This is a genomic window from Flavonifractor sp. An306, from assembly GCF_002159455.1.
GTDB lineage: Bacteria > Bacillota > Clostridia > Oscillospirales > Oscillospiraceae > Flavonifractor.
Window position 1 is genome coordinate 1 of sequence record NZ_NFIQ01000031.1, and the last position, 43,075, is coordinate 43,075.

Annotated in this window: 47 protein-coding genes; 21 read left to right on the plus strand and 26 right to left on the minus strand. The window is 65.1% G+C overall.

Annotated elements, in window-relative coordinates; genetic code table 11:
* Positions 1-670 (plus strand): nucleoside recognition domain-containing protein (locus B5F88_RS09290; protein ID WP_242959705.1); only part of this gene is annotated, 670 nt, incomplete at its 5' end.
* Positions 671-722: 52 nt separating this feature from the next.
* Here the strand turns inward: B5F88_RS09290 and B5F88_RS09295 are convergent.
* The 18 genes from B5F88_RS09295 to B5F88_RS09380 form a co-directional block, all read right to left on the minus strand.
* Complete coding sequence (locus B5F88_RS09295; protein WP_087344806.1) at positions 723-1,133, minus strand: DUF3842 family protein; 411 nt, start codon at positions 1,131-1,133, stop codon at positions 723-725.
* A 30-nt stretch (positions 1,134-1,163) separates the two neighbouring features.
* Complete coding sequence (locus B5F88_RS09300; RefSeq protein ID WP_242959707.1) at positions 1,164-1,817, minus strand: single-stranded DNA-binding protein; 654 nt, start codon at positions 1,815-1,817, stop codon at positions 1,164-1,166.
* A 72-nt stretch (positions 1,818-1,889) separates the two neighbouring features.
* Positions 1,890-2,306 carry a cupin domain-containing protein gene (locus tag B5F88_RS09305; RefSeq protein ID WP_087344811.1) on the minus strand — a complete coding sequence of 139 codons (417 nt, stop codon included), beginning with the start codon at positions 2,304-2,306 and terminating at the stop codon, positions 1,890-1,892.
* A complete protein-coding gene (gene eutH / locus B5F88_RS09310; RefSeq protein ID WP_087344814.1) occupies positions 2,299-3,384 on the minus strand; it encodes an ethanolamine utilization protein EutH in 1,086 nt (361 codons plus the stop codon). Before eutH ends, B5F88_RS09305 begins: the two co-directional genes overlap by 8 nt.
* 24 nt (positions 3,385-3,408) lie before the next feature.
* On the minus strand, positions 3,409-3,639 hold the full coding sequence (locus B5F88_RS09315) for a EutN/CcmL family microcompartment protein (protein WP_087344817.1): 231 nt from the start codon (positions 3,637-3,639) through the stop codon (positions 3,409-3,411).
* On the minus strand, positions 3,614-3,886 hold the full coding sequence (locus B5F88_RS09320) for a hypothetical protein (RefSeq protein ID WP_087344820.1): 273 nt from the start codon (positions 3,884-3,886) through the stop codon (positions 3,614-3,616). Before B5F88_RS09320 ends, B5F88_RS09315 begins: the two co-directional genes overlap by 26 nt.
* Positions 3,883-4,497, minus strand: a complete 615-nt coding sequence (locus B5F88_RS09325) for a phosphate propanoyltransferase (protein WP_343286464.1) — start codon at positions 4,495-4,497, stop codon at positions 3,883-3,885. Before B5F88_RS09325 ends, B5F88_RS09320 begins: the two co-directional genes overlap by 4 nt.
* A complete protein-coding gene (locus B5F88_RS09330) occupies positions 4,493-5,215 on the minus strand; it encodes an ATP-binding protein (protein WP_087344826.1) in 723 nt (240 codons plus the stop codon). Before B5F88_RS09330 ends, B5F88_RS09325 begins: the two co-directional genes overlap by 5 nt.
* The gene (locus tag B5F88_RS09335) at positions 5,216-5,509 is read right to left on the minus strand and encodes a BMC domain-containing protein (RefSeq protein WP_087344928.1); all 294 of its coding nucleotides are present in this window, start codon (positions 5,507-5,509) and stop codon (positions 5,216-5,218) included.
* 196 nt (positions 5,510-5,705) lie between these two features.
* Positions 5,706-7,160 carry an acetaldehyde dehydrogenase (acetylating) gene (locus B5F88_RS09340; RefSeq protein WP_087344829.1) on the minus strand — a complete coding sequence of 485 codons (1,455 nt, stop codon included), beginning with the start codon at positions 7,158-7,160 and terminating at the stop codon, positions 5,706-5,708.
* 4 nt (positions 7,161-7,164) lie between these two features.
* Positions 7,165-7,818, minus strand: coding sequence for an ethanolamine utilization microcompartment protein EutL (gene eutL / locus B5F88_RS09345; protein ID WP_087344832.1), 654 nt, complete (start codon positions 7,816-7,818; stop codon positions 7,165-7,167).
* Positions 7,819-7,822: 4 nt separating this feature from the next.
* Positions 7,823-8,695, minus strand: a complete 873-nt coding sequence (eutC, locus tag B5F88_RS09350; protein ID WP_087344834.1) for an ethanolamine ammonia-lyase subunit EutC — start codon at positions 8,693-8,695, stop codon at positions 7,823-7,825.
* Positions 8,696-8,708: 13 nt separating this feature from the next.
* Positions 8,709-10,073, minus strand: a complete 1,365-nt coding sequence (locus tag B5F88_RS09355; RefSeq protein WP_087344837.1) for an ethanolamine ammonia-lyase subunit EutB — start codon at positions 10,071-10,073, stop codon at positions 8,709-8,711.
* An 18-nt stretch (positions 10,074-10,091) separates the two neighbouring features.
* A complete protein-coding gene (locus B5F88_RS09360) occupies positions 10,092-11,507 on the minus strand; it encodes an ethanolamine ammonia-lyase reactivating factor EutA (RefSeq protein ID WP_087344840.1) in 1,416 nt (471 codons plus the stop codon).
* Positions 11,507-12,598 (minus strand): 1-propanol dehydrogenase PduQ, encoded by a 1,092-nt coding sequence (locus B5F88_RS09365; RefSeq protein WP_087344843.1) that lies wholly within the window; start codon positions 12,596-12,598, stop codon positions 11,507-11,509. Before B5F88_RS09365 ends, B5F88_RS09360 begins: the two co-directional genes overlap by 1 nt.
* A gap of 126 nt (positions 12,599-12,724) precedes the next feature.
* Positions 12,725-12,934 (minus strand): hypothetical protein, encoded by a 210-nt coding sequence (locus B5F88_RS09370; RefSeq protein WP_087344846.1) that lies wholly within the window; start codon positions 12,932-12,934, stop codon positions 12,725-12,727.
* A gap of 29 nt (positions 12,935-12,963) precedes the next feature.
* Positions 12,964-14,145, minus strand: coding sequence for a nucleoside recognition domain-containing protein (locus tag B5F88_RS09375; RefSeq protein WP_087344849.1), 1,182 nt, complete (start codon positions 14,143-14,145; stop codon positions 12,964-12,966).
* A gap of 71 nt (positions 14,146-14,216) precedes the next feature.
* Complete coding sequence (locus B5F88_RS09380) at positions 14,217-14,813, minus strand: TetR/AcrR family transcriptional regulator (protein WP_087344852.1); 597 nt, start codon at positions 14,811-14,813, stop codon at positions 14,217-14,219.
* Positions 14,814-14,904: 91 nt separating this feature from the next.
* Here B5F88_RS09380 and B5F88_RS09385 point away from each other — a divergent pair, with 91 nt between their 5' ends.
* From B5F88_RS09385 to B5F88_RS09395, 3 genes are all read left to right on the plus strand, one after another.
* Positions 14,905-15,777: a DegV family protein gene (locus B5F88_RS09385; protein WP_242959709.1), complete on the plus strand. Its 873-nt coding sequence runs from the start codon at positions 14,905-14,907 to the stop codon at positions 15,775-15,777.
* Positions 15,778-15,934: 157 nt separating this feature from the next.
* Positions 15,935-16,300, plus strand: coding sequence for a CidA/LrgA family protein (locus B5F88_RS09390; protein ID WP_087344858.1), 366 nt, complete (start codon positions 15,935-15,937; stop codon positions 16,298-16,300).
* Positions 16,293-16,976 (plus strand): LrgB family protein, encoded by a 684-nt coding sequence (locus B5F88_RS09395; RefSeq protein WP_087344861.1) that lies wholly within the window; start codon positions 16,293-16,295, stop codon positions 16,974-16,976. Before B5F88_RS09390 ends, B5F88_RS09395 begins: the two co-directional genes overlap by 8 nt.
* A 35-nt stretch (positions 16,977-17,011) precedes the next feature.
* Here B5F88_RS09395 and B5F88_RS09400 read toward each other — a convergent pair whose 3' ends face one another.
* Positions 17,012-18,382, minus strand: coding sequence for a hypothetical protein (locus B5F88_RS09400; RefSeq protein WP_087344864.1), 1,371 nt, complete (start codon positions 18,380-18,382; stop codon positions 17,012-17,014).
* On the minus strand, positions 18,379-18,849 hold the full coding sequence (locus tag B5F88_RS09405; protein WP_087344866.1) for an RNA polymerase sigma factor: 471 nt from the start codon (positions 18,847-18,849) through the stop codon (positions 18,379-18,381). Before B5F88_RS09405 ends, B5F88_RS09400 begins: the two co-directional genes overlap by 4 nt.
* Positions 18,850-18,982: 133 nt before the next feature.
* Between B5F88_RS09405 and B5F88_RS09410 the strand changes: the two genes are divergently transcribed.
* The 10 genes from B5F88_RS09410 to B5F88_RS09455 all read left to right on the plus strand — a co-directional run bounded on the left by B5F88_RS09410 (position 18,983) and on the right by B5F88_RS09455 (position 33,139).
* Positions 18,983-20,278, plus strand: coding sequence for a M18 family aminopeptidase (locus B5F88_RS09410; RefSeq protein WP_087344868.1), 1,296 nt, complete (start codon positions 18,983-18,985; stop codon positions 20,276-20,278).
* Between the two features lie 82 nt (positions 20,279-20,360).
* On the plus strand, positions 20,361-23,342 hold the full coding sequence (locus B5F88_RS09415; protein ID WP_087344870.1) for an FG-GAP-like repeat-containing protein: 2,982 nt from the start codon (positions 20,361-20,363) through the stop codon (positions 23,340-23,342).
* A gap of 27 nt (positions 23,343-23,369) precedes the next feature.
* On the plus strand, positions 23,370-24,893 hold the full coding sequence (locus tag B5F88_RS09420) for an amino acid adenylation domain-containing protein (protein ID WP_087344872.1): 1,524 nt from the start codon (positions 23,370-23,372) through the stop codon (positions 24,891-24,893).
* Positions 24,887-26,422 (plus strand): amino acid adenylation domain-containing protein, encoded by a 1,536-nt coding sequence (locus tag B5F88_RS09425; protein ID WP_087344875.1) that lies wholly within the window; start codon positions 24,887-24,889, stop codon positions 26,420-26,422. The genes B5F88_RS09420 and B5F88_RS09425 overlap by 7 nt, the downstream gene beginning before the upstream one ends.
* On the plus strand, positions 26,419-26,901 hold the full coding sequence (locus tag B5F88_RS09430) for a GNAT family N-acetyltransferase (RefSeq protein WP_087344878.1): 483 nt from the start codon (positions 26,419-26,421) through the stop codon (positions 26,899-26,901). The genes B5F88_RS09425 and B5F88_RS09430 overlap by 4 nt, the downstream gene beginning before the upstream one ends.
* Before the next feature lie 11 nt (positions 26,902-26,912).
* A complete protein-coding gene (locus B5F88_RS09435; RefSeq protein WP_087344879.1) occupies positions 26,913-27,170 on the plus strand; it encodes an acyl carrier protein in 258 nt (85 codons plus the stop codon).
* Positions 27,171-27,176: 6 nt separating this feature from the next.
* A complete protein-coding gene (locus B5F88_RS09440; protein WP_087344882.1) occupies positions 27,177-28,331 on the plus strand; it encodes an MBOAT family O-acyltransferase in 1,155 nt (384 codons plus the stop codon).
* Positions 28,328-29,221, plus strand: a complete 894-nt coding sequence (locus B5F88_RS09445; RefSeq protein ID WP_087344885.1) for a hypothetical protein — start codon at positions 28,328-28,330, stop codon at positions 29,219-29,221. Before B5F88_RS09440 ends, B5F88_RS09445 begins: the two co-directional genes overlap by 4 nt.
* 1 nt (position 29,222) lies before the next feature.
* Positions 29,223-30,677: a hypothetical protein gene (locus tag B5F88_RS09450; protein WP_087344888.1), complete on the plus strand. Its 1,455-nt coding sequence runs from the start codon at positions 29,223-29,225 to the stop codon at positions 30,675-30,677.
* Positions 30,677-33,139: a sulfatase-like hydrolase/transferase gene (locus B5F88_RS09455; protein ID WP_140402081.1), complete on the plus strand. Its 2,463-nt coding sequence runs from the start codon at positions 30,677-30,679 to the stop codon at positions 33,137-33,139. The genes B5F88_RS09450 and B5F88_RS09455 overlap by 1 nt, the downstream gene beginning before the upstream one ends.
* 44 nt (positions 33,140-33,183) lie before the next feature.
* Here B5F88_RS09455 and B5F88_RS09460 read toward each other — a convergent pair whose 3' ends face one another.
* Positions 33,184-33,699, minus strand: a complete 516-nt coding sequence (locus B5F88_RS09460) for a DUF6512 family protein (RefSeq protein WP_087344895.1) — start codon at positions 33,697-33,699, stop codon at positions 33,184-33,186.
* Between the two features lie 240 nt (positions 33,700-33,939).
* On the opposite strand from B5F88_RS09460, the gene spoIVB reads away from it, so the two are divergent.
* Complete coding sequence (gene spoIVB / locus B5F88_RS09465) at positions 33,940-34,992, plus strand: SpoIVB peptidase (RefSeq protein WP_087344932.1); 1,053 nt, start codon at positions 33,940-33,942, stop codon at positions 34,990-34,992.
* A gap of 279 nt (positions 34,993-35,271) precedes the next feature.
* Positions 35,272-36,039, plus strand: a complete 768-nt coding sequence (gene spo0A, locus B5F88_RS09470) for a sporulation transcription factor Spo0A (RefSeq protein ID WP_242959711.1) — start codon at positions 35,272-35,274, stop codon at positions 36,037-36,039.
* 60 nt (positions 36,040-36,099) lie between these two features.
* On the opposite strand, the gene B5F88_RS09475 is transcribed toward spo0A, so the two are convergent.
* Positions 36,100-36,675: a TetR-like C-terminal domain-containing protein gene (locus B5F88_RS09475; RefSeq protein WP_242959713.1), complete on the minus strand. Its 576-nt coding sequence runs from the start codon at positions 36,673-36,675 to the stop codon at positions 36,100-36,102.
* A 168-nt stretch (positions 36,676-36,843) separates the two neighbouring features.
* Between B5F88_RS09475 and B5F88_RS09480 the strand changes: the two genes are divergently transcribed.
* Positions 36,844-37,092 carry a TIGR03905 family TSCPD domain-containing protein gene (locus B5F88_RS09480; protein ID WP_087344905.1) on the plus strand — a complete coding sequence of 83 codons (249 nt, stop codon included), beginning with the start codon at positions 36,844-36,846 and terminating at the stop codon, positions 37,090-37,092.
* A 31-nt stretch (positions 37,093-37,123) separates the two neighbouring features.
* On the opposite strand, the gene B5F88_RS09485 is transcribed toward B5F88_RS09480, so the two are convergent.
* Together B5F88_RS09485 and B5F88_RS21365 are read right to left on the minus strand one after the other, a co-directional pair.
* Positions 37,124-38,428: an FUSC family protein gene (locus B5F88_RS09485; protein WP_242959714.1), complete on the minus strand. Its 1,305-nt coding sequence runs from the start codon at positions 38,426-38,428 to the stop codon at positions 37,124-37,126.
* Positions 38,418-39,047 (minus strand): hypothetical protein, encoded by a 630-nt coding sequence (locus tag B5F88_RS21365; RefSeq protein ID WP_242959715.1) that lies wholly within the window; start codon positions 39,045-39,047, stop codon positions 38,418-38,420. Before B5F88_RS21365 ends, B5F88_RS09485 begins: the two co-directional genes overlap by 11 nt.
* 186 nt (positions 39,048-39,233) lie before the next feature.
* Here B5F88_RS21365 and mutY point away from each other — a divergent pair, with 186 nt between their 5' ends.
* Positions 39,234-40,298: an A/G-specific adenine glycosylase gene (gene mutY / locus B5F88_RS09490; protein ID WP_087344908.1), complete on the plus strand. Its 1,065-nt coding sequence runs from the start codon at positions 39,234-39,236 to the stop codon at positions 40,296-40,298.
* Positions 40,268-40,837 carry a thymidine kinase gene (locus tag B5F88_RS09495; protein WP_087344911.1) on the plus strand — a complete coding sequence of 190 codons (570 nt, stop codon included), beginning with the start codon at positions 40,268-40,270 and terminating at the stop codon, positions 40,835-40,837. Before mutY ends, B5F88_RS09495 begins: the two co-directional genes overlap by 31 nt.
* On the opposite strand, the gene B5F88_RS09500 is transcribed toward B5F88_RS09495, so the two are convergent.
* Complete coding sequence (locus tag B5F88_RS09500; RefSeq protein WP_087344914.1) at positions 40,823-41,005, minus strand: hypothetical protein; 183 nt, start codon at positions 41,003-41,005, stop codon at positions 40,823-40,825. The two genes, B5F88_RS09495 and B5F88_RS09500, sit on opposite strands and share 15 nt — an antisense overlap.
* Positions 41,006-41,083: 78 nt before the next feature.
* Between B5F88_RS09500 and B5F88_RS09505 the strand changes: the two genes are divergently transcribed.
* Both B5F88_RS09505 and B5F88_RS09510 read left to right on the plus strand, forming a co-directional pair.
* Positions 41,084-41,296: a helix-turn-helix transcriptional regulator gene (locus B5F88_RS09505; protein WP_242959716.1), complete on the plus strand. Its 213-nt coding sequence runs from the start codon at positions 41,084-41,086 to the stop codon at positions 41,294-41,296.
* A 240-nt stretch (positions 41,297-41,536) separates the two neighbouring features.
* Positions 41,537-42,409 (plus strand): 4Fe-4S cluster-binding domain-containing protein, encoded by an 873-nt coding sequence (locus B5F88_RS09510; protein WP_087344922.1) that lies wholly within the window; start codon positions 41,537-41,539, stop codon positions 42,407-42,409.
* Between the two features lie 3 nt (positions 42,410-42,412).
* Here B5F88_RS09510 and B5F88_RS09515 read toward each other — a convergent pair.
* Positions 42,413-43,075 (minus strand): RluA family pseudouridine synthase (locus B5F88_RS09515; protein ID WP_087344925.1); only part of this gene is annotated, 663 nt, incomplete at its 5' end.

Below are 43,075 nucleotides of genomic sequence, written 5' to 3' on the forward strand. Positions count from 1 at the left end.
GCTGTGGGCCGCCCTGCTGCTGACGGGGGTGATCGTGCTGGGGGTGGCGGTCACCTTCCAGGTCTCCCGTTTCCTCTCCGCCACCGTATTGAAGGGGGTGCCCTCCTCCTTTACCCTGGAGCTGCCCCCCTACCGCAGGCCCCGGGTAGGGCAGGTGGTGGTGCGCTCCATCCTGGACCGCACCATCTTTGTCCTGGGCCGGGCGGCGGCGGTGGCCGCCCCGGCGGGGCTGGTAATCTGGCTGTGCGCCAATGTGACGGTGGGGGGCGTCACCGTCTTGGACCACATCACCGGATTCCTGGATCCCTTCGCCCGGCTCATCGGGCTGGACGGGGTGATCCTGGCCGCCTTTATCCTGGGCTTTCCCGCCAACGAAATCGTCATCCCCATCGCCATCATGGCCTACCTCTCCACCGGCACCATTCAGGAGGCGGAGGGCCTGGGCGCCCTCCACCGGCTGCTGACCGACAACGGCTGGACCTGGCTGACGGCGGTGTGTACCCTGCTGTTCTCCCTGTTCCACTGGCCCTGCTCCACCACCTGCCTCTCCATCGCAAAGGAGAGCGGCAGCGTGAAGTGGACGCTGCTGGCGGTCCTCTTACCCACTGGAGTGGGGGTGGGGCTGTGCTTCTGCGTGGCTACTGTGGCCCGGCTGCTGGGCCTGGCATGAAAAGGGGGCTGCCGCAACGGATTGCGGCAGCCCCCTTTTGACTTGCTGCGGGTTATCCCTCCAGCAGGCGGCCCAGCTGATCCACCGCACCCTCCAGCAGACGGGACACCGGCCCCTCGGACACGCCGGAGACGAAAATATCGCACTGGTTCATGGGAATCAGGATCTTCTTGGCCGGGCTCTGTCCCACCACCGCCGCCATGGCCGGGGAGATCTCCCCCATCAGCGCGTCGGCAATGACGATGCCCAGGGGCCCCAGAATCACGTCCGCCTTCCGGCAGGCCACCATCAGGGCGTTCTCCCCCGTGGCCCCCTGGGCCGCGCCCCCTTTCAGCAGAGCGGCGGTGGCCATGCTGTTGGTACCCACCGCCCGCACCTCCACCCCGGGAAACCGGGCCAGAATGGCCCGCACCAGCTGCTGCCCGATCCGACCCCCCTGGCCGTCCACCACCAGGATCTCCATATGTATCTCCGCCCTTCTTTTTTTCTCTTCCTATATGATATCGGATTTGGCGGCGGCGCGCAAGGGGGCGCACTCCCCGGGCATGGGCTCCAGGTGCATCACCGAGATCTCATAGGCGGTGCGCTTTTCCGTGATCCCCTGCTCCACCTTATGATAGTCCCGGCTCTGAAACCGGCCGTCCAGCCGCAGGCCGTCCCCCACACCCAGCTCCCCACAGCACCGGGCCAGGGCTCCCCAGGCGATGCAGGGCAGATAGTCCGCCCGCCCGTACCGCCGGTTCACCGCCAGCATCAGATCGCAGATCTCCCGGCCCAGGGGGGTGCGGCGGAGCACCGGCGGCTTGCACAGTACCCCCGCCAGCACCAGGCGGTTTTCGTCCGGGCCGTTCCCCGGCCGGAGGGAGCGGGCGTGGAGGGTGATGACCAGCCGGCTGCCCCGCCCGCTCTTGTTGTTGAAGGAGCGCACCTCCCCCTCCACCTCCAGGGGCATCCCCGCCCGCACCGGACAGTGCTCCAGCAGCGTCCGGGGGGCGATGATGTTGATGCGGTCCGCCGAGCCAGACAGCCGCAGCACCTCCAGGGGAAACAGTTCATATACCACGCCGTGGGTCTCATGGGACCACACCGGGTCCGCCGCCGCGGTGCCCCGGAGCAGCGCCCGGTTTTCATTCCAACCACTCTGCATATCCATCCACGCTCCTGCTTGTTTTGGGTAACTGTTGGATCTATATGCAGGTTTGTCCCAGGGTATGCCCCCTTACTGTTGGTTCTGCCAGTCGGCGGGGTAGACGAAGTAGAGAAACCGGGCGTGGCCGGTGACCGAGAACTCAATCCCGCTGCCCTTGGGGATATAGAGGAGCTCCCCCGGCCCGGCGGACACCGTCCGGCCGCTGCAGCGGATCTCCAGCCGCCCGCTGATGACATAGTCCATCTCGTCATAATTCAGGGTCCAGGGGAAGGTGGTGTCCCGCATCTCCATGATGCCCACACCTAGCCGGGGGGACTGCTCCAGGGTGAACAGGTCCCGGGTGTACACCTGATCCCCCGGATTGCCGGTGTTCATCCGGTGCTCCTCCGTCACCGCCAGCTGCGGCACCTTCACCGACTGAACGCCGCCCGCCAGGTGCTCGGCGAGCACCTGGCGGATGATGGCTTCCAACTGCGCTCTATCCATGCTGCGCCTCCTTTCGAGTCAGGAACATGGCCACCGCCACCGCGGTGATTCCCCCCACCAGCTTGCCCACGATCATGGGGAAGATCATGGTGGCATCAAAGCCCGCCGTAAAGCCCAGGTGGTCGCCGAACACAAAGGCCGCCGACACCGCGAAGGCCACGTTGATGATCTTACCCCGGCGGTCCATGTCGTGGAGCATCTGGAACATGGGGATGTTGTTGGCCAGGGTGGCCACCAGGCCCGCCGCCGCCACGTCGTTCATGCCCAGCAGATGCCCCAGCTTCATCAGGGGCTTTTGAAAGACCTTGGTGATGACAAACACCAGGGGGAAGGCCCCCGCCAGCACAATGGCGATATCCCCCACGATGGAGATGCCCTCCTCAATGGGGTTAAGGCCCTCAATGAGGGTGAGGGGGGTGAGCTTTTGGATGATGGCCACCGCCAGGCCGATGGTGATGATGACTACGATGAGCTTGCCGAACACCTGAAAGCCCTTTACCATGCCGTTGGGGATGAAGGCCAGCCCCAGGGCGATGAGGACGGCAAAGAGCACGATGGGCAGCAGGTTGCGCACCACCATGCCCACCGGGAACCCGGCGATGAGGCCCCCCACAAAGCTGCCGATGGGAATGGTGATCACACCCGCCAGTACGCCGGTGGCCAGACAGGGCCGGTCCTCCGCCTGAATGATGCCCAGGCCCACCGGAATGGTGAACACGATGGTGGGGCCCAGCATGGAGCCCACGATGAGCCCGCCGAACTGCCCGGCCTCGGGGGTGAGGGCCAGCTCCTGGGCCAGGGGGGCGCCGCCCATGTCGTTGGCCAGAATGGTGCCGGCGAACATGGCCGGGTCGGCGCCCAAAAACTGGTAGAAGGGCACCACCACCGGCCGCAGCAGATTGGCCAGCACCGGGGCCAGGCAGATGATGCCCACCATGGCCAGGGCCAGGGAGCCCATGGCCAGGATGCCCTCCTCAAATTTTTCGCCCAGCCCGAAGCGGTTGCCGATGATCCGGTCGATGGCCCCCAGAGCCATGAACACCACCATCAGGTAGACGATGATCTCGTTGATGGACATTCAAGCATGTCCCCTTTCTTTTCCTTACGGGTCGATAATGCCCACGATGGCGGCGTCCACGGGGATATGTTCACCCGCCGCCACCCGGGCGGCTCCGCCGGTGGCGATGAGCACCCGCTCGCCCTCCCCGGCCCCCACGCAGTCGGCGCACACCAGGGTGGTTTCCCCCACCTCCACCGTCAGAAAGGTCTGGCCGGTGAGGGCGGGGGATTTTTTGGTGGCCCATACCTTACCGGCCACTTGTCCCAATAACACAGACGCCCATCTCCCTCAGCCGCCGCTCCAGGGAGAGACAGCGGCGGTAAATCCCCGCCGGCGCGGTGCGGCGGTAGCGGCGGTACTCCATGGCCCGCCGGTCCAGGCACACCCGGGCCCCGGCCAGCAGAGCGGCCAGCACCTCGGTCTCCCCCGGACTGCCGGGGGCCAGGGCCGCCAGACGGCCCATGCAGTCCACCGGCAGCCAGGTGATCACCAGCGTGGAACCCCGCCATTCCAGCCTCACGGCAAAATCATGCCCCGGTCGCCCTTTTGGAAGCCGCAGGCGTTGGCCTCGTCGTAGTCGATGTGGACGGCGGTGGCAAATTTGGGGGAGATGCGCACCTCCACCCCCTCAAAGACCACCGGCCGGGCGGTAAAGGCCTGCAGGCGCACCTCCTGGCCGTTTTCCACCCCGAACCGGGCGGCGTCGGCGGGGGTCATGTGGATGTGCCGCTTGGCGGCGATGAGCCCCCGGTCCAGGGTTACCAGCCGGTCCCCGTGGCGGATGGTGAGGCCGGGGGTGCCCGCAATGTCCCCCGACAGCCGCACCGGCGGCGTGAGCCCCAGGGCAACGCCGTCGGTGAGGGAGATCTCCACCTGGCTCTCCTCCCGCTCGGGGCCCAGCACCACCACGTTCTGCAAAATGCCCTTGGGTCCCACCAGGGTTACCCGCTCGGCGCAGGCAAACTGCCCCGGCTGGGACAGGTCCTTTACCCGGTTGAGCCGGTAGCCTGGCCCGAACAGGGCCTCCACATGGGCCCGGGACAGGTGGACGTGGCGGCCGCTGGCCTCCACCTCCACCGTCAACCGCCGGACGATCTGTTCCGCCAGATGTTCCAGCGAAAGGGTACTAATGGCGCTCATATTGTCCCCCCTTGAGCTTGCACATCATGATCCACATAAGGGAGCTGAGCCGGTTGAGGCCCAGGATGATGTCCCCCCGGGTCACCGCTCCGTCGGCGTCTTTAAAGGCGGCGTAGGCGGACAGCTCGGTCTGCCGCACCAGGGTGCGCAGCCGGTTCACCGCCAGCAGAGCGGGGGAGTCGGTGTGGGACGGGAGAAAGTGGGGCTGGCCCAGATGTTTGTCCGGGTAGTGGGAGTACTCCCGCAGCTGTGCGGCGCTGTAGCCGCACAGCCTGACCTCCTGCAAAGGCTCGTCCAGCACGTCGCACCGGATGAAGTTGCGCACGAAGGAGAGCACCTCCTCCAGTTCGGCCACCAGCTTTGGATAGTCCGCCGCCGCCCGCTGGGTCAGCAGGGTCTCCGCCTCCAGCGCGTCGATCATCCCCCGAAAGGCAATGCGGGGGTGGTCCTTGGGCACCAGGATATTGCCCTTCAGATGGGTCATGTGTTCCGGTTTTTCGGTGAGGGTGGCGCCGGAGGGGGTGCGGTACACGGCGGGGGAGGGGAGGTTCCCCTCCTCCCGCCCCTGGGGATACACCGCCTGGACCTTGTGGGCGGCCAGCCAGTCCCTGGCCCCGGGGGTGAGGGTCTGGCCCTTGTTTACCACCACCGGCCCCCGGGTCCCGTTGTCCGACATCCGGCGCACATCCTCGCGGGTGAGCAGCTCCATTTACTCGCTCATCCCCTCGCCATGGGGCAGAATGTGGTCCACCTCGGCGTGGGGCCGGGGGATGACGTGGACGGAGATCAGCTCGCCCACCTTCTCGGCGGCGGCGGCCCCCGCGTCGGTGGCGGCGTTCACCGCCCCCACGTCCCCCCGGACCATGACGGTCACCAGACCGCCGCCCACCTGCTCCTTGCCCACCAGCTGGACGTTGGCGGCCTTCACCATGGCGTCGGCGGCCTCAATGGCCCCCACCAGTCCCTTGGTCTCTACCATACCCAGTGCGTTTGTATTTGCCATCTTGTGTTCTCCTTTCTGTTTGGGAGCCGCCTTGGCGGCCCCTGCCTTGGGGGAAGATTTTGCTTTCGGTTTGGCCGCCCCGGGGGCCGGAGGCTCGGGGGGCGGCGCGGCCAGGGAGTCGGTGAGGGCCTGGACCTCCCGGAGGATGCTCTCCTTGGGGTCCATCAGCACGCCCTCGGCGTTGACCTCGCTCATGTCACTTCAGCCTCCCCATGATCTGCTCCACCAGCCGGTCCAGCAGGCTGTCATCCACGGTGTAGGGGCTGGCGGAACCAGCCTGGCCCCGGAGCTGCTCCAGCTCCTTCACCCCCCAGGCCACCCGCTTGATGTTGATGAGGTCCAGAGGGCCGATGTTGTTGGAGCTGGAGGAGCCACCCACCGCTCCGCAACCCAGGGTGAGGGCGGGGAACAGGCAGGTGGTGGCCCCGATGCCCCCCAGGGAGGCGGGGGTGTTCACCAGCACCCGGCTGGCGGGGACGGCGGCGGCGAATTTCTTGGCCACGGCCTCGTCCTCGGTGTGGATGGCGAAGGTGTGGCCCGCCCCCTCCCACTCCAGGATCTCCACGCACCGGCGGAGCACCGCCTCCTCATCCGGCTCCACATAGCAGGCCAAAATCAGCCCCAGCTTCTCGCTGGAGTAGGGGTGGCCCTTGCCCACCCCGGTCTCCCGGGCCACCAGCACCCGGGCGGAGGCGGGCACCCGGGTCAGCCCCGCCAGCTTGGCCACCGTCTCCACGCTCTTGCCCACGATGGCCGGGTTCATGGTGCCGTTGGAGCGCAGGATGAACCGGGAGAGCTGCTTTGTCTCCTCCTCGTCCAGCAGGTAGGCCCCCTGAGAGCGGAGGGCGGCCTTTACCGCCGGCTCCATCCGGGCCTCCATGATGACGCTCTGCTCGCTGGCGCAGATGGTGCCGTTGTCAAAGGTCTTGGAGTCCAGAATCCGCTTCACCGCCTGCTCCACGTTGGCGGTGTGGTGGATATAGGCCGGGCCGTTGCCCGCCCCAACGCCGATGGCGGGGGTGCCGGAGGAGTAGGCCGCCTTCACCATGGCCGCCCCGCCGGTGGCCAGGATCAAACGGGTGATATCGTGGCGCATCAGGGTATTGGTGGCCTCAATGGTGGGGGTGGTGATGCAGGAGATGCTGCCGGTGGGGGCTCCCGCCCGCTCCGCCGCCTGGCGGATGACCTTCACCGTCTCCAGGATGCAGCCCACCGCGCTGGGGTGGGGGGAGAAGATAATGGGGTTGCCCGCCTTCAGGCAGATCATGGCCTTGTAGATCACCGTGGAGGTGGGGTTGGTGGAGGGCACCAGCCCGGCCACTACCCCCACCGGCACCCCGATATCCACCGTCCGGTGTTCTCTGTCCTCATGGAGGATGCCGTGGGTCTTCTGGTCCCGGATGGCCTCATACAAGCTCACCGCCGCAAAGCGGTTTTTGATCTCCTTGTCCTCTTTTTTCCCAAATCCGGTCTCCTCCGCCGCCATGGCCGCCAGACGTGCGGCGTGCTCCGCCCCGGCGGCGGAGATGGCGGCGGTGATCCGGTCCAGGTCCTCCTGGCTCATGGCCGCCAGGGCGTTCTGGGCCCGGCGGGCCTGGGTCAGCAGGTCCCGTACCTCCTGAATGGAGCGCAGATCCTTGTCAAATTCCATGCTGTTACACCTCCTTGGGTCGGGCGGCCACCGCTTTTACAGCCTCGGAAAAGGCGGCCGCCGCCGCATCGCAGGCGCTCTGGGTGCCGGTGAGCAGCCCACCGCCGAAGTTGGTCTCGGTGGGGGGCTGGAACAGGGTCACTAGCTCCACGTCGGCGGCCTTCATGGCCTCGTCCAGCCCCACAATGGCCTCCAGGGGCGGGGCGATCAGGTAGGCCAGAGCCTCCCCCTCCCGGATGCCCGCCACCTTGGACAGGTAGGAGCCCGTCCGGGAGACGGTGTGGGCGAAGTAGACGATGGAGTCGTCCTCATTGGCCGAGCGGAAGCCCACCCCGCTCTCCATAAAGTCGGCGCAGGCGCGCAGGCCGGACTCCACCTCCGCCGGGTTGGGCCCGGCCAGGATGCCGATGACCTCTCCCGCCAGTTTGGTGGAGGCGTTGCCCGCCCCGGCGTACAGGGAGCGGCCGTACACCACCTCCACCGCCGCCGTCTTGGTGGCCTCGTCCAGGGCGCAGTAGGTCACGTCGTCGCTGTCGGCGGTGATGAGGCCGATGGAGCGGTATCCGTTGGGCAGGCCCAGCTTTTTGGCCAGCGTCTCGCTGACGTTGGCGATGGTGCGGGCGGCCAGTACGCTGGCCTGGATCAGATCTCCCGTCATATCCTCACCCCTTCAGGTCGATGCCGCTGGCCTTTTTGTCCAGCATGGTCTTGATGAGCTCGGCGATGTGGGCCCCTGCCTCCACGGCGGTGGTGCCCCCCTTGTGGATGTTGGAGATCACCGTCCGCTTGGACTCGGGTATGCCGATGTGGGGCTTGTAGGTCAGGTAGGCGGACATGGACTCCGCCGTCACCAGCCCCGGCCGCTCTCCCACCAGCATGCACACCACCTCCGCCCCGGTGAGGTCCCCGATGTGGTCGGAGGCCCCCACCCGGCAGTACTTCACATAGAGCACCGGGCCGCCCTCCAGGCTGTAGGCCTTCAGCCCCGCCCGGATGGCCTGGAGGCAGTCCACCGCGTTGGCCTCGATGGCGGCGGAGCTGAGTCCGTCCCCCACCACCAGGGCGATTTTGGGATTGGAGCCAAATGTTTTTTTGATGATGGCCTGATTCTGCTCGTCAAACCGCCTGCCCCGGTCCGGGCGTGTCAAGTATTCGTCCTTGCTCTGGCACAGGGTCTGGACGGGGGTAAAGCCGTTCTGGGGGGCGAATTCGTCGGGCACGTGGGAGAACACCGAGTCCTGGGCGGCGGCGTGGTCGGCCCGCATCCGCAGCATGGACAGGGTGCGGTACCGGGCCCCCGCCCGGCCCAGGCCCAGGCGAGCGGGGGTCTTTTTCTTCAGCTCCCGAAAGGCCGTTTCATTCCGGGGGTTTTGGACCAGATACTGCCCCCGCAGGTCGGTCTGGGTGATGTCCTCCAGGCAGCCGCTGGAGGGCTCCGCCGGGGCGTGGGAGGGTTGGGCGGTTTTCACCGGCTCCTGCCCCGCCAGCTCCAGCACCATCCGCTCCACCAGGGAGCGCAGTTCTTGTTCGTTCAAGCGCAAAACCTCCTTATGCCAGCAGCACCGACGCGTCCCCCGCCAGGGCGGTCAGCTTGCCGTTCTCCACAAAGCCCATGTCCTCCAGCCAGCGCTGGAAGGGGGGAATGGCGGTGAGGCCGAAGATCTCCCGCAGGGCGGCGGTCTCGTGGAAGCCGGTGGTCTGGTAGTTGAGCATCACGTCGTCCCCGTGGGGGATGCCCATAAAATAGTTGCATCCGGCGGCGGTGAGGAGCACCGCCAGGTCCTCGATATCGTTCTGGTCGGCCTTCATGTGGTTGGTGTAGCAGGCATCGCACCCCATGGGGATGCCGGTGAGCTTGCCCATAAAGTGGTCCTCCAGTCCCGCCCGGATCACCTGCTTGGAGTTGTACAGATATTCCGGGCCGATGAAGCCCACTACCGTGTTTACCAGATAGGGCTGGAACCGCTTGGCAAAGCCGTAGCACCGGGCCTCCATCACCAGCTGGTCCGCCCCGTGGTGGGCCTCGGAGGAGAGCTCAGAGCCCTGGCCAGTCTCAAAGTACATCACGTTGGGCCCCACGGCGGTACCCTCCTTCAGGGCCAGCTGACGGGCCTCCTCAATGAGCCTGCCGTCCAGACCGAAGGCCTCGTTGCCCTTCTGGGATCCGGCGATAGACTGGAAGATCAGGTCGCAGGGGGCCCCCTTCCGCACTGCCTCCATCTGGGTGGTGACGTGGGCCAGCACGCAGATCTGGGTGGGGATGTTCCAGCGGTTGCGCACCTCGTGGAACCGGTCCAGCACCCGGCGCACGCTCTCCACGCTGTCGTCCACCGGGTTCAGGCCCAGCACCGCGTCCCCCGCCCCGTAGGTCAGCCCCTCCAGCAGGGAGGCCAGGATGCCGTCCGGGTCGTCGGTGGGGTGGTTGGGCTGGAGCCGGCAGGACAGGGTGCCCGGCAGGCCGATGGTGGTATTGCAGTGGGCGGTGACCTTGATCTTTTTGGCGGCGTAGATCAGGTCCATGTTGCTCATCAGCTTGGTCACCGCGGCGATCATCTCCGCCGTCAGCCCCCGGCTCACCCACCGGATGGCGTCCCCGTCGTGGTTCTCTGCCAATAACCACTCCCGCAGCTCGGATACCGTCCAGTTCTTGATCTGGTCGTAAATCTTCTCGTTCACGTCGTCCTGGATGATGCGGGTGACCTCGTCCTCCTCATAGGGGACGGCGGGGTGGTTGCGCAGGTCGGCCAGGGTCAGGTTGGCCACCACCACCTTGGCCGCCACCCGCTCCTCGGCGTTTTCGGCGGCGATCCCCGCCAGCCGATCCCCCGACTTCTCCTCATTGGCTTTGGCCAGGGCGTCTTTCACCGACTTGAATTCGTAGACATGCCCCAGCAGCTTGGTCTTGAGTATCATGTGATCGCTCCTTTGCGGCTACGATTTGTGAAATGCAATGGTTTTGATAACAACAGGTAATACCGTGCCCCCGGCCACCGGGGCCCCGATGTCCATATAGTCCCCGTTGTCCACCCCCACCCCGTCCAGACAGAGCAGGGGGCCGGTGCACAGGGCGGCCATGGCCTGCCCCAGCACCTTGGCCTGGTCGGCCTCCACCGCCACAATGGGCACAAAGCCCGCCCGGCGCAGAGGCTCCAGACCCCGGACCACACCCTGGGCCAGTTCCTGCACCCGGGCGTAGCTGGGATTTTGCTCCCCCCGGAGGGCCAGCACCAGCTGGGTCAGCCCCTCCTGATCGGCGTACCAGCCCAGTTTGTCCACAATGCGCTCCGCCAATTCCTCCGCCGTGCCGGTTTCCTCCCGGGCGGTCAGCTTGAGAATAGGCAGGCTTTTCAGGGGAAAGGTAATATCCCGGTAGAAAATGGTGGAGCCGGACAGGTCGGTGGCGTGGCTCCCCGCCCCCACCACCGTGGCCCGGATGGTCTCCGCACCCTGGAACCGGCCCACTCGCTGAAAGGCCGGGGAGGCGGCGATGGCCTTCCCCAGCAGCACCCCAATATCCCCATAGGCCAGCCAGTTTTCCGGCGGGTGGTAGATGCAGTCGGCCACACCCCCGGAAAAGGACACCACCGGGACGGCCTCTGCCGTCCAGCTGGTGCCCTGGGTGAGAAAGGCGTCCAACCGGTCCCGGCCGGGCCGCAGGCCTGCCGCCTGCTCCAGGGCCTCCACCATGATCTGAATGACGGGGGCCAGCCCCTCCGGCGTGGCCAGCTCCCCCACCGCCGGGGCGGGGCACCCGGCCCGGGCCAGCACCGGCGACACGTAGGTCACCCGCCCGCCGGGGTCCAGCTTGATGAGCCGCCCGCCCACGTCCAGGCAGCCGGTGGACAGCAGCTCCCCGTGGGCGTATTTGGCCAGGTTGGAGGTGCCGCCGCCGATATCAAAGTGTAATACGGTGGTGTGATGCTCCTTGGAGTATTCGTCCGCCCCTGCTCCCCGGGCGGCCAGGATGGACTCCAGGTCGGGCCCGGCGGTGGCGACCACGAAATCCCCGGCAAACTCCGACAGGGCGGAGAGCACCTCCCGGGCGTTCTCCTTCCGGGCGGTCTCCCCGGTGATGATCACCGCCCCGGTGTCCACCTGAGCGGGGGAGAAGCCCGACTTGCGGTACTCCCCGGCCACGATGTTCCGTACCCCGGCGGCGTCGATGACGGTATCGGACAGCAGGGGAGTGAAGTGGATATCCGAGCGGTAGAGCACCTGCCGGTCCGAGATGGCCACCCGGGGCACCGTGAAGGGGGCGGCCCGGTTCTCCAGGGTGAGCCGGGACAGGATCAGCTGGGTGGTGCTGGTGCCGATGTCGATGCCCACCGAGAGCAGCTGCTCTCCCATCAGACCAGCTCCTTCAGCAGGCCCTTCACGTCCTGGGCGGTGGCGGGCCTGGGGTTGGAGGGGGTGCACAGGTCGGCCAGGGCGGCGGCGGCGATGGCGTCGGAGTCGGCCTTCACGGTCTTGCCGTCCACCCCGCAGGAGGATAGCCGCTGGGGCTGGCCCAGCTGGCTGCGCAGCCGGTTGAGGCCGAAGATCAGGGACCGGCTGGTGGGGGAGAGGCCGCACAGCTGGGCCAGGCGGGCGTATTTTTTGGCGGCCTGGGGCTGGGCGGCGTTGAAGGCCACCACATGGGGGAGGAGCATGGCGTTGAGCCGCCCGTGGGGCACGTGGTAGCGGCCCCCCAGGGCGTGGGCCATGCCGTGGCACAGCCCCAGCCCGGCGGCGTTGAAGGCCATCCCCGCCAGGTTGGAGGCCAGCAGCATGTCCGCCTTGGCCTCGCTCTCCCCCTTGGCATCATAGGCGGGGCGGAGGTTCTGGAAGGCCAGCACAAAGGCCTTCTCCGCCAGAGCGTCGGTGTACACCGTGGCCTTGTTGGCCACGTAGGCCTCGGCGGCGTGGGCCAGCACGTCCATGCCGGTGTCCGCCGTCACCGCCGGGGGCACCCCCTTCAGAAAGCCCGGGTCCAGCACCGCCTGGTGGGGGAGCAGGCTGTCGTCCACCAGGGGGTACTTGACCCCCTTCTCGCTGTCGGTGAGCACGGCGAAGGAGGTGACCTCCGACCCGGTGCCGGCGGTGGTGGGCACCGCGTACACCCGGATCTCCCCCGGCGCCCCCATCTTCTTGCCGAACTCCACCATGGCCTTGGCGCAGTCCATGGCCGAGCCGCCCCCAAAGGCCACCACCGCCTGGGGCTTGAAGTTGGCCAGCTTCCGGGCCCCCTGGGCCACCATCACCAGCGGCGGGTCGGGGACCACGTCGGTGTACTTCTCCACGGTGCAGCCCTTCAGACGGGCCAGCACCTGGTCCAGCAGGCCGGACCGGGCCAGAAAATCGTCGGTGATCACCATCACCCGCTGCCCGGCCAGCTCCTCCAGAGCGGCCAGAGCGTCGTTGCCAAAGGAAATGGCTGTTTTCAGCTGAAATCGTTCCATGGGCGCCCCCTGTTTCTTCCTTGATGGGGTTAGTATGTCAGGCAATGGACGGATTATGCAGGCCCTTGCGGGCAAAAACGCGCAAAAAAAGACCCCGGCGGCGTACCGTCGGGGTCAAACAGCTGGTTATAGTTTGAAATCTTCATCTTTAAGGGCGCTGAAATCCGGGGCCGTGGGCAGGGGCGGCACCCGCTTGAGCGGGTCGTACCGGAACGACCGGCAGCTCCCGGCGGGGGTCACCACACCCTTCTTGGGGCAGAGGATCTGCTCCCCCTCCAGCGGCGTTCCACGCTTGCAGTAGGCGCAGCGGGGCTCGATTTTCTTTTGAAACAGCATGGGACAACGCCTCCCTTTTCTGCTTACCATTATAGCATGGAGCGCCGCCGCTTGCCAAGGCCTTTTCTGGCCGCTGCCGCCGCCACCAGGAAAAAGAACAGGAACACCACCCAGGCGCACACCACCGACAAAACCAGGGCGCTGGAGAAGTCGGTGTCCGCGATGTCGGCCACCTGCTGGGCCAGGTAGGCGGATACCTCCGCGTCCAGAGGTACCACCCGGGCCAGACCGGCGGTGAACAAGGCGGCCAGGCCGCCGTGGAGCAGCTTGCCCATCAGGTAGGTGCGGGGGGACAGGCCGCTGTCCCCCAGAAAGGAGAGCACCTGACAGTGGACGGAGATGCCCGCCCACCCCAGCATAAAGGCCGCCATGGTCAGCCGTCCGGTGAGGGTGCCGTCCCCCGACAGGGTCCACACCCCGGAGGAGATCTCCACCACGCCGGTGAGCAGCCGCTGGGCCCACTCCGCCGTCATGCCGAAGGGGGCCAGGACCGTCCCCAGCGCCTTGGCCAGGCCGGGGAGAAAGCCGGAGGTCACCAGCATCTGGATCACCACCGTGAAAAACACCACAAAGGCGCAGATATTCAGGGTGGAGAGGAAGGAATTTTTCACCGCCCCGGTAAAGGCGGCGGTAAACCGCTGGGCCTTGAAGGGGGGCGCCGTCCCGCCCCGCCGCCCCTCCTCCCGGCGGCCGTAGAAGCGGAACAGGATCCCAATGCACACCGAGGCCAGGGCGTGGGCGGCGCAGAGGAGCACCCCTACCCGGCTGCTGGCGAACACACCCGCGCCCACCACCCCCAGGATGAAGGCGGGGCCAGAGTTGTTGCAGAAGGCCAGCAGCCGCTCCGCCTCGGTCTTGGTACACATGCCGTTGCGGTACAGGCCGATGGCCGTGGTGGCCCCCACCGGATAGCCGCCGATAAAGCCCAGGGCGAAGGCGGAGGCGCAGGCTCCGCTGACGTTGAACAGGGGCCGCATCAGCCCCTCCAGCAGCCGGCCCAGGTAGCCCGCCAGCCCCAACTCCACCACCAGGGAGGAGAGCACGAAAAAGGGGAACAGGGAGGGGATGATCACGTTGCCGCACAGCTTCAGGCCGGTACGGGCCGCCTCCATGGACGCCTGGGGATAGAGCAGCAGCGCCAGGGTGGCCGCCACCAGCCCCACCCCCAAAAGCAGATCCCGCGCCCCTTGTTTGGACAACAGTCTGGACATGGCCCTCACCTCCGTCAAGGATGCATATGCCCTTGAGAGGAAAAAGTTGCCTGTCCCACACAAAAATCAGGTCAGTCCTTTTGGAAGGTGCGGCTGAACAGGGTATAATCCTGCTCCAGCCGGGATAATAAGGGGTAGCTGCCCCGGTGGAGGATCCAGTCCACCACCACGCCCCGGAAATGGCGGAAGAGAAAGTCGGCCAGCCACTCCGGGGTGCAGCCCGGCATGGGCACTCCCTCCGCCTCCATCTGCCGCAGGCACTCCAGCACCGAGCGCAGGGTGAAGCGGGTGGGGTCCATGCAGGAGGAGTCGTCGGGGGAATCCAGCCGCCGCTGGTAGTACCGGGCCACCAGCTCCCAGCCCTGCTCCTGGGTGAAGCGGGCGTAGGTGGACAAAATCAGCCACAGCCGCTGGTCTGGCGGGTCGTTTTCATGCCCCTCCAGCGCCGCCTCCATGTGCCGGTCCAGAGGGGCGAAGCCCCGGGAGAGCAGATCCTCCTTGGAGCGGAAGTGGTGGTAAAAGGCCCCGGTGGTAATCCCCGCCCGCTGGCAGATGTCCCGCACCGATACCTTGTCAAAACTGTGCTCCCGGGCCAGCACCATGGCAGATTCCAGAATGGCCTGCTCGGTCTGCTTGGCCTGCAGCTGCCGGCGCTGATGATAGTCCATATCCGCTCCCCCTTGACATTTCCTTTACATACCAGTTATAATAATAACATAACAATGTTATGCGACAATGACTTCATTATAGAGTAGGATGATGACCTTGTCAAATCCGGAAAAAATCGCGCTGCTCACCGACTCCACGGCGGACCTTACCGCCGGCATGCGGGCGGGCAAGCCCATTTATACGGTGCCGCTGAAGATCATCTGTCCCGATGGGGAATTTTCCGACGGCGTGGATATCTTTGCCCAGGATGTGTACGACCGCCTGCATCGGGGGGAGCTGCCCCGCACCTCCCTGCCCGAGGGGGGCGCGGTCAGCGACGCCCTGGACCGCATCCGGGCCGACGGGTACGAGAAGGTCATTGCCCTGATGCTCTCCGGGGGCCTGTCAGGCACCTATAATATGGTGCGCCTGCTGGCCAGCCAGCGGGAGGACCTGGAGGTGGTGGCCTTTGACTCCAAAAGCGGCTCTCTGGGGCTGGGCATCATGGTGCTCCAGCTGTGGGAGGAGATCCAGGCGGGCGCGGACTGGGACACCCTGATTTCCCAGCGGGTGCCCTTCCTGGTGGAGCACACCTTCCCCTTTTTCTCGGTGGATACCCTGGAGTATCTGTACAAGGGCGGGCGCATTGGAAAAGTGGCCGCCATGGCGGGCACCATGCTGCAGATCAAGCCCATCATCACCTTTGCCGACGACGGCCAGCTCCAGAGCGTGGCCAAGGTGCGGGGCCGCCGCCAGGTTCAGGACAAGATCGTGGACCTGATGCGCCAGCATTTCCAGCCCGGCAGGCGGTATAATCTGGGGGTTGCCAACGGCGGCGCGCCGGAGGAGATGGCCCAGCTGTCCGCCAAGGTGCGGGCCGCCTTCCCCGACTATGAGCACTGCTGGGAGGGGGCCATGGACGCCACCCTCAGCGTCTACATCGGCGACGGAGTGATCGGCGCCGGCATTCAATTTCTGGACTGAACAGGCAAGAGGGGGGCCGCGGCGGATGCCGCGGCCCCGCTCTTTGCGCACATTGTACCATAGGGGCGGAAAATTGGGCCGGAATCTTGGTTTGACAAATGGGTGGGATGGTTTTAGAATCGGAAATTGATTTTAATACCCTGGAGGCGGCATTTCCGTGAAAATCATCATCCAAGTTGCCATCATTTTTTCCATATGCTGGATCAGCCAGCTTGTGGAGGCCCTGCTCCCCATTGCCTTTCCCGCCAGCGTCATCGGCATGGTGCTGCTGCTGGCGCTGCTGCTGAGCCGGGTCCTGCGGGTGGATCACATCCGGGAAAAGTCCGACTTTCTGCTGTCCAATATGGCGTTTTTTTTCATCCCCGCCGGGGTGAGCGTCATCAACTACTTTGATGTGCTGGCCAGCAATCTGCTGCCCCTGCTGGCGGTGTGCGTGGTCAGCACCGTGCTCACCTTCGGGGTGACCGCCTATGCCGTAAGCCTGACCCGGAAGCTGATGGATGGGAGGAAGAAACATGGCTGAGCTGTTTGCGTCTCCTTTTTTCGGCATCTCCCTGAGCATTGTGGCCTTCCTCATCGGGGTGCAGCTGCGGAAGAAAACCGGTCTGGAGCTGTGCAACCCCCTGCTCATCGCCATTGTGCTGGTGTCCGCCGTGCTGCTGGTCTGCCGCATCCCCTATGAGGACTACAACCAGGGGGGCGCGGTGATCAACCTGTTCCTCTCCCCCGCCACCGCCTGCCTGACGGTGTCCATCTACACCCGCATCCAGCTGCTGAAGGAGAACTGGCTGCCCATTCTGGTGGGGTGCACAGCCGGGTCCCTCACCTCCATGGGCAGCATCTACGTCCTGTGCCGCCTGTTCCGGCTGGACGAGTCGGTGACCGCCTCCCTGCTGCCCAAGTCGGTGACCACCCCCATCGCCATCAGCGTCTCCCAGAGCCTGGGGGGTATCCAGGCCATCACGGTGGTGGCGGTGATCATCACCGGCATTCTGGGCAGCATCTTCGCGCCTTTGCTCATCAAGCTGTTCCGGGTGAAGGACCCGGTGGCCGCCGGACTGGCCATCGGCGCCTGCTCCCACGCCGTGGGTACCTCCAAGGCTCTGGAGCTGGGGGAGACCGAGGGAGCCATGAGCGGGCTGGCCATCGGGGTGTGCGGGATCCTCACCGTGGTCATTTCCCTGTTCCTTGTGCCGTAAAAAAGCGGGAGCCTTGCGGGCTCCCGCTTTTTGCGCTATTCCAGGGGAAAGACCTTGGGGCCGCCCGCCGGCAGGATCACGTCGCTGCCGGTGACCAGTCCGGCCAGGTCGGCGGGGGAAATCCCCTTTACATCCCAGGTTACCACAATGGTGGAGCCGTCGGCCTGGGGGTAGTGAATGGAAAAGGCGTCGTACACCCAGGCGGGGGTGTCCCACAGGGCGTCGTCCCCATAGCTGCCCCACGCCTCCAGAGCGGAGGCGGTGACATCCTCCGGCTGGAAGTCGGGGGCCGGAAGGCTGGCGTAAGAGGGAAAGCGCATGACCTGGACATAGAGATAGCCGTAGCTATGGGTATACAGAATATTCAGGGAGTCCCAGCCCTGGTCCACACTCTGGTGGGCGCTCCCAAACCGGAAGCCCAGGGGAAGCGCATCCGGGTCGGGGAGGAAGATAGCCAGATCCTCTCCATAGGCCTCCTCCTGGGTCAGCTCCTGGCCGCCCTCCGGTTGGACTATGGCGGTGCCCAGGTCCAGAAAGCCCTCCCCGTTGGTGCGGGAGATCAGGTGCTCGGTGGTGAAGCCCCCGTCTGCCCGGGTCGCGTTCCACAGAAGCACGCAGGGCAGCCAGGTGGCCGCGTCCCCGTTCTCCCCGGTGTAGACGAAGTCCACCCCCAGCTCCCCCACCTGGAAGGTGGCCCGGCAGGTCATCTCGTACAGCCGGTCGCCGTTGGTGTCGGCATAGGTCATGGAGCTGGTGACCTCCACCCCGTCCACCTCCTGAACGGCAGCGTCGGTATAGATCGTACTCAGCAGGGGATACTGACCGGGCCAAAGGGTCAGGGTGAAGGATTCCGTGTCCCGCACGCCCCGGATGGAGGCCTTGTACACCGTGCCGTCGGCGTTGTAGATCACCATGCCGTCCAGACCAAAATTGTACCAGCACAGGCTCCAGGGGATGTCATCCCCGCCGCCGAAAATGGACAGAATATCCTCAGCGGTCATAGGCTCGGAAAAGGAGCCCTCCTGCGGGCCGTAGTCCACCATCATTGCTTCGGAATCGTTGCAGTCGGGAAAAGAGAGCGTCGGGATACCGAAAAAGGTGTGGGGCTGGCCCTGGAAGGGGTCGCCTCCCACGGTCAGGGTGTGTTCTGTGGTCTGCTCCGGCGGGGCACTCTCCACCACGCCGGGGGTGGCGGCCACCCCGGCGGTGGGGGAGACCTGCTGGGGGACGGTCCCCCTCCAGGGCTGCCACAGGCCCACCACCGCCAGCAGGCAGCAGGCGGCGGCCAGGGCAAAGGCCGGGGCGTATCTGTTTCTCCGGCGGCGGGGAGGCGCTCCGGCCAGCAGCTTTTCGTGAAGGCTGGCAGGGGCGGTGATGCGGTCCATATAATTCCGATAGCGGTTCATTCCCATTCTCCTTTCAGCAGTTCCCGCAGCTTGTCCCGGGCCCGGGCCAGACGGGAGCGGACGGTGCCCTCCCGCCAGCCGGTCATAGCGGCGATCTCGGCGGTCTGGTAGCCCTCGTAATAATAGAGGTGGAGCGCAGCCCGGTCCTTGGGGGGCAGGGACTGGATCACCTCCAGCACCGCCTGTTCCTCCGGGTCGGCGGCGGGATAGCTCTCCAGCAGCGGGGCGGTGCGCCGCCGCCAGGGGGAGCGCAGGCGGCTTTTGCAGGCGTTGACGGTCACTTTCAGCAGCCAGGAACGCTGGTGGGCGGGGCTTTCAAATGCCGGGTCCTTTTCCCACAGGCGCAGGAAGGCCTCCTGCACCACGTCCTCCGCCTCCTGGGGGTCCCCCAAAATGGCCAGGGCGGCGCGGTACAGGGTGTTTTCATAGGCGGGGATCACGTCCTCCAACCGGTTGGACTGGGTCATTTTCCTCCCTCCTTCACCCTTATTACGCCCGGGCGGGCCGAAATGCTCCGCCGGCGCTGAAAAATTTCGGGAAGATTGCCACAGGGGAGTGGGCGTGGTACAATGGGGCCACTGACGAAAGGAGATATGTGCCATGCGTGTACAAGCATTGATGGATTTTATAGATCACAGCCCCAGCCCCTACCACGCCGTCGCCCAGGCCGCCAAGCTGCTGAAGGAGGCGGGGTTCCACCCCCTGGAGGAGCATGAGAAGTGGGAGCTGACCGCCGGACAGGGGTACTATGTCACCCGGAACCAGAGCAGCCTCATCGCCTTCCGGCTGCCCCGGCACAAGCCGGAGCGGTGGCTCCTCACCGCCGCCCACAGCGACTCCCCCACCTTCGCGGTGAAGAATGACCTGGCGGAGGGAGACAAACACTATCTGCGTCTGGCGGTGGAGGGGTACGGCGGGATGAACTGCGCCTCCTGGCAGGACCGGCCCCTGACGGTGGCGGGCCGGGTGCTGGTGGCCACCCAGACCGGAGCGGAGAGCCGGCTGGTATACCTGGACCGGGATCTGCTCACCATCCCCAGCCTGGCCATCCACATGCAGCGGGATATCAACAAGGGCCACGAATATAACCCCCAGAAGGACATGCAGCCCCTGTACGGACTGGTGGGGAGCAAGTCCCTCACCGACCTGCTGGCGGAGGAGCTGGGGGTGGACAAGCAGGCCCTGCTGGCCTGGGATCTGGTACTGGTCCCCCGGCAGAAGCCGGTGCTGCTGGGGGCGGAGGGGGAGCTGTTCCAGGCTCCCCGCATTGACGATCTGGGCTGCGCCTGGGCGGGACTGGAGGGACTGCTCTCCGCCAGGGGACAGGAGAAGGCGGGGCAGCTCTGCTGTATCTTCGACAACGAGGAGGTGGGCAGCGGCACCCGGCATGGGGCCCTGAGCACCTTCCTGCCCGACGTGCTGGAGCGGATCGCCTGCTGCCTGGACATGGACGGGCAGGAGCGGCGGATGGCTCTGGCGGGCAGTATGCTCCTCAGCGCCGACAACGGCCACGCCGTCCACCCTAATTTTGGGGAAAAATCCGACCCGGCCAACCGGGTCTATCCCAACGGCGGGGTGGTGGTCAAATACTCCGCCAACCAGAAGTATACCACAAACGCCCTGACGGCAGGGGTGTTCCAGGCCATCTGCCAAAAGGCGGGCGTGCCGGTGCAGACCTTCGCCAACCGGGCGGACGAGCCCGGCGGCTCCACCCTGGGCAACCTGCTGGGCCAGCAGGTGAGCATCCCCATGGTGGACATCGGCATGGCCCAGCTGGCCATGCACGCCGCCGTGGAGACCGCAGGGAGCCGGGATCCGGACTACCTGGCCCAGGCCTGCACCGCCTTCTATGAGAGCCAGCTGACCCGGGAGGGGGACGGCCGGTACGCCTTTTAAGGGAAGGGACTATTGAAAAAAACGGTATTTTGTGCTATTTTAATCTTTTAGAGTGTGTTTTGACCGGGAAAGGAGCAGAGCCATGAGAGGCAAGGGAATGGGCAGGCGGCTGGCAGCCGGAACGCTGGCGGCGCTGCTGACGGTGGGTCTGTCCGGCTGCCGCCAGCAGGGGGAGACCCCCGCCGGGGCGCCGGAGGGGCTGAACTTCAGCCAGCAGGCGGATCTGACCGCCGGGGTACTCCATGCCGGGTCCTCCGGCGGCTGGCAGGATACCCTGAGCCATCTGGAATACTCCTCCCTGGCCAATGTGACGGCCCAGGAGCTGGGGGTGGGAGAGGACCTGGCCGGCTGCGACCTGGTGATCGCCGACCCGGCGCTGCTGGATGCGGAGAACTGGACGGACATCCGGCAGGCCCTGGTGGACTATGTGGAAAATGGCGGCCTGCTGGTGCTGGACAACTCCTTCTGGGACCAGTTCCCGGCGGAATTTCTGGGGATCTCCGGGGGGACCGCCCTGGAGGGGCTGCCCGCTGAGCTGACCTGGCCGGAGGTGGAGGAAAATCTCTCCGGGTTCCAGGGGCTGATCCGGGATTTTGCCGCCCTGTATCCCAGCTACAAGAACGCCGAGACCCTGGCGGCAGAGGACTACGGCTATGGCTTTACCGTCACCACCGCCCGGACCATCGCCCAGGCGGGGGAGCTGGCCCTCTACACCCTCAACGACGTGGGGGAGGGGCAGGTGCTCCTCACCAACCCCATGCTGCCCAACGGCTATTCCATCAGCTCCCCCACCCTGATGGCCAGCCGGGAGGGGCAGGAGCCCTTCGCCAACTCCACCAACAGCGCCAACCGGCTGTTTTATGGGAAATTGTTGGCCTACCGCTCCATGGAGGAGTACGGCTACGCCGTGGAGCGGGTGTACGGACCCTTCGGCACCAACCCCGCCGCCTGGGAGATCCACTACGAGGAGATCACCGCCATTCGGGAGGACTCGGCGGGCCAGTTTGCCCAGCTGGCGGAGGAGGCGGGACAGATCCCGTCCTACACCCTGGTGCGGGACCCCTATTGGTGGCTGCTGCGGGCGGAGAGCGTCACCTATTTGGTGAACCAGAGCGACACCGGCCTGGAGTATGAGCTGGACGAGTACGAGGGCATTTACTCCTCCGGCACCCATGTGGTGTGCGACAACGACTGGCTCAGCCAGGTGTGGGTGGAGAACACCATCAGCTATTTCAGCGACGACGGCGGCTATACCGAGCGGGCCTATCCCACCATCGGCGACGTGGATGGGGACGGGGCCGACGAGCTGCTGTGCGGCAGCGGCGACGGACAGTTCTACTGCTATGAGCTGCTGAACAACGACCAGCGGTTTACGGTAGATACCCCGGTGATGCTGACTGACGGCACGGGGGCCAACCTCACTGTGTCCGGCGGCCACTCCGCCCCCGCCATTGGGGATGTGGACGGCGACGGCACCCCCGACGTGATCACCGGGGCGGGGGACGGCAAGGTGTACTGGCTCCGGGGCCTGGGCAGCCTGAGCTTTGAGGCCCCCCAGCTGCTGCTGGATCCCGGTATGGGGGAGGTGCAGACCTTCCCGGAGACCGCCGACATGGACGGCGACGGGGTGGCCGACCTGCTGGTGGGCTCCGCCGGAGGCGGGCTGGCCCTCTATCGAGGCAAGTCCGGCGGCGGGTTCGGAACGAAGCAGGCCATCTCCCTGCCTGAGGAGATCGCCGATTGGGCGGCCCCCTGCGCGGTGGATCTGAACGGGGACGGAGCCCTGGACATCGCCCTGGGCACCTTCCACGGCTATGTGGCCAAGCTGGAGCGGCAGGGGAGCGGCTACACCTTTACAGGCTACTTTGAGGGCAACGAGCAGAACTACAAGGGCAACACCCACCTGAAATTCGGCAACAACTGTAAGCCGGTATTCTACGACGTCAACGGAGACGGAGCGCTGGACCTGATCTGCGGCCAGCTGGAGTACGGCCTGCCCTGCCCCATCGACTCGGAGTACTTCCCCTTCCGGGAGCAGCTCCAGGCGCAGGTGGACTGGATGAAGGAAAAGAACTACTACCTGGGGGTACACACCCTCACCCACTGGTACGCCTCGGCGGAGTACGAGCAGCGGGAGTTTGACCGCCACATGGAGGCCCTGGCCTCCTACGGGATTGACCTGACCCGGGTGGGCAACAACCAGCACACCTGGCACTCCAGCGTATACGGCCCCGCCCAGACCTATCTGGCCCAGTACAACAGCGGGATGCTGTGGAACTCCGGCACCGAGCTGCCCCACTCCTCCGCCACCCCCCAGGTGTCGGCGGAAAACGTACTGGCCCTGCCCTTCTTCCTGGAGAGCGGGGGGGAGCCCACCATGCTGATGCTCAACGCCTCCACCCTGTTCTACAAGGGGGACGACTGGCAGGCCATCGCGGCCCGGTACGGCAACCCCATGTTCCTCTACTACCACTGCGACTGGATCTACCGGGACGACAGCGAGGCCAGACGGGCGGTTCAGGCCATGTCCGACTTTTTGGACACCTACGGCTACACCTGCATCCGGGAGGACCAGCTGGCCTGCGCCTCCGCCGCCGCCCTCAACACGGCGGTGTCCGCCGCGGTGGATGGGGAAACCGGGGCCCTGCGCCTGTCCGCCTCCACCCTGCGCACGGATCTGGCCCTCTACGATGAGAACTACCAGAATGCCGTGGGGGTGAAGCTCACCTTTGGGGAGGGCTATTCCGCCGGCGACTACACCACCGACGCCTCGGTGTGGCGGCAGGAGGGCAACAGCCTGTACCTGTCTTTGGACAAGGACACCACCGTCTGGAAGGGCCAGCGGGAGGGCACTTACCTGCGGCAGGTGAATCTGCCCGCAAACCTGACCTGGGAGGGGGACACCCTGACTGTGGCGTTTGCCACCGGCGGATTGATGGAGGTGCAGGTGGAGGGCAGCGTGTCCACCCCCTCCGAGGGCTGGACCATGACCCGGGACGGGGAGAAAACCACCCTGACCAAACGAGGAGATCCGGACACCCTGGTGCTCCACTTTTGGGAATAACAGCAAAACGAGGAAAGGTGCGAGTCTATGAGCAATTCTGCCATCCGCCTGCTGGAGCAAGCAGCCAAGCGCTGGCCGGAGCGGATTTATGTAGAGGAAGAAGAGGGGAGCCTGAGCTACGGCGGGATGCTGGAGCGGGCCCGGGCCATCGGCACCGCCCTGCTGGGGGACCGGCGGCCGGTGGTGGTCTATCTGCCCAAGAGCATCGACGCCCTGTCGGTGTTCTTCGGGGCCATGTGCGCCGGCCGGCCCTACGCCCCGGTGGACGCCCACATCCCCATGGCCCGGCTGGAGAAGATCGTGGAGAGCCTGCGCCCGGCCTACGTGGTGACCAATGAGGCCCTGCTGCCCAATCTGGAGGGGGTTCAGCTGGGGGACACCAGGGCGGTGCTGCTCTCTGAGCTGGAGGGGACGCAGGCCGACGGACCGGCGGTGGAGGCGGCCATCTCCGCCGTCATTGACACCGACCCCATCTATGTGATGTACACCTCCGGCTCCACCGGCACCCCCAAGGGGGTGACCATCCCCCACCGGGGGATCCTGGACTATGCGGACTGGGTGGTGAACACCTTCGCCTTTGACGAGAGCACCGTCATGGCCAACCAGGCCCCCTTCTACTTCGACAACTCCACCTTTGATATCTACGGTACCCTGAAATGCGGCGGGCGGCTGCTGCTCACCCCGGAGACCCTGTTCCTGTTCCCCTTAAAGCTGCCGGAGTATTTGGAGGAGCATCAGGTGACCTCCATTTTCTGGGTGCCCACGGTGATGATCAACGTGGCCAACGCCGGAGCGCTGGAGGGACACCCCCTGCCCAGGCTGAAAAACGTGGCCTTCTGCGGGGAGGTCATGCCCAACACCCAGCTGAACGTGTGGAGAAAAGCCCTGCCCCACTGCGCCTATGCCAACCTGTACGGCCCCACCGAGATCACCGACGTGTGCTGCTATTATAAGGTGGACCGGCCTTTTGAAAACCACGAACCCTTGCCCATCGGCAAGGCCTGTGAAAATATGCGGGTGCATATCCTCACCGACGAGGGGAAGGAGGCCGCCCCCGGGGAGACCGGGGAGCTGTGCGTACTGGGCAGCGGGGTTGCCCTGGGCTACTGGAACAACCCGGAGCAGACGGCCAAAGCCTTCTGCCTCAATCCCCTCAGCCCCGCCTTCCCGGAGCGGATGTACCGCACCGGGGACCTGGCCCAGTGGGGAGAGGATGGGCTCATCCGCTTCCTGGGCCGGAAGGACAGCCAGATCAAGCTCAAGGGCAACCGCATCGAGCTGGGGGAGATTGAGGCGGGGGCCATGTGTATCCCCGGCGTGGAGAACGCCTGCGCCATCTTTGACGCCCCGGCGGAGCGCATTGTCCTCTTTGTGGAGGGTGGCCAGGGCATGACCCTGCGGAAGCTGAACCTCCAGCTCAAGCAGTATATCCCCCAGTACATGCTGCCGGGAAAACTGGTGTGTATGGACAAGCTGCCCCACACCGCCAACGACAAGATTGACCGGGTGCGCCTGCGGGCCACCCTGACGGAGGAGAATCCATCATGCTGAATTCCGCGGCCCGATGGCTGGCACAGACCGCCGCCCGCTTCCCGGAGCGGGTGGCAGTGGAAGATGAATGGGGCACGCTGACCTGGCGGGAGCTGGAGGAGGCGGTGGAGCGGGTGGCTACCGCCATGCTGGAGCTGGGGGTGGAACGAAATCAACCGGTGCTGGTCTACCTGCCCAAGAGCCGGGAGAGCGTGGTCACCTTCCTGGCCGCCCTGTACGCCGGGTGCCCCTATGCCCCGGTGGACTACGCCATTCCCATGGAGCGGCTGGGCCGCACCCTGGAGAACCTGCAGCCCGCCCTGGTGGTGGCCGATCAGGAGGCTATGAACCATCTGGCGGGGCTGGAGCTGGGGGAGGCCAGGGCTGTCCTCTATACCGACCTGATTGCCAGGGAGGCCGACCATAGCCGGGTGACGGCCGCTCTGGACGCCGTTATTGACACCGACCCCTGTTATATTATGTATACCTCCGGCTCCACCGGAGTGCCCAAGGGGGTCACAGTCCCCCACCGGGGGGTGCTGGAGTACGCCCAGGCGGTGGTGGACACCTTTGGGCTTACCGAAAACTCGGTCATCGGCCTCCAGTCCGGGTTCCACTTTGACAACAGCGTGTTTGACCTGTACGGCTGCCTGATGACCGGGGCCAGGCTGGTGATCATCCCGGAGATTCTGTTCATGTACCCCCACAAGTTGATGGACCTGATGGAGGAAAAGAAGGTCACCTGCGTGTTCTGGGTGCCCACGGTGATGATCTCGGTGGCCAACGCCGGAGCCCTGGAGGGCCGGGCCCTGCCCGACCTGAAAACCGTGGTGTTCGCCGGAGAGGTCATGCCCAACCGGCAGCTGAACATCTGGCGGAAAGCCCTGCCCCACCCAATATACGCCAACCTGTACGGCCCCACCGAGATCACGGTGGACTGCACCTGCTACATCGTGGACCGGGACTTTGAGGACGCCGACCCCCTGCCCATCGGCAAGCCCTGGCGGGGGGCACGGGTGCTCCTGCTCAAAGAGGACAACACCCCCGCCGCAGTGGGGGAGGAGGGGGAGATCTGCGTGCTGGGCAGCGGGGTGGCCCTGGGCTACTGGAATGCTCCGGAGCAGACTGCCAAGGCCTTTGTGCCCAATCCCCTGAACCCCGACTATCCGGAGGTCATGTACCGTACCGGCGATCTGGGCAAGTGGGACGCCGACGGCAATATTTTGTTCTGCGGCCGGCGGGATCACCAGTTCAAGCTGCGGGGCAACCGCATTGAGCTGGGAGATATCGAGACCGCCGCCGCCACCCTGGAGGGGGTGGACAAGGTGTGCGCCCTGTTCGACCAGTCCAACCAGGAGATCATCCTGGCGGTGGAGAGCAAGGCCCCCCTCCAGCTGCGGAAGGTGAATCTGGCCCTGGGCAGGCTCATCCCCAAATATATGCTGCCCAAGCACCTGGAGGTGTTTGAGGCCCTGCCCCTCACCCCCAACCGGAAGATCGACCGGGTGCTTTTGCATAAGCAATTGGTGGAGGGGAGGGGGGCCCCATGAGCGGCTGGACCCTGCGGGAGGCCACAGAGGCCGATCTGCCCGCCCTGCTGGAGCTCCATCAGGACTACCACCGGGAGCTGCAGGCCTTCGGGATGCCCTACGACCTGAAGCCTGACGGCCTGGAGGAGGCCCTGCGCCTGCGCATCCGCTCCCGCCTGATCCTGACGGCGGTGGCCCAGGGGGAGGACGGGAGCCTGGCGGGCTTTGTGGTGTGCTCCATCCTGCGGCTGGCCAACGAGTATTTGTGTGAGGGCTGCGGCAGCGTGGGCTACCTCAACGACCTGTACGTGATCCCCGCCCTGCGGCGGCAGGGGCTGGCCCTGGAGCTGACCGGCATGGCGGAGGACTGGCTGCGGGAGCGGGAGATCCCCACCATGCAGCTGCAAGTGCTGCAAAACAATCCCGCCGCCCACCGCTACTGGCAGCGGGCGGGCATGGGGCCGGTAGGCACCCTGTACGATAAAAAACTGGTAAAGTGAGGAGAATTGCCATGGAACATGCGGTTAAGGACACCCTGCGCTCCTACATCATGGAGCACTTTGAGATTCCCGCCGACGACCCGGATTTCGGGGACGACGTACACCTGTTTGACTACGGCTTTGTGGATTCCCTGGGCGCCACCGAGATCATCCTCTTCCTGGAGGACACCTATCACGTGGAGATCACCCAGAAGGACATTATCCTCTACCCCATGAACACCGTGGACGAGATCGCCGCGGTGGTGGAGCGCAAGCTGGCGGAGCAGTAAGGGATCATGTGGTATTTGCAGGCAGATACCCTGGTCTGGATCCTGGGTTCCACGCTGCTCTACGGCCTTGCCGCCGCTATTCTGCACCGGGTCAGCCCCCAACGGCGGCTGACCCCCTTTTTGCTGCTCTTTGACCTGGGGCTGCTCTTCTTCGTCTCCTGGCAGCTGGCCCTGTTCTATGTGGGCTACACCCTGGTGACCTACGCTATGCTGCGGATTCTGAAGGCGGCCAAAGGGCAGGGGCTGCGCAGGATCTTGTTTGTCCTGTTCTGCGCCCTGTGCGCCGCCCCCTTCTTCTACGCCCGGTTCGCCCTCATGCTCCCCTTCCTGCCGGCCATCTTCACCCTGGTGGGCTTTGCCTACAACATGCTCAAGGCCATCGACGGGGTGTTTTATGTCTACTACGCCGACAAGGATATCCCGCTGATCGCCTACGCCAACTTCCTGCTGTTCTTCCCGGTGCTCACCTCCGGGCCCATCCTGCGCTACCGGGATTTCGAGCGGGATTACCTCTCCCCCAAGCCGGTGACCGCTCAGGTGACCACAGACGCGGTGAAGCGGCTCATCCGGGGTATGTTCAAAAAGATGGTGCTGGTGGCCCTGCTGGGGCTGGTGCTGGACCGGCTGCTGGCGGCCCGGCTGTGCCTGCCGGTGAGCCTGGCCCTCATTGTGGTGAGCTACTTCACCCTCTACTTCGATTTGTCGGGGTACAGCGACATTGCCATTGCCGTGGCCTCCTTCACCGGCTTTTCCGTGGCGGAGAACTTCAAGAACCCCCTCACCGCCGCCAGCTTTACCCAGTTCTGGCGCAAGTGGCACGTCACCCTCAGCGACTGGATCCGGGAGCACATCTTTGTGGTGGTCAACGGCAAGCGGCTGGGCCGCCCCGCCTCCGCCGCCATCGGTATGTGTACCATGCTGGTCATGAGCATGTGGCACGGGTTCAGCGTGAAAAACCTGGTCTGCGGCGCCTTTATGGGCGGCCTGCTGGCCCTGGAGAATCTGCTGAACCTCACCACCGCCGACCGGCGGCGGATGCCGGAGGGGATCTTCCGGCTGCGCTGCCTGGCGGTTAACTTTGCCTTCGGCATCAACGCCCTGTCCTTCTCCATGGATCTGGGGCAGATGGCGGACGTAGTGAAAGGACTGTTCCGCCTATGAAAAAGTGGCTGAAACGATACGCCTTCCTGCTGCTGCTGGCGGCGGTGCTCATCGGGGGGGAGAGCTGGCTGAACGTTACCGACCCGGTGAGCAAAATGACCTGCATCTGGCGCAACGACTATGAGCTCATCCGGCTGCAGCACCCGGACATGACCTTTGAGAAGGCCATCTTCGGCAGCAGCGCCGTTACCGCCTCCTACATCGAGGGACGGGAGGGCAGCGTGGGCTATGCCAACATCGGCATGGACTACGGCACGGTGAAGGACATCACCGAAATGCTGGAGAAAGGACAGCTCACCGTTACGGAGGATCTGGTGCTAGGGCTCAACAACCTGTCTTTTCTGGACACCCTGCCCACCAACGCCACCTACCCCTGGCACCGGAAATGGTACGAGCCCTACCTCTACTTCCAGCGGGACCGGCTGTGGCAGCTGATTACCGACGGCACCACCAATCTGCTCAATGGGGAGCCCTTCACCAAGGTGGACTCCAGCCGCCAGCAGCGGGCGGTCTACCGGGGCGCCCTGTCCGACGAGGACCTGATGAAGAGCTGGGAGAGCCTGGTGGAGCGGTTTGGGGAGACCACCCCGGAGGTGGACTGCGCCGAGAATTTCGCCGCCCTGGACCGGCTGGCCGCCTGGTGTGAGGACCACGGGGTCCGGCTGCGGGCCATCTGGATGCCCTGGAACGGCAAACTGGAGATCTATCCCGCCGCTCAGAATGTGATGGACTACGCCAACGAGCAGCTGGAGCGGCTGGGCATTGAGACCTTGGACATGACCCGGGTGGTGGAGGACCAGTACTTCTTTGACACCGGGCACCTGGACTACGACAACGGGGCCCCCTGGTTTACCGACTATATCGACCCCTGGCTGGCGGAGGAGGGCTGACATGGATCAACACAAGAGATTGCTTCGCCCCCCGGAGGAGCCGGGCAGCCCCGCCGGAAGGCTGCGGCTGATTGTATTGCTGCCCGCCGCCCTGCTCCTGCTGCTGGCGGCGGCGGGGATCTGCCGGGAGGCGGGGACCATCCGCCTGCTGTACACTGGGGCGGCGTTGGGAGGACTGTATGTTCTGGCTCTGCTGGCCCGGCTGCTGGCTCCCCAGGGCGGGCGGCTGTGGCTGGCCCTCCTCTTTGTGGGGGCGGTGGTCCTGCGGGCGGCCTTTGCCCTCAAGTGGACGGTATGGCCCCACGGGGAATATCTGACCAGCTGGAATCTGGCCCTGGAGCTCTCCCGGGCCGGGGTGGGGGAGTGGAGCGGACTCATCCAAAACGCCGGGGCGGCCGGAGCGGCGGCTCAGGCGGTGTATGAGAGCCTTCTGCTCCGGCTGTTCGGCCCCAACCTGGCGTCGGTGCAGATCCCCGGCGCGGTGTGGAGCGGCGTCGGCTGCCTGCTCGCCGCCCTGATTGGAGAAAAGCTGACCGGCTCCCGGCTGGCGGGCCTTATTGCCGGGGGAATGCTGGCCTTCTGTCCCACCCTCCTCTTTTCCGCAGGAGTGCTCACCGTTATGCCCCTGTACACCGCCCTGCTGCTGGCGGGGGTGTGGCTGCTGCTGTGCCGCCCCTGTCCCGGAGCCTGGCTCAACCACGCCCTGGCGGGCGGGGCCTGGGGGCTGGGCCAGCTCCTGCTGCCCGGCCTGCCCATCCCACTGGGGGCGGCGGTGCTGTGGCTGCTGATCACCCTGCCGGGACGGAACCGGGACAAGACCCTGGCGGCGCAAATCGGGGCGCTGGCGGCTGGTTTCTTTGGGGTGTGGCTGGTCCTGGGCGGGCTGCTGTGGCTCCTCACCGGCGTGGGGCCCCTAGCGGGGCTGGCTCTTTCGTGGGAGGGATCTCTCCGGCAGCTGGCGGGCAAGCTACGGACCCAGTTTGCCTCCTATGATTACAGCTGGGCCCGGCTGGACCGGGGCATCCCCCTGCGGGACAAGATCATTGACAATGTCATGCACCCCCTGCTCCAGAGCTACGCCCTGGGCCTGCTGCTGCTGGCCCTGTGGGGTACGCTGATCACAGTAAAACAGGCCGGGCGGCGGGAACTGCTGCCCTACGCCCTGCTGCTGGCGGGGGCTGCTGCCGCGGCGGTGACGGCGGCCGATCCCATTGCCAACGGCTGGGTGCTCCCCCTGCTGGCCATCTGGGGGGCGGCGCCTGCCGGAAAGCTGGCGGAGTGGACCCTGCTGATGGCCGCCCCGGAGGGGGGGAAGGGGCGGAAAAAAGCGCCCCCCCTGCCCATGCCCCTGTGGGTGGTGAAGCTGGTGGTCAGCGTGGCGGTGTACGCCATCATGCTGGCCCTGGTGCTGATCTTCTTTACCGGAAACGGCGTGTTTATTTACGAGGCATTTTGATGACAAGAGAGCAAGTCAAAGAGATGGGGGCCTACTACCTGCTGTGGGCCTCCGCCCTGCTGCTGTGGGAGACGGCGGTGGGTACCGCCGGCGGCGGCACGGTGCGGTTCTGGCCCACGGCAGGGTTCTGCCTGGGTGCGGCGGCATTGGGCACCGCCGCCTGCGGCCTGCCCGGACGGGTGGGAGGCAAGGTGGGCGCGGTGCTCTTTCCCCTGGCCTATGCCTTTTACGGCACTCAGCTGGTGTACCACGATATTTTCGGCTCCTACCTGTCCCTGGCCTATACCGCCATGGGGGGCGAGGCGGTCACCGCCTTCTGGGGGATCGCAGCAGCGGCCATCGGCCGCTGCCTGCCCCGGCTGCTGGTGATGGCCATGCCCATGGCGGCTTTTTACATCCTGCGGCGGCTCAAGTGGCTGCCGGTGGCCGGACGGCAGGCGGACGCCCAGCTGGCCCTGCTGGCGGCGGGACTGGCCGCCCCGGCGGTGCTGGTGCTCACCATGCCCCTGATGGGCACCGGGGCGGGCACCCCGGCGGCCGCCCTCTCCAGCACCTCCGCCACCATTGACCGGCGGGCGGAGCAGCTGGGCCTGCTGACGGCGGGGACGCTGGACGCCAAGCAGACCCTGGTGGGCAGCGGCGGCGTGCGGGTGTCCGCCGGGCTGGACCTCACCGCCGGAGGGCGGGGCCCCAAGAACGTGCTGGACGGCATGGACTTCGACGCCCTGGATCAGGCCACCCAGGACGAGAGCCTGCGCAGCCTGAACCAGTATTTCGCCTCCCTCCAGGGGACGGCCAAGAATTCCTACACCGGCCTGTTTCAGGACTACAACCTGATTGTGGTGTGCGCCGAGGCCTTTTCCCCCTATCTCATCGACCCGGAGCGCACCCCCGCCCTCTACCGCATGGCCAATGAGGGCATCGTGTTCCGCAACTTCTACAACAGCTTCCCCAACCTGACCACCAACGGGGAGTACAGCCTGTGCATGGGCCTGATGCCCGACCTGAGCCGGATGAGCTTTGCCGTGTCGGAGGAGAACTATCTGCCCTTCTGTCTGGGCAACCTCTTTTCCGCCCAGGCGGGGGTGGAGGCCAAGGCCTACCACAACAACATCGGCACCTTTTACGACCGGGTCAACACCCACGCCAACATGGGCTACGATTTTTCCGCCATCAACTGCGGCCTGGACATGGAGCCGGGCAATCCCACCTCCGACCTGGAGATGATGGAACAGACGGTGGATGACTACATAACGGAGGAGCCCTTCCACGCCTACTACATGACCTATTCCGGCCACGCCGACTACACCTTTGCCGACAACGACATCAGCGCCCAGAATGAGGACCTGGTGGCGGATATCCAGGGCTCCGAGGAGCTGCGGGCCTACTGGGCCTGCCAGCTGGAGCTGGAAAAGGCCATGGAGTACCTGCTGAAGCGGCTGGAGGAGGCGGGGCTCGCCCAGCGCACGGTGGTGGTGCTCACCGCCGACCACTTCCCCTACGGCCTGCCGGAGGAGGACTATGAGACCCTGGCGGGAGACGCGGTGGAGGAGGACCCCTTCTGGCAGTACCGCAGCAGCTTTCTGTGCTGGACCGGCGGGCTGGAGGAGCCCATAGTGGTGGAGGACTACTGCTGTACCCAGGATATCCTGCCCACCCTCCTGAACCTGTTCGGCTTTGACTACGACTCCCGGCTGCTCACCGGCCGGGATGTGCTGGCCGACTGCACCCATGTGGCCCTGCTGAAGGACGGCAGCTTCCTCACCGACCGGCTGAGCTATGACGCCGACAGCGGGGAGATCACCTGGCGGGGGGAGGAGGACACGGCATACGCCCAGGAGCTGATTGAGGCCATAGAGAACCAGTTCACGGTGGCCGCCGGGATCCTGTCCACCGACTACTACGGCTACGCCTTTAGCACCCTGGGCCTGTCCGACGGGCGGACGGAGCGGGAGCACCACGCCAGCTATGCCGACATTGAGGGAACCTGGTACGAGGACGCCGTGGAATACCTCACCAGCCTGGGGGCCCTCAGCGGCGGCGGCACCGGGGACTTTCTGGGCGACGCCGCCGCCAGCCGGTCCGCCGTGGTGGCCATGCTGTCCCGTGGCCTGGGGCTGGAGGCCGGGGAGGAGCAGGCCCCCTACACCGACCTGGAGGAGGGCCTGTGGTACCGGGAGCCGGTGACGGCGGCCTGGGCGGCGGGCTTGCTGCCCCAGGAGGAGACAACCTTCCGCCCTGACGACCCCATCACAGCGGAGGAGACGGAACAGCTGCTGGCCGCAGCCGCCCAGGCCCAGGGCCTGGAGCATGGGGCGGCTCTGGCAGGCGAAGCGGTGACCTACGCCCTGGAACGGCAGGCGGCGGAAGGGACTGCCCTGGAGGACGGCATCCTCTCCCGGGGCGGAGCTGCCTTTGCTGTGGCCGCCCTGCTGGAGGAAGTGGAGCAGCTGCCCTCTTAAAATCAGCGAGCGTCTCCGGCTATGCCGGAGACGCTCGTTTTTTGTCAGTAGGGATAGCTGCTCCAGGTGTTGGCCCCCGACAGGTCGGTAAAGAGCAGGCCGGCGGGAGGCAGGAAGGTAAAGACCAGGATCACCGCCCCAAGAGCGGCGACCAGCAGGAGAAACAGCTCCTTCTGTTTGCTCCAGATGTCCCCCGGCAGAAAGCCCGGCGGGAAAAAGGCGATCCCCATGGACAGGACATACAGGGCGATATCCACCAAAAGGGCCTCGCCCCCCAGGGGGATGTGGTACAGCCAGCCCAGGGCCAGCATGACGCCCACCGCCAGCAGCAGGGAGGCGGCCCGCTGCCCCAGAAGGCCGGGGTTCCGCCGCTCCAGCAGCAGGCCGGCGACCAGAGCGGGCCAGTAGATGAGCTTGCTGTGCTCCCAGATGCTCTCCGACACCGGAGCGAACAGGGCGGTGACCGGACAGGGAAACAGGTCGTAGACAAAGTGCAGGCAGGTCCCCGCCACCACGGCGGCGGCGAAGGCCAGCAGGACGGATCGGGACAGGCGGGACATGGCGATACCCCCTTTTACTGTTCAGCACAGTGTATGAGGGAGGATAAAAAACATGCAAAAAACAGAAAACACCCATAATCTTACAGCATAAAACCCCAAAAGGCCCGCCAGAGGGAGCTGGAAGGAAATTCTAAGCCAATGGAGAATTTCATTGCCAGCAAAGTCAGCCGCTTTTTCGGCCATATTAAAATCAGCGTCAACATGACGCGAGTTTTTGTGTGGAAAGGAGATGCCGGTTGCATGAAAGAAGAGCAAAAGGCCCGGCCCTGGGTGGCCGCGGCTCTGGCGGCGGCGCTGCTGCTCACCTCGCTGGCGCTGACTCAGCCCGCCAGAGCCGCGGAGACCGCCCGCACCGTGGTACCCATCGGCCGGGCGGTGGGCATCAAGCTGTTCTCCGACGGCGTGATGGTGGTGGGCTTTTCCGAAGTGGTCTCCGACCAGGGCAGGTCCATTCCCGCCCGGGACTGCGGTTTAAAGGAAGGGGACATCATCACCCACATCAACCAGGAGGAAGTGGACACCATTGAGGACGTGCAGAACGTCCTGCAGGAGGTGGGAGGCGCCTCCATGAGCATCCGGGCCCTGCGGGAGGAGGAGACCGTCCAGTTCACCGCCCAGGCCGTGCAGTGCAGCAGCGACGGGCAGTATAAGCTGGGCGCCTGGATCCGGGACTCCATGGCGGGGATCGGTACCATCACCTTTTGGGATCCCCAGTCCGGCGTGTTCGGCGCCCTGGGCCACGGCATCAACGATGTGGATACCGCCCAGCTGATGCCCCTTCAGTCCGGCTCCATCCTCTACTCCGACGTGGCGGATGTGAAAAAGGGAGAGAAGGGCGAGCCGGGCGAGCTGAAGGGGGCCTTCCAGGTCAACCGGGACCTGGGCGAGCTGTACGCCAACACACCGGGAGGGGTGTTCGGCACCCTCTCCGACAGCAGCTTTCTGCCTGACGTCCAGCCGGTGGAGGTGGCGAGCCGGGATGAGGTCCACACAGGGGCGGCGGTGATCCGCTCCAACGTGGCGGGAGACGCCGTGGAGGAGTATACGGTGGAGATCATCCGTATGTTTCCCCAAAATGGGGAAGATACACGCAACCTCATGCTGAAAGTGACCGATAAGCGGCTGCTGGAGACCACCGGAGGCATCGTCCAGGGCATGAGCGGCTCCCCCATCCTCCAGGACGGCAAGCTGGTGGGCGCCGTAACCCACGTTCTGGTTAACGACCCCACTCAGGGATACGGAATCCTGGCGGAGAACATGCTGCAGATCGGCCAGCAGGCCAAAGACATCTAATTCCAATTTTTGGGCCGGGCGCTTGGGGAACTGGAAGCGCCCGGCCCGCCTTTTTGTCCCGGGCGGCGGGGAGAATGGGGGCGGGCAAGGAGAGAAAAGAACAAACTGCCTCGACTTTTCGGGGGAAAGGTCGAAGAAAGTCGAACAGAAATAGCCATAAATTTCCAGTAAAACCCTTGCACAGACTGTCTGATTATGGTAAATTATAGGCAACCGGTACGCAGCCTTGGCCAGGCAGCAATCGCAGCGCAGGGAAGCCTGCGGGAAAGGGTGTCAAGATTGGAAACCAGAAAGCGGATTTTGGTGGCCGACGCCAACGAGGAGTTCCGCCGCTTGTTTGCGGCGGGGCTGGCAGAGGAGCCTGACATGGAATTGGTGGGAGAGACGGGAGAGGGACCGGAGGCCGTCCGGCTGGCGGAGCGGCACACCCCAGACGTGGTGGTGATGGACCTGGTGCTGGCCAAGATGGACGGGCTGGAGGTGCTTGAGGAGCTGGCCCGGCTGGAGCAGCGGCCCAGGGTGCTGGTGCTCTCCAGCTTTGTCCGGGGTAACGTGGCGGAGCTGGCGGCGGAGCGGGGCGCCGACTACTATATGATGAAGCCCTGCAGGCAGACCGCTGTGCTGGAGCGGGTGCGCCAGCTGGCCAACGGCGTGCCCGCCGGAGAGGCGGGAGAACAGGACGAGACCCAAAGCCGGAACCTGGAGAGCACCGTCACCGCCATCATCCATGAAATCGGCGTGCCCGCCCACATCAAAGGGTATCAGTATCTCCGGGAATCCATCCTGATCGCGGTGAAGGATATGGAGGTCATCAACGCCGTTACCAAAATTTTGTATCCGGAGGTGGCCAAGCGCTTCGGCACCACCGCCTCCCGGGTGGAGCGGGCCATCCGCCACGCCATTGAGGTGGCCTGGGACCGGGGCGACCTGGAGACGCTCCAGAAATATTTTGGGTACACAGTTTCCAACGCCAAGGGCAAGCCCACCAACTCGGAGTTCATCGCCATGATCGCCGACCGGCTCCAGCTCCAGCAGCGGGAGAAATGACCGGAAAACCAAACACCCCCTGTGGAACGGACAAGCCTTCCACAGGGGATGTTATGTTGTTCAGGGCAGCGGTTCCGGCTCCGGGCGGACAAACAGCTCCGCGGCACGGCGGATCTCCGGCTCCAGCAGCCGCTCCAGCCGGCCCACCAGCACCTCCGGGTCCTCCTGCATATCGTCGGAGATCCAGCGCACCAGAATGCCCGAAAGGGCGTACATGTAAAAATCAGTGAGAAAATCCTGGTCCGCCTCGGTCAGCGGCAGGTCGCCGGCGTACAGCGCCAGCAGCCTGATCACCAGCGCCCGGGACAGGGCGAAAAACTGGCAGTCCATATGGTCCCGCCCGCTGGAGCGGTAAACGTGATAGACGCTCACATGGTTTTCCTGCAAATAGCGAAAGGCGGCCAGCATCCCCTCCCGCCAGTTCTTGGCGTCAGTCAGGGCCTGCTCGGTCTCATGGGACAGATACCAGCGCAGCAGATCATAGATGTCCTGAAAGTGATAGTAGAAGGTCTGGCGGTTGACCTCGCAGTCCTCCACAATCTCTTTTACGGTTATATCGTCCAAAAATTTTTTCTGAAGCAGCTTTTTCAGCGAGTTCGCCAGAGCGAGCTTGGTACTGGGGGCCAACAGCTTCACCTCCTTGCTCCAAGGCAGGGCCGGGCCGGTGGGAAAACCGACGTTTCCAATAGGAGAACTGAGATACGCTGTTTGTCATTATAGCACAAAAGCCGGAGAAATTGCAATCCTGTCCCAGGTGTGCTATGATACTGCCTGACACGATGAAAAAGAGAAGGCGGTGGAACCATGAACATGGAATTTCGGCCCAGAGGGGTATGCTCCCAGCGCATGGACATTCAGGTGGAGGACGGCATTGTGCGCAGCCTGAAGGTGACCGGAGGCTGCAGCGGAAATCTCCAGGGGATTGCCCGGCTGGTGGAGGGAATGCCGGTGGAGGAAGTGGTGCGGCGGCTGGACGGGATCAGGTGCGGCCACAAGGCCACCTCCTGCCCCGACCAGCTGGCCCAGGCGCTGAAGCAGCAGCTTCAATTGTAAAAAAACAGGACGCCCGGGGCGTCCTGTTTTTTTACATATGGGGGAGGGCGGTCAGGAGGAGACGGGTGTTTTCCAGATAGCGCTGGGCCATGCCCCGCAGCTCCCCGGCGGGCAGCCCGTCCGCGGTGAGGGCGGCCAGACTCTCCTGGGGCGGGGAGAGCCGGAGGCGGAGCGCGGCGGCCAGCTCCCCCAAAGGCCGGTATTCCGCTTCCGTCAGGGCGCCGGTCTGCACCAGACACTCCATCTGCTCCAGCTTGGAGAACATATTCCACATGGTCAGCTGCAGCGTGTGGTAGCCCGCCCCTTCCTCCGGGGGCAGCTGGGCAATATAGGCGGAGGCCTCATGGTGTACCATATGGAACTGGGAGAGCAGCTCGCTGAACAGGGCCGGGTCCACCGGCTCCCGCAGGCTGCGGCCTACTACGCCCCAATAGACCGACTGAAGGTAAAACAGCGAGCGGAGATTGCGGGTAAACTGCTGGTCCCGCCGGCTGGGCAGCAGGAACCGGTTGACCACCAGCACCAGAGCCACCGCCATAGCCAGATAGAGCAGGCGCAGCTGGATGGCCTCGGTCTTTTCCACCGTGAGGGTGGCCATGGTGAGGGCGAAGGAGGTGGAGAAGATGGGGTGTACCCAGGTGCCGGGGGTACAGCAGTACATCAGGGCGATCATCGCCAGGGAGAACACGAACACCCCGGGCAGGCCGGGCAGATAGTGGTAGACCAGGTGGACCAGCAGACAGCCGATGGCAGTGCCCACCGGGCGGGTCACCATGCGGTGGGCGCTCTCCTCATAGCTGGGCTGGAGCAGCAGAAAGGCGTGGAGGGGAAACCAGTAGGTGTGTTCAAAGTCCCACAGGAAGCTGACGGTGCAGCTCACCGACAGCACCACCGCCAGACGCAGGGCAAAGCGGAATTCAAAACTCTCGGGAGACAGGCGCTGCCGCAGGCCCATCCACAGCTCCCGCCGGGAGGGGAGGCGGTAAGGGGGACGGGTGGCGGAGAGCGGCTCCCGGCACAGGAGCAGCAGCATGTGCAGCACGCTGCGGTAGAAGATCCGCAGCCGGCCCTGGGGCAGCTCCGAACGGTCCAGCAGCTCCTGCACCTCTCTGGCCAGCTCCTCCAGCCCGGCGGGGTCACGGGTCTCCTGCAGGCGGCGGATCAGCCGGGACAGGGTATCCATCACCTGGGGAAAGGCGGGATTCTGGCGGGCCTCCAGCCAGGCGGCCTCGTCAGTGACCAGATAGGAGGCCCGCTGGAACAGCAGGGCGAACAGGTGGTAGTACCGCCGCTCCCGGTCGGGCAGACGGAACATCCGGCGGCGGTTATGTCCCATCAGGTGGAAGGTTTGAGCGGCGTCGTACAGCTCCTTCCGGGCGGCGGCGTCGTCTCCCTCCCGGGCCAGCCGCTCCAGCAGCCGGGACAGCCGCAGCAGAGAGGCCTCCAGCTGTTTGGCGGGGTCTGGGGCCTGAGGGGACAGCCGGGCGTGCAGCGCCAGGGCGGGAAGCAGCAGGACAGAGCAGAATAGCGTGGCGAGAAACAGAGTGGGAAATTCCTCCGGCGTGGGGGCCCAGCTCCAGAAACACGAAGGTCATGGCAAAGCCCAGGTACCCCTTGGGGGTAAACTGGCTGCTCTTCCAGAACACCAGAACCACCGGAACCGCCAGATTGAGCAGCACGCACAGGACCACGTTCCGGGTGGCGGCATAGGCCAGCAGGCAGAGCAGCAGGGATACCAGGAACATGCGGGTATAGTCCCAGGGGCTGTTGTACTGCTTATGCCGGAGCTGGAACAGGGTGGTGGAGCAGGTGATGACGATGATGTACCGCTGCCCGAAAAGCACGCTGACCAGCAGAAATTGTAAGATATAAAAGAAGATTGTGGGAAAAGCTCCCTTTAACCGGCTGCAAAATAGCGCGGGAAATCCCCGAAGGGCGCGGCGGACGGCATCCATGTTGTATTCCCCCTGGTTTGTGCAAGCGCCAAAAGGCGACAAAATTCCAGTTTCTATTATAGCTGGATTTGTGGGGAAAGTACAAGCCTTCTCCCGGATTTTTCCCGCATTGAAAAAATGGACAGGACATTATATAATGGGGCCAGCACAGGCCTCCGGGCCTGGATCAGGACGGAGGGATACACCTTGCAACCCCTTGCGCAACTGCCGGTGCCGCTGCTCCGGTGGTATCAGGAAAACGCCAGAGTGCTCCCCTGGCGCAGCGATCCCACCCCCTACCATGTGTGGCTCAGCGAGATCATGCTCCAGCAGACACGGGTGGCGGCGGTGCTGGATTACTACCGCCGGTTTCTGGCCGAACTGCCCACAGTGGAGGATCTGGCCGGAGTGGAGGAGGACAGGCTCCTCAAGCTGTGGCAGGGGCTGGGCTACTACAACCGGGCCCGCAACCTGCAAAAAGCCGCCCGGCAGATCATGGAGGAGCACGGCGGCGTCTTTCCGGACACCTATGAAACCATTCGGGCCCTCTGCGGCGTGGGGGACTACACCGCCGGGGCCATCGCCTCCATTGCCTTCGGCATCCCCGTCCCGGCGGTGGACGGCAACGTGCTGCGGGTGGTGAGCCGGCTCACCGGAGACGAGCGGGACATCACGAAGCCCCAGACCAAAACCGCCGTGGGGGAGGCCCTGCGGCGGATCATGCCCGTCCGGGCCCCGGGAGACTTCAACCAGGCCATGATGGAGCTGGGAGCCACCGTCTGCCTGCCCAACGGAGCGCCGCTGTGCGCCCAGTGTCCCGCCCGGGACTTCTGCGTGGCCCGTCTGACCGAGCGCACCGGCGAGCTGCCCGTCAAGGCCGCCAAGAAGGAGCGGCGGGTGGAGGAGCGGACGGTGTTTCTGATTTTCCACCAAAACAGGGTTGCCCTGCGTCGGCGGGCGAAAAAAGGCCTGCTGGCGGGGCTGTGGGAGTACCCCAACGAGCTCTCCCCCGCCCCCTGCCCGGTGGAGGCGGAGGGGCTGGAGGACGGCCCGGCGGGCAAGCATATTTTTACCCATATAGAGTGGCGGATGAAGTCGCTGATTGTATACGCCGGAGGAGAGGAACTGCCCGAGGGCTGGGTATGGGCCGGGCGGGAGGAACTGGAGGGGACCTACGCCGTCCCCAACGCCTTCCGGGCCTTCCAGAGCGCGGTGGAACAGCGGTTAGGAGGAGAGGAAGTATGGCAAAGCTCTATTTTCGATATGGGGTGATGGGCTCCAGCAAGACGGCCAACGCCCTGATGGTGCGCTACAACTACGAGGAGCGGGGACAGGACGCCCTGCTGGTGAAGCCCGCCATCGACCAGCGGGACGGGGCCCGGTTTGTGGCCTCCCGGGCGGGGCTGAGCCATCCCTGCATCTATTTTTCCGAGCTGATGGAGATGACCCCCAGGCAGCTCAAGCCTTACGCCTGCATCATCGTGGACGAGGCCCAGTTCCTCAGCCGGGAAGAGGTGCGCTACCTCACCGACCTGGTGGACGACTGGAACATCCCTGTGATCTGCTACGGCCTGCGAGCCGATTTCAAGGGGGATCTGTTCCCCGGCTCGGCGGAGCTGCTGGCCTCCGCCGACGTGATCGAGGAGGTCAAGACCATCTGCTGGTGCGGCAAAAAGGCCCTGTGCAACGCCCGGTTCGACGAGAACGGACATGTACTCAAAGAGGGGGAGCAGGTGGTGCTGGGGGCCAACGATAAGTATATCGGCCTGTGCCGCAAGCACTGGAAAGAGGGCAACCTAGGGCCCCAGTAAGTCGGGACCCAGGGACTCTACCGCCAGGAGCAGGCCCAGACGGAAACCCTGCTCAAAGGAATACATGCCGTGACCGGCGGCGGGATTGCTCTGCAGCTCCTCCGGCCAGCGGTCCGGCTGCGGCGGGCCGACAAAATAGTGGTAGAGCAGTTCCATGGTGAGAGACATGAGAATACCTCCATAATACGCAGTTGACTGTGTGTTATGATGGTAACACGCAGTTTATTACGTGTCAAGGGGGAAGCTATGTTTGCTGACAGAATTCGGATCTTGCGCAGCGAGCGCAATTTGACCCAGGCCGAAGTGGCTCGGGAAGTGGAACTCTCCCCCCGGGGATACCAGGACCTGGAACTGGGCAGAAAGCCAAAATATGATACGCTGCTGCGGCTCGCCGACTTCTTCGACGTGTCCGTGGACTGGCTCATGGGCCGTACCCAGCGAAGGGAAGTCTGGAAATAGATTTGCCTGCTTCAGAGGCAACGTGCCTCCGGCGGCCCACTTTCGACTGGCCGAAAGTGGGCAAAGGCCAGTCAGGGCGGGGGATTTCGATTTCCCCCGCCCCAACACCCCACCCCTTGAAACGACCAATCAGGGGGGCCTGCGGGCCCCCCTATTGGATGTACCCCCCGGAGGGGCACTTGCGCCACCTGACCCGCTGGAGGCATCGCCTCTTTTGAAAACAGGAAAGGAGCAATCAACATGATCTGCAATCTCTGTCCCCGGCAGTGCGGGGCGGTCCGCACCGAAACCGAGGGGCAGGGCCTGTGCCGGATGCCGGAGGCCCCGGTGGTGGCGAGAGCCGCCCTCCACAAATGGGAAGAGCCGCCTGTCTCTGGGACAAACGGCTCCGGTACAGTCTTTTTTTCCGGCTGCTCCCTGGGGTGCGTGTTCTGCCAGAACGAGCAGATCAGCCACCGGGATTTTGGCAAGCCCATCACGGTCTCCCGCCTGCGGGAGATCTTTTTTGATCTCATCGGCCAGGGCGCTCACAACATCAACCTGGTCAACCCCACCCACTACGCCCATGTAGTGCTCCAGGCCCTGCAGGAGCCCCTGCCGGTGCCGGTGGTGTGGAACTCCGGCGGATACGACCGGGTGGAGACCCTGCGGGCCCTGGAGGGAAAGGTGCAGATCTATCTGCCGGACTACAAGTACCACACCCCGGAGTACGCCGGGCGGTACTCCGGCGCCGCCGATTATCCGGAAACGGCCCGGGCCGCCATCGTGGAAATGGTGCGGCAGACCGGGCCGTATTGTTATGAAGATGGGCTTTTAAAACGGGGAGTTATCATCCGCCACCTGCTGCTGCCGGGAAAACTGGCGGAGGCCAAGCGGGTGATGGACTGGGTGAGGGAAGAGTTTGCGCCTGGGACGGTGCTCTTTTCCCTGATGAGCCAGTACATCCCCTGGGGGCGGGCGGCAGAGGTTCCCGAGCTCAACCGGCGGGTGCGCCCCTCTGAGGCCAGAGCTGCGGAGCAGTACATGGCCGACCTGGGGCTGGAGGGCTTTGCCCAGGGGGTGGAGGCCGCACACTCGGAGTATATTCCCCCCTTCGATCTGACAGGAGTGTGACCTTTACCGGCCCAGCAGGGCCGCCATGTCCGGCGGCAGGGGGAGCTGGAAGCGCAGCCCCTCCCCGGTGACCGGGTGGGCCAGAAAGAGCTGAGCGGAGTGGAGGGCGGGGCGGGTGATCAGGCTTTGATCCTCCGTACCGTAGAGAAAGTCCCCGGTGAGGGGACAGCCCAGATAGGCCATATGGACCCGGATCTGGTGGGTGCGGCCGCTGTCCAGCTCCAGCTCCACCAGGCTGCGGCCGCGGACGGTCTCCAGCACCTGATACCGGGTGCGGGCCCACTGGCCCGCCGGATCCACCCGCCGGGCGATGAGGGAGTCGGGGACCCGGCCGATGGGGGCGTCCACCACCCCCTGGGGCGGTTCCGGCGTGCCGTCGCACACCGCCAGATAGATCCGGCGGAAAGCGGGTGTGTGAAGCTGGAGCTTCAGCCGCTCCTGGGCATGGGGGTGCTTGGCCACCACCATCAGCCCGGAGGTCCCCTTATCCAGCCGGTGGACCAGGTGGATGTCCCCGGAAATGCCGGATATTTTGTAATAATGGGCAATGTAATTACAAAGAGTATCGGAATAATGGCCGGGGCCGGGATGGACCGGCAGGCCGGGGGCCTTGTTGACCACCAGCAGGTCCCCGTCCTCATATACCACGTCCAGCGGGCCGGGGGT

Coding starts and splice junctions, on each gene's coding strand:
- B5F88_RS09295 (WP_087344806.1), bottom strand. CDS start 1,133: ATGGAGATCCTGGTGGTGGACGGCCAGGGGGGTCGGATCGGGCAGCAG.
- B5F88_RS09300 (WP_242959707.1), bottom strand. CDS start 1,817: ATGCAGAGTGGTTGGAATGAAAACCGGGCGCTGCTCCGGGGCACCGCG.
- B5F88_RS09305 (WP_087344811.1), bottom strand. CDS start 2,306: ATGGATAGAGCGCAGTTGGAAGCCATCATCCGCCAGGTGCTCGCCGAG.
- eutH (WP_087344814.1), bottom strand. CDS start 3,384: ATGTCCATCAACGAGATCATCGTCTACCTGATGGTGGTGTTCATGGCT.
- B5F88_RS09330 (WP_087344826.1), bottom strand. CDS start 5,215: ATGGAGCTGCTCACCCGCGAGGATGTGCGCCGGATGTCGGACAACGGG.
- B5F88_RS09335 (WP_087344928.1), bottom strand. CDS start 5,509: ATGGCAAATACAAACGCACTGGGTATGGTAGAGACCAAGGGACTGGTG.
- B5F88_RS09340 (WP_087344829.1), bottom strand. CDS start 7,160: ATGGAATTTGACAAGGATCTGCGCTCCATTCAGGAGGTACGGGACCTG.
- eutL (WP_087344832.1), bottom strand. CDS start 7,818: ATGACGGGAGATCTGATCCAGGCCAGCGTACTGGCCGCCCGCACCATC.
- B5F88_RS09355 (WP_087344837.1), bottom strand. CDS start 10,073: ATGATACTCAAGACCAAGCTGCTGGGGCATGTCTACGAATTCAAGTCG.
- B5F88_RS09360 (WP_087344840.1), bottom strand. CDS start 11,507: ATGGGAGAGCAGCTGCTCTCGGTGGGCATCGACATCGGCACCAGCACC.
- B5F88_RS09365 (WP_087344843.1), bottom strand. CDS start 12,598: ATGGAACGATTTCAGCTGAAAACAGCCATTTCCTTTGGCAACGACGCT.
- B5F88_RS09370 (WP_087344846.1), bottom strand. CDS start 12,934: ATGCTGTTTCAAAAGAAAATCGAGCCCCGCTGCGCCTACTGCAAGCGT.
- B5F88_RS09375 (WP_087344849.1), bottom strand. CDS start 14,145: ATGTCCAGACTGTTGTCCAAACAAGGGGCGCGGGATCTGCTTTTGGGG.
- B5F88_RS09380 (WP_087344852.1), bottom strand. CDS start 14,813: ATGGACTATCATCAGCGCCGGCAGCTGCAGGCCAAGCAGACCGAGCAG.
- B5F88_RS09385 (WP_242959709.1), top strand. CDS start 14,905: ATGACCTTGTCAAATCCGGAAAAAATCGCGCTGCTCACCGACTCCACG.
- B5F88_RS09395 (WP_087344861.1), top strand. CDS start 16,293: ATGGCTGAGCTGTTTGCGTCTCCTTTTTTCGGCATCTCCCTGAGCATT.
- B5F88_RS09400 (WP_087344864.1), bottom strand. CDS start 18,382: ATGAACCGCTATCGGAATTATATGGACCGCATCACCGCCCCTGCCAGC.
- B5F88_RS09405 (WP_087344866.1), bottom strand. CDS start 18,849: ATGACCCAGTCCAACCGGTTGGAGGACGTGATCCCCGCCTATGAAAAC.
- B5F88_RS09410 (WP_087344868.1), top strand. CDS start 18,983: ATGCGTGTACAAGCATTGATGGATTTTATAGATCACAGCCCCAGCCCC.
- B5F88_RS09415 (WP_087344870.1), top strand. CDS start 20,361: ATGAGAGGCAAGGGAATGGGCAGGCGGCTGGCAGCCGGAACGCTGGCG.
- B5F88_RS09420 (WP_087344872.1), top strand. CDS start 23,370: ATGAGCAATTCTGCCATCCGCCTGCTGGAGCAAGCAGCCAAGCGCTGG.
- B5F88_RS09425 (WP_087344875.1), top strand. CDS start 24,887: ATGCTGAATTCCGCGGCCCGATGGCTGGCACAGACCGCCGCCCGCTTC.
- B5F88_RS09430 (WP_087344878.1), top strand. CDS start 26,419: ATGAGCGGCTGGACCCTGCGGGAGGCCACAGAGGCCGATCTGCCCGCC.
- B5F88_RS09435 (WP_087344879.1), top strand. CDS start 26,913: ATGGAACATGCGGTTAAGGACACCCTGCGCTCCTACATCATGGAGCAC.
- B5F88_RS09440 (WP_087344882.1), top strand. CDS start 27,177: ATGTGGTATTTGCAGGCAGATACCCTGGTCTGGATCCTGGGTTCCACG.
- B5F88_RS09445 (WP_087344885.1), top strand. CDS start 28,328: ATGAAAAAGTGGCTGAAACGATACGCCTTCCTGCTGCTGCTGGCGGCG.
- B5F88_RS09450 (WP_087344888.1), top strand. CDS start 29,223: ATGGATCAACACAAGAGATTGCTTCGCCCCCCGGAGGAGCCGGGCAGC.
- B5F88_RS09455 (WP_140402081.1), top strand. CDS start 30,677: ATGACAAGAGAGCAAGTCAAAGAGATGGGGGCCTACTACCTGCTGTGG.
- B5F88_RS09460 (WP_087344895.1), bottom strand. CDS start 33,699: ATGTCCCGCCTGTCCCGATCCGTCCTGCTGGCCTTCGCCGCCGCCGTG.
- spoIVB (WP_087344932.1), top strand. CDS start 33,940: ATGAAAGAAGAGCAAAAGGCCCGGCCCTGGGTGGCCGCGGCTCTGGCG.
- B5F88_RS09480 (WP_087344905.1), top strand. CDS start 36,844: ATGAACATGGAATTTCGGCCCAGAGGGGTATGCTCCCAGCGCATGGAC.
- B5F88_RS09485 (WP_242959714.1), bottom strand. CDS start 38,428: ATGGGACATAACCGCCGCCGGATGTTCCGTCTGCCCGACCGGGAGCGG.
- B5F88_RS21365 (WP_242959715.1), bottom strand. CDS start 39,047: ATGGATGCCGTCCGCCGCGCCCTTCGGGGATTTCCCGCGCTATTTTGC.
- B5F88_RS09495 (WP_087344911.1), top strand. CDS start 40,268: ATGGCAAAGCTCTATTTTCGATATGGGGTGATGGGCTCCAGCAAGACG.
- B5F88_RS09500 (WP_087344914.1), bottom strand. CDS start 41,005: ATGTCTCTCACCATGGAACTGCTCTACCACTATTTTGTCGGCCCGCCG.
- B5F88_RS09505 (WP_242959716.1), top strand. CDS start 41,084: ATGTTTGCTGACAGAATTCGGATCTTGCGCAGCGAGCGCAATTTGACC.
- B5F88_RS09510 (WP_087344922.1), top strand. CDS start 41,537: ATGATCTGCAATCTCTGTCCCCGGCAGTGCGGGGCGGTCCGCACCGAA.